Source organism: Veillonella sp. 3627, from assembly GCF_003992195.1.
Taxonomy (GTDB): domain Bacteria; phylum Bacillota; class Negativicutes; order Veillonellales; family Veillonellaceae; genus F0422.
Window position 1 is genome coordinate 1 of the sequence record NZ_RQVG01000006.1, and the last position, 57671, is coordinate 57671.

A 57671-nucleotide genomic window follows, 5' to 3' on the forward strand; every position below is an offset into this window, starting at 1 on the left:
AACACAGTAGTTAAGCTCGTAAACGCCGAAAGTACTTGGCTGGAAACGGCCTGGGAGGATAGGAAGTCGCTGATAAAGAAAATAAAGAAGACGCCGAAAGGCGTCTTTTTTATTTTCTTATTCAATATATTATTTTGGTCTGGCCGTTTCCAGCCAACATGACTCAAGTAATATCTATGGAAGAATACCATAGGCCTGGGATCCCCAGTGAACCACTTTCATAGGAGCATAGCGACGCATGAAAGTGTGTGAATCGGGGAGTTCCTGGCGTAAGATTTTGAAGCCCGAAGGGCGCACAAAATCCACAGTCAGGAACACATAGGAAGTTGCAAATGATGATGTACGAGGAGGGCCGTTTCCAGCCAGATTGATCAAGTAGCAACTATGGTATACCTAATAAGGCCTGGGATAAGCAGGGCTCATGATTTAAAGGAGCAAAGCGACGCATAAATCATAGAGCATCGCTTAGTTCCTGGCGTAAGATTTTGAAGCCCTAAAAGGGCGTATAAAATCCACAGTCAGGAACAAAAGGATAACGGATAAAAGCAGTGTCGTAAGGTTTTAAAGCCCGAAGGGCGCATAAAATCCACAGCTAGGAATAAATAGGAAGTTGCAACTGACAAAGTACAAAGAGAGCCATTTTCTTCAAACAATAATAATTTAGGGCAATATAAAAGACCATAATGAACTATATCAGTTCATTATGGTCTTTTTACATATCAATATTTAATTCGCAACCTTTACTTCTAAAGATTGACCACGAACTTTATTTTGATCCATTGCTTGCACCAATGTCTCAGGGGTTACTTCTAAATCTGTATCTTTTTGAACTGTTACTGTAAATAGTTGACCAGGTTCATAGTAAATATTTTCTCCACGCATAAAGAATCCCCCTACTAATGAAACTACTGCCGTTACAGCAACAGCACCAGTATCATCAGAACCATATCCATTTACATACCCGTTAAGTGGAATAGTTACATTATTAAGAGTTTTAATACTTGGGATATCTATAATTAAACGGCCTCCTCGACCAAACATACCATTCCCATGAGAATCAATCACTTTACCTCTAACTTCTTCACCTTTTGGAATAATGATTGTTCCATTAAGAATTAAATTATCAACAGTCCTTAGAACAAAGCTAGTATTTTTCTTACTTTTTTTAGAGCTAATAGGTTGTGTTAATTCTAGTGTAATAGGTGTATCTTTGGGAATATAAAGGTTTCCCTTAGGGATGGTTCCTATTGTCATAGACTTTGGGGATACGATATCTTTTATTCTGTTAGAAATACTATTTGGATTTTCTTGAGGCTGCTTTTCTAATGCAGGATTTATTGTAGTTTTAATAGCTACATTAATATCGTGTCCCTGCTTTGCATCTACTGTAGATGGTGATAGGCTAGCTGTTAATGCACTTACTAATAAAGCAATCATATAATACTTACGTTTCATAAAATATACCCCCTATATAATTTATAATATATAAATATGCTTACAGAATATCATAATTTAGATTATTTTTCCACTTTCTTGACTTCATATAACCATAGATGAAAAGAAAAATATAGAATTAAGAGACCATTTGTAAACCCAACAATATTCCCCAAGGTTGCCTATTGTCCTAAACCTTTCTACAAGGTATAATGAAGTAGATTATAATACGAAGTAACAATTGTACTTACGTAGAGAGGAAATTAGATAAAAAATGAAACAAGTTATGATCGCTACGGACCATATGAGTCATGTGTACCAAGACGAAATGGGCCGTGAGGTACACGCCTTACAGGATGTGAGCGTTCACATTCATGAAGGTGAGTTTGTCAGTATTATAGGGACCAATGGGAGTGGTAAAAGTACCCTTGCCAAACATTTTAATGTCCTATTGCAACCTACATCTGGTACCGTTACCGTTTTAGGAATGGATACAAAAGAAGAACAATTAATTTGGAATATTCGCCAAAATGTGGGCATGGTATTCCAAAATCCAGATAATCAAATCGTGGCAGCCATTGTAGAAGAAGATGTGGCTTTTGGTCCAGAAAACTTAGGGGTACCAGCTCCAGAAATTCGAGAACGTGTGGATGCTGCATTAGCAGCTGTGAATATGTCGGACTATGCTTTACATGGTCCGCACTTATTATCAGGAGGGCAAAAGCAACGTATCGCCATTGCTGGTGTTTTAGCGATGAAGCCGAAATGTATCATATTAGATGAGCCAACGGCTATGCTTGATCCCAAAGGACGCAAAGAAGTCATGGATACGGTGTACCGTCTCAATAAAGAAGAAGGTATCACTATCGTATATATTACGCACTTTATGGAAGAAGCAGCTTTAGCAGATCGTATCATTGTGATGAAACAAGGTAAGGTCATCGATGAAGGAGCTCCAAAAGATGTATTTATGAATGTAGATACGTTAAAAGGTCTTGGTCTAGATGTACCGGTGCCGTCAGAGATTGCGGTGCGCTTACAAGAAAAAGGGGTAACTATGCCAAAGGGCATTACTACTAATGAAGAACTAGGGGAGGCCATATGTCAATTCAATTAGAACATGTCACCTACACCTATGGACAGGGGACACCTTTTGAAAAAACGGCTCTTCACGATGTGAGCTTGACCATTCACGAAGGTGAGTTTGTAGGTATCATTGGCCATACAGGGTCTGGTAAATCCACCTTAGTTCAACATCTGAATGGTCTATTGCACCCTACCTCAGGTACCGTAACAGTCAATGGGGTGGACCTAGTAGGTAAAACAGAAACAGTAAAACAAACACGTCATAAAGTGGGTATGGTATTCCAATATCCAGAGCATCAACTCTTTGAGGAAACCATTGCTAAAGACATTGCCTTTGGACCTAAAAATTTAGGCTTTGATGAGGCAGAGGTGGACCGCCGTGTGCGAGAAGCCATGCAGTTTGTAGGTTTAGACTACGATACCTATGCAGAGCGGTCTCCCTTCCATTTATCGGGTGGACAAATGCGCCGTGTGGCTATCGCAGGGGTTATTGCCCTAGATCCAGACTATTTAATTCTCGATGAACCATCTGCTGGACTTGATCCATTTGGACGAGAAGAAATCTTTGGAGAAATTCTGAAACTACATAAGGAAAAAGGGATTACCGTTATCCTTGTATCCCATAATATGGAAGATATTTCTCGCATGGCGAATCGATTGATTGTTATGCACCAAGGGCAAGTCTTATTAGATGGCAACCCTATTGAGATTTTCCACAATGACCGTGAGAAATTACAATCTGCTGGCGTGGATGTACCACCATTGTCGCAAACATTACAATCCCTAGCAGAGCGAAACATTCCTGTCAATATTGACCGTGTCCATGTGCATGAGGCAGTAGCAGATATTTACGAGTATCTCAAGGAGGTGCACCATGCTAAGTAATATTACTATTGGCCAGTACTTTCCAGGAGATTCCTTGTTACACCGCATGGATCCACGGGCTAAGATAATAGCCACTATGATTTTCATTATCGCTATTTTCTTTGCAGACAGTTTAGTGACCTATAGCATTGTAGCAGCCTTTACTTTCGGATGTTTGGGGTTATCTCGTTTACCAGTGCGGCTGGTGTGGCTGTCTATTAAACCATTGTGGATCATCATTGTATTCACCTTGGCTATTCACGTATTCACTACACCGGGAGAATACCTATTTACCTATGGTTGGCTTCATATAAGTCGAGAAGGTCTTAATTTGGGTGGCCTTATGGCAGGACGATTGATTTTCTTAATCGTATTCTCATCCTTGTTGACCTATACAACATCGCCTATACGGTTGACGGATGGTATTGAAAGACTCCTAAATCCATGGAAACGTTTTGGTGTGCCAGCCCATGAACTAGCTATGATGATGACCATTGCCTTGCGATTCATTCCGACACTATTAGAGGAAACAGACCGTATTATGAAAGCACAAGAATCCCGTGGTGCTGATTTTACTACAGGATCCTTACTGAAACGGGCTAAAAATATGGTGCCTTTACTTGTGCCATTATTTATTAGTGCCTTCCGCCGTGCCGATGAATTGGCAGTAGCTATGGAATCTCGTTGTTACCGAGGTGGAGAAGGTCGTACACGGATGAAAGAATTACGCTATAGTCCATTAGATTTCTATGGTATTGGCGCTGTGGTGTTCGTAAGTATTCTCTTAGCTGTATTGCGGTGGGGACTTGGTATATGACAAGAACTATACAACTCATCGTCGCCTATGATGGCACAGAGCTCTGTGGATACCAACGACAACAGAATGGACCTACGGTGCAAGGCTATTTAGAGGAAGCTTTATCTAAGGTTTGCAATGAGTCTATCACGATTTACGGGTCTTCTCGGACGGATGCAGGTGTCCATGCTAGAGGACAAGTAGTGGCATTCACTACTACGGGTAAGATTCCCGTAGATAATCTAATGAGAGCCCTCATTGCCCATATGCCACCCTATATCGTGGTCCGTGAGGCACAGGAGTTGCCATCGGATTGGAATCCATGGAATTATGTGAAAGGGAAGGAATACATTTACACCATTCATAATGATGCCGTGGTGGACCCACTACAACTGCGTTATGCCTACCATGTGCGCAAACCATTGGATATATCGTCCATGAAGCAAGCCGCAAAGGCATTAGAAGGAACACATAATTTCAGTACTTTCAAAGGCCATAATACGACGATACAAGATCCAGTGAAAACCATGTACGCTGTAAAGGTATTCCAAGAGGGAACGACTGTCAGAATCCATGTATTAGGAGATGGATTCGTGTATCACATGGTGCGGAATATAGCAGGATTCTTGGTGGATGTAGGCTTAGGCCGCTTTCAACCAGAGGACGTGCTATGTATCATAGCTGGTGAGAATAGACAATTAATCGGGAAAACAGCGCCTGCCCATGGACTGTGTTTAGATACGGTGTTTACTAATGAGGCTAGCTTACAAGAGCGGGTACGGAGCATAGCGAACCTATAGGCAGACATGCAGGTATGTATAAGGAGTACAGGAAATGACTAGATGTACTTAGGGGTATGACCGATTTTGGTAGGTTACTATGAAAGTTGAAGAATAGGTACAAGTAGTTATGTAATTGCCATGAAATTGTTGTGAAACATAACATTTGTTAGTATATAAGCATAGCCCTAAGATAGGGCGTACAATGTAGGAGGTTATCATGAAAGAAGACGGAATCCACACACATATTGCGATCAAAATGCCAGAGTATATTATTGATGTAGATGAATTGGTGAATGATCCGGTGAATCGTCGTAAATTAGCTCGATTCATTATGAAACGCCATTTAGATATGGACAAAATTATTGAAGAATTTGTGAACAATCCAGAGAATGAAGCAGAATTAATGCGCTTTGCAGCATCTGTGGTATTCTCCAAAACAGGCCGCGACATGAATGAATATAGTGAAGATTTGTTGCCATTGTTCTTTGAAGAAGCAGTATACGAAGACGACTTGCTGTAGTACAAGAGTTGGGACTAGGTCCGATCCCTGTTGATTAGAGCCATATGAAATACATACGAAATACAATGAAAAGGTCCTGTGGGACCCTTTCATTGATGTATAGAGAGATATGGCCTATTGTCATGTAAAACAAGTTGGCGATTACTCTTATATGAGTAGTGTTAGCATGTATTATAGAATATAAAAAATAGAGGAAAGTTGATGCTTGGTTCAACTTTCCTCTATTTTATTTGGAGTTATTTTATATGTTATTCAGTATGTTATTCAAACCAAATGTATTTTGCCAATACAATCGCACCTAGTACATACATAAACCAGTGTACATCTTTATGACGGCCAGTGATAAACTTCATCAAAGGATATACAATAAGACCAGCGGCAACACCATTAGCAATACTGTATGTAAATGGCATTAATACAATAACTAAGTAGGCAGGGAAACCTTCTGTCCAATCGGAGAAGTCGATTTCACGGATAGCTTCCATCATTAGTGCTCCTACTAAAATAAGTACAGGAGCTGTAGCTGCATTCGGAACTAATGCGATTAATGGAGCAAAGAATAGACAAAGGATAAACATGATGCCGCAAGTAACAGCAGTCAATCCTGTACGACCGCCAGCACCTACGCCAGCAGCACTTTCAACGAATGCAGTAATTGTGCTAGAACCAAGCATAGCACCGAAGCTAACGCCAAGGGAGTCTACAATCATAGCTTTACCAAGACCTGGGAATTCACCCTTTTTAGGGTCTGCAATGCCTGCTTTAGAGGCAGTAGCAATCAGTGTGCCCATGGAGTCAAAGAGTTCAACGAAAGTAAATGAAAAGATAATAGTAATAAGTCCAACATGGAATGCTGATGAAATATCCAATTCCATAAAGGCAATTTTACTGAAATCAGGGACTGCTATAATGCTTAAAGATTCTGGTAAAGTAGCGATACCAGTTGCATAAGCAATGATAGATGTGATGATAACACCAATTAATAGAGATCCAGGGACACGACGAGCCATGAGAGCGGCAGAGAAGAACAAAGAGAAAAGAGATAAAAGCACTTCAGGGTTGCTTAAGTTTCCTAATGTTAATAAGGTTTCTGATGCAGCTGGTGCTCCATGACCTTTGGCAGTTACAATGTCGTTCAATGTGCCAGGTTGTAAGGATAAAGCGATAGTCATAAGTCCAGATAGTTTCAAACCAATGATACAAATGAACAAGCCAATACCTACGGTGATAGCAATCTTTAAAGAAGAAGGAATTGCTTCAATAATAAGTTGACGGATTTTCGTCAGAGTCAGTACAAGGAATACAAGACCAGAAATAAATACAGCACCTAATGCTGTTTGCCATGTTAACCCCATACCTAGAACCACGGTGAAGGAATAAAAAGCTAATAGGCCAACTCCTGGTGCCAAAGCAATAGGATAATTAACAAATACTCCCATGGCAATGGTGACTAAACCACCACCCAAGGCTGTAGCAATTAATACAGCATCTTTATCCATACCAGCTAGGCTTAGTAAGTTGGGAGCCAATAGCAAAATATATGCCATCGTAATAAAAGTCGTCAGTCCTGCTAGTATTTCTGTACGGACTGTAGTATTTCGCTCCTTTAAGGCGAATACGCGTTCTAACATGGTGAACCTCCTAGTAATAAATAAAATTACATCCTTATTGTAGCATAGACTAGAAGGTTAGGATAGGTTTTTTGAGTCAATTTATTTAAAAAAATTATAAAACTTATAAAATTATATAAATTATACTAATAAGTTTATAATGGAGTACATTAGTAGGCGACACTGGTTTTCAGTATGTGTAAATATACAAAATATATTGCTTATATGCGTATTGTGAGTGTTACTTATGCAATATAGGTACTAAATATGTACACAATCTATATAGACAAAATTCGTTGTTCTATATATAATATAGATTAGGTATAAATCCTACTTTTGAAGAGGTATTATTTATGAAAATTTCTACTAAAGGTCGATATGCATTACGCGTGCTAGTTGATTTGGCAGAGCACAGTGTAGATCGCAATGTATCTATTCGTGAAATGGCGGAGCGCCAAAATATTTCTGATAAATATTTAGAAGGAATTGTAGCACGATTGAGTGCAGCAGGATATGTAAAAAGTGTTCGTGGTAAGTATGGTGGTTACCAACTGACAAAAGAGCCAAAAGACTATACGGTCTATGATATTCTTGCTGCTACAGAAGATTCTATTGCAGTTGTAGCTTGCTTAGAGGAAGATGTGAACACATGTCCGATGAGCGAAGGATGCCGTACATTGCCATTATGGGAACATCTACAAAATCATTTGCGTGAATATATGCAAAGTTTAACGCTTCAAGATGTTATTGACCGACATTTTTCAGTGTAAGTTGTAAGAAAGAGGTAAGGGAATTTTAGGATGAAAAAAGAGAAATTAAAGGTAGAGCAAGAAATCGGCTTCCCTTTATATGCAGCAGCAAAAGAAGCTTTGCGAGCATGTCAACCAGAACTTTCTGAGTTGGGGATCACATATACACAATATCTTGCAATGTCTGTTATTTGGGAATATAAAGAAGCGAATCTAAAAATGATTGGAGAGAGAATCTATTTAGACTCGGGAACATTAACTCCATTGTTACGGAAGCTAGAGAAAAAAGGCTTAATTATACGTGAACGATTTAAACAAGATGAGCGTTCTATGATGATTACGTTAACAACAAAAGGAAAGTCTTTGGAGAAAAAAGTTCGACATATTCCAAAATTAATTGAAACGAAATTGGGATTATCTCAAGAGGAGCTTCAATTGTTACAGAATTTGTTATGGAAAGTCTTGCATAATGTCAAAGGCTAGATAGTGACAATCTACTTATAGTTACAATGAGTAGAGGATAGTATATCAACTTTCCTCTATTTTTATTTCCCTGTCTATGAAGGGAATTTATTGGGGCCTTACGGTAGATGTGTTACAATAAGGTTACAATTTGTGTATATCTAGAGGGAGTAAAGTATGAAAGGATTACAACAAACAGGAATGGTGGCAGTGTGGATTCTTACTATAGGGATGTCACTGCTTGCCATTTGTTATACAATGATCATTCCTTTCCTTCCCGTGTATCTTTTAGAGCTCGGTGTGGAACAGGAACAGTTAGCTATTTGGTCGGGCTTGTCATTTTCTATTTCATTTTTTATCGCTGCCATCATGGCTCCTGTATGGGGTCGATTGGCGGATCAGCATGGAAAGAAACTAATGGCAATCCGGGCAGGGATTTTGATTGGCCTATCGTATTTATGGAGCGCTTTTGTACAAGATGAATATCAATTTTTATTAGTTCGTGCGTTTCAAGGTTTTGCCAATGGGTTTATGCCAGCCGCTATGACTATGGTATCATTATCTGTGCCAAAAGAACGTGTAGGTACGGCGATGGGTATCTTTCAGATGGGTTTAGTCCTAGGGAATACTGTGGGTCCCTTAACAGGAGGGTTGACAGAACTAGCAGTAGGGATGCGGCCTGTATTTATGGTGGCAGGGATTACTTTATTTATCGTCACTGCAGCAATAGCTATCTTTGTGAAAGAACCACAAATGGAAAGTGAAACTCCTGTAAAAACAACTTCTTTTTCAGAAGATTTACAAGCAGCAAAACAAAATAAGGTACTACTCCATATTTTAGGGTTATATTTTTTAGTGCAAGCTGTTATGCTTATGCTACAACCTATCGTGGCCATTTATGTGGGAGAATTAAAAGGTTCCATGGAAGGGGCTGCCATGTTAGCAGGGTCCATTCTCAGCGGTGGTGGTGTGATGGGCATGATTATGACTAATGTGTGGGCTGCTTATGGACAGCGGCGAGGATACTTTAGGGTTATCTCGTATGGGTTGTTGGGTACGGGAACCGTATTATTATTGCAAAGTTTACCATTTGGATTATGGTGGTTTGGGGCCTTGCAATTACTTATTGGCGTATTTATTGTAGGTATATTCCCATCCCTTGGATCAGCTATGACCGTGAATACAGATCCATCAGTGCGTGGCCGAGTATTCGGACTTGCCACGACATCCCAACAATTAGGAAATATGATAGGACCACTATTTGCTAGCATAGTAGCCACCTATTGGGGTACATCCTATGTATTCTTGGTGGCAGGTATAGGAATGATGATCATTGGCTATTTGGTGTTGAAAATCCATGGAAATCGACCGAACATTCAATACATCTGATAGACTGTATATAGTGAGTGAAGTAAGAAAGAGGATATCCGACAATTTTGTCAGATATCCTCTTTTGTTATATTTCAGAATTATTATGAATTGGTAATTCAAAGCCAAATGTTGTTTTTACATCTGGTGTGCTTTCTACTTGCAGTGTACCTTCATGGAGTTGCACAACATTTTGTACAAAAAAGAGCCCAAGTCCGAGACCTTTATTTTCTTTTGAGGTACGTGAAGGGTCTACTTGGTACAATCGATCCCAAATTAAAGGGATGCTTTCCGGAGGGATACCAATGCCATCATCTTGAACGGAGATGTGAATGGTAGATCCTGAGGAGACTTCCAAGTGTACTCTCGTATGGGCAAATTTGAAAGCGTTGTCCAAAAGATTGGCCATTGCCTGTTGCAATAGGATTTGGTTGCCATAAACAATGATAGACTCATCAATATGGCTAGTAAAAGTAAGATGTTTCTCCTTACTTAATCGAGCATAGGTATGGGCTAATTGTTCAGCCACCTGGGATAGAGGGACAGGTTCTTTATCTATATTGGTTAGACTATCAAGGCGAGCAATTTCTAACAATTGTGAGACCATGTCTGCCATTCCCTTACTCTGAACAAAAATATTTTGAAAGCTTTCTTTTGCTTCTTCTAAGGAGGCTACATATTGACGAGCGTAATCACTTTCAGCTTGGATGACAGCAATAGGTGTACGTAATTCATGAGAAATGTCGGAATTAAAGCGCTTTTCACGATTAGAAGATTCTTCTAAACTGCTGAGCATATGGTTGAAAGTAGAAGCTAATTGATAGATAGTATCTCCAGATTCAGGGATATTTTCAATACGTTCTGATAAATCTCGCTTTAATGAAATTTGTGCAGCTAAATTGGTAACGGTACGTACTGGTTTTAAACCTCGTTGAATAATCCAATATCCCCCAATAGCAGCAACCGTAACGAAGAGAATACCACCGAATAATAAAGCGAAGAACATGCTATTTGACTTTCTATCAAGGAATGCCATAGGTACGACGCCACGAATATAGCCTTGTACACCAGGGCGATGCTGAATGGGAGCATCGTAGTATAGAAAAGAACGGTTCTGATGACTCACTTCAGTGATAGCATCAAAGGAAGGAGGAGCCTCTTTTGGAAATAAATCAGGTACATTACCTCGTAAGACGACTCCATCATGGGTATAGACTAAGAGAAAGATACCGTCATCAAAGGGCTTAAATTTTTTAGGGTCACTAGCGGATTCAATGACAGCCTCTTGTAGGTCTGTACGGATTTCATTTTGGTCCCAAATATGGGTGAATTGGATTACAAAGGTAGCTAGTAGCCCTATCATTAGCAGTAGAAAAATAGAGTACCAACTAGTAATTTTATATACCAAAGGAACTCGCAAGAGAAGAGTCTCTATGGAGTTCCAACAGCGTTTGATTACATCGTGCATGGATTATTCCTCGGTACGGAACACATAGCCTACGCCACGAACAGTTTGAATTAATTTTTTGGTTTCGTCGATGTCCACTTTTTTGCGCAGGTCTTTAATATATACGTCGATTAGATTGGAGTAACTTTCATAGTCGTATTCCCACACATGGTCAAGAATTTGTTGACGAGATAAAACGATATTTTGGTTGCTTGCTAAATAGAAGAGTAGGTCGAACTCTTTGGCAGTTAATGTTATAGGCTCTCCATTACGAAGAACGGAACGGCTCTTTTGATTGATGCGTAATGGCCCTGCAATAATATCTTCCGTAGCTTGATTGCGACCACGACGAGCTAACGCATAGATGCGAGCAATGAGTTCGTCAAATTCAAATGGTTTTACTAAATAGTCGTCAGCGCCTAAATTTAAACCAGATACTTTATCTTCTAATGTATCTTTGGCAGTTAAGAAAAGAACCGGGGTTTTGTTACCTTCTTCACGCATTTGTTGTACTACGGCATGACCATCCATTTTTGGCATCATTATGTCCATAACGATCACATCATAACTAGATGTGGAAATATAATCTAATCCATCTTCTCCGTTAAAGCATTGATCTACAATCATAGATTCTAGTTTTAAACGTTTGGCAATAATATTATTCAGCATTTGTTCATCTTCAACAATTAAGACTTTCATAGGTGCTCCTTTCATGTTAAGGTGTATATTTGTATTGTAACGTATTTTCAAAATAGATTAAAGAGATGTATATAAAAAGTATAGATGTTGTACATGAAAAGACCATGAATGATTGCTTTATACGGTGGGGTCACCTATAATAAACATAGAAATAGTATGAGTTATTCTTCCCTAGGAGGGGGTATTATGAATATTAGAACGATTACGGTCTATGCCTTATTGATTGCTCTTTGTGCTATAGGCGGACAGATTCATTTTGGTGTGTATTCCATTGGATTTGATTCGTCGCCAGCTTTTGTAGGAGCCTTACTGCTAGGACCTGTAGCAGGTGCTGTGCTTGGGGCCTTAGGGCATTTAGCAACGGCCGTATTCACCGGATTTCCTCTTAGTGTACCTATGCATGTGGTGGTAGCTTTGATCATGGCTTGTACTGGGGCTAGTATAGGATATTGTATACGTAAGAGGACTTCATCTTTCTCTTATGTAGTAAGTGGTATAGTAGGGTATATCATCAATGTAGGTTTAGGTCTAGTTGTGACATCATGGATGATGCACAGTGTAGAAGTTGTGGCGATTTTATTTGTGCCGTTGTCTTTAGCCTATCTAGTAAATTATGTGGGAGCGGCACTGGTGGTAAGTCAGCTGACTAAAGTTTTTGGTGGTAGATAATATGCGAGATATAACAAGAATTTCTTTGCAAAATGGTGTAGATTGGATTGTTGCTAGTGATATTAGTAGTGGTATCGGTTTGCAAGAACATGATGTATTAGAAGCGCCCTACTCTATGGTAGGTGCGTTTGCAACTCGTGTAGCGATGCTAGAAATTTTATGTGCGAAAGGTGTAGTAAAAGGAATTCAATATCTCATTGGTGGCGACTATGATACGGTAGTGATACCTGTTATAAGGGGAATTCAAGAGGAATTGGATACATTAGGTATCGATGTACCAATTAATGGCAGCCATGAAAGCAATATGAAAGTAAGCACTACCTCTGTAGGGATTACTGCCTTAGGAATCGGGAAGCCAGAAATGCTTGGTACAGGGGAACCTTATGCTGTGTACGTACTAGGAAAACCCTTAGTAGGTAATGAAGTGCTAGAACAGCCAGAATGGATTGTTACCTATGATGAGGTCCGACGAGCTTTGGCACATCCTAGTACATCTCGTGTGGTGCCTATTGGTTCCAGAGGCATCCGCCAAGAGTTGATAGTGTTAAGTTATTTAGAAGGGGCATCTATGGAGTCCATAGAACTGATTGATGAGGAATTAGATCATAGTGGTGGACCAGCTACGGCAGTGGTTGTATCTGTTCGTGCCAGTGGTGAAACAGCGTGGTTAGCAGAGTTCTCGAGGGCGCAGTATGTAGGTCGGCATAGGTAATAGAAAGGATATAGATATGAAACAATTACGATATTATATAGCATTGGCATTGGTAGCCGGTGGATTGACAGTGGCTCAAGCAGAGGCAAACCCATATGGTGTAGTGAGTCCTCCTGATTGGGAATATCAAGCGCTTATGACATTGGTGAAACATGGAGCGATTACGGATACTAAGGGGGTAGATTTAGGATCACGAGCATTCACTAGAAAAGAATTGATCCCTATGATGGCAGATGTGGTGGCACGCCGTGAAACTATGAATGAAAGTGATCGCATGTTGGTATTGCGATTGTACAATGAAAACCGTCGTTCTATTATGAATTATGAAATTGAACAAGAAGAAGCAAAATCAGGTAAAGCTCAAATAGATAGTGCTGATGAGGGAACACCAATAGCAGTGGAACCAGCTTTGACGAAAGAAGAAATCCAAAAGAAAATGGAATCCTTCCAAATTGATGCATCTGCTTTGCCAAATCATGGGTTAGTACAAGTGCGCACTTTTCAACAAGGAACATCTCAGCGAAGCCATTTAGAATTAGTAGTGCCTTCGGTGAAGGCAGAAGGAAACGTAGCCTTACAGCCTATTGATGGAGAAGTGCAAGAGGCTATGGCTGGGGGTCAATGGGATGCGTCTAAAAAGGAACAACGACCACTTATGAAAGTGGCAAAACAAGAGTGGGCTTTATTGCAAAAAGCAGAACGCAAACAGGAACGGTTAGACACACAAGCCCAACGCCAGTTAGCGAAAGCTCAACGAAAACAAGAGGCATTGGCAAAGAAAGAGCAGCAACATTTGGCAAGGGCGGAACGAGCTAAGTTACAAGCAGAACAAAAATTGGCGAAACAGCAGGCAAAAGAACAAGCTCGATTAGCAAAACAACAGGCTAACAAGGAAGCTCAGCTAGCAAAACAGCAAGCTAAGGAGCAAGAAAGATTGGCAAAACAAGAGCAAAAAGAACGAGAGAGACTAGCGAAGAAAGCTAAGAAATAAGGGAAAGATATTTGCTATTATCGAAAAAATTCGGTATACTAAAGAATAGCAATCCATTTGGTGTACTTTCATCATGAACCGGAGGAACTATGATTATACGAGAAGAGAAAAAGCGTGAATTTTATACGGTCACAGCTCTCGTGCGAGAAGCCTATATCAGTGCAGATCGCAGTACAGGACGAGAATATAAACTAGTGGAAGCCTTGCGTGAGTCTGATGCGTATATTCCTAAGTTATCTTTGGTGTCGATCATCGACAATGCCATTGCAGGGTATGGTATGTTCCTGCGTGGTAAAGTAGGCGATCAAGATGTGCTCATTTTGGGTTTACTGGCGGTGGCGCAGTCTATGCGTGGACACGGCGTAGGGGGAGCTCTTGTCTTAGAGGGCCAACGATTGGCTCGTAAGATGGGATATTCCTACTTGTTCGTGTACGGTAGTAATGTGTACTATCCACGGTTGGGCTATGATTTTGCACATAACTTTGGTGTAGAACCACCAGAAGGGTTGGACCGGGAGCATATGATGTGTATCAAGCTTGATGCCCAAGCAGCACCTTTAGAAGCCGGCACATTGGAATACCCGGAGCTTTTCAAAACCCTAGAAATGTTCTAGGTAGCTACGAGTTATGTCGTAGTAGGTATTAGATAGACAGTTCGAGATCCTCCTGTCTGTAAACAAAACTAAGGAGTTATAATGAAACAATTTAACAACACACAACGATTGACGATTTCTGCCATTTCCATCGCTATGTATTTGGCGCTTATGATCGGTACGCAAGGCTTTGCCTTTGGTCAGTATCAAGTGCGTATTGCTACAGCGCTCTATGGATTGTCAGCTATCTTTCCATTCACCATTCCAGCCTTTAGTATTGCCAACTTTGTAAGTAATACAGTGATGGGTGGTTTTGGTTTAGTGGATTCTATCGGTGGAGCTATCGTAGGTTTATTGACAACAGGTCTAATCGTCCTTGCGAAGCGTCAAGGGTTAGGTAATTGGGTGTTGATTCCTATCATTACCTTTGTACCAGGATTGATTGTACCAATTTGGTTGACCTATTTCTTGCCAGTTCCATACTGGGTATTAGTAAGCTCCCTCGTAGTAGGTCAGTTCGTGTGTGGTGTGGTGAGCTACTTCTTGATCAATGCGTTGGAGAAAGTAGTCTATAAAAATAAGGAGGTTTTAGTTCGTGAGTAGTGGTCGTAATGCAGCAGAATTACAAGGTGTTCATGCTTTAGGTAGCCATACGGACTATCCTACAGATTATGCACCACAGGTGCTAGAAGCATTTCCGAATAAACATCCAGGGAATGACTATTTTGTGAAATTTAATTGTCCAGAGTTTACGAGTCTTTGTCCAATGACGGGGCAACCGGACTTTGCAACGATTTATATTTCCTATGTGCCAGATGAAAAGCTGGTGGAAAGTAAATCTTTAAAATTATATTTATTTAGTTTCCGCAACCATGGAGACTTTCACGAAGATTGTATCAACATCATCATGAAAGACTTAGTGGCATTGATGGAGCCTAAATATATTGAAGTGTGGGGCGAATTTACACCTCGTGGGGGCTTGTCCATTGATCCGTACGCCAATTATGGCAAACCGGGCACCGATTGGGAAGCCACAGCGAAGGAGCGCTTGCACTTTCACGATATGCAACCAAAACGAGTAGCGTACCGTTAATTATATATATACTATTGCCAGGTCAATCGGTTGAGGGACCTGGCAATTTTACTAAGTGCCCTAGACATGATAGGATAGAGATAGATACAACGTGTTGAAAGGAAAAGGAGTTGGACATGCAACCACAGTTATATATTGGCGGAGCTGGTACGGGAAAGACTACGGCTTGTTTCGCAGAGATAGAACGAATTTTACAAGACCATCCAGACCACCAGATTATCGTCCTTGTGCCAGATCCTGCGACGTATATGATGGAACGCAAACTAGCAGAGTTTCGTCAGGAAAAAGGGTTCACCACGGTGCGTGTGGTGGGCATGACACGGCTAGCCTATCAAGTGTATCAATCCTTAGGGAAAGTGAAAGAAGGAGGCCTGTCGGAAATTGGCAAAAAACTAGTCCTTCGGGTATTGTTAAAGCAATCAGCCGGAGAGTTGGACTTGTTTAAACAGGCAGCGAAACAACCTCATTTTGGAGATGTTATACAAGGTCTTTTGACGGAGTGTAAAGCCTTTGGTGTAACGCCAGAGGACTTGTCGGGGGCTGTGAAACATGTAGATTCCATGGTGTTGGGCCGTAAATTACAAGAATTATCCTTGTTGTTAGAACGCTACGATACAGCGCTGGAAGAGTTAGGCGTTCAAGATTCTATGGAAACATTGATCGACCTATTACCACAGTCGCCACTGATGCAAGGGTGTCATGTCTTTGTGGATGGATTTCATTGGTTTACGCCACTACAATATCGATTGATTCAACGGCTGTTTTCTCTTAGTGAATCCTGTCATATGACAATCAGTTTGCCATCCTTGGAGGAAGAGGTGCACAGTCGCAAGGGATCTATGTATTTCCGCGTTTGGGAGACGTACCGAGATATGATGACTTGGTATCCAGAGGCAGTAGTGCATGATATGAACACCGTCTATCGAGGGACACCTGTACTGCAACAATTGAACACACAATTTTTTAAAACACCTATGAAACCGAATACCACTGAAGATTCGTTGACCATGGTGAGTGCCTACAATCGAGAGCGGGAGACCGATGCAGTATGTCGTAAGATATTGGCATATCGTCAAGAAGAGGGGCATCGCTGGAAAGACTGTACCATTATATTGAGGGACATGGAGTCTTATGGTGATGTACTGGAAAAAGCTTGCATGAATTATGGCATTCCTTTCTTCTCAGATCAACGGAAGATGATGACTAGCCATCCTTTGGCGGAGTTCTTGCAAGGTATCTTCCATGTGCATCGTACCTTCTTTGACCATGATGCGGTGTTCCGCTTACTGAAAACAGACTTTGCTCCTTTCACACGGGAAGAAGTAGACCGATTAGAAAACTATTGTTTAGAATACGGCATTCAAGGGGCGGCGTGGTTACGAGAGGCCTGGACCTATGGTGGCGAGGACGATGAAGAGCGACGAGCTGTGATGCAGGCTTTACATATGCGCGTCCTGGAATATTTGCTTCCAATCTATGATTTCTGTAAACTGTCACATACGGGACAGGAATGGAGTGAGTTCCTATTCCAAATCATGCAAGATTGGCGCATTCCAGAGCAATTGAAACATTGGTATGACGAAGCAGAAGACCGTGGGGATGTACAAGAAAGTGCCAGCCATGTACAGATCTATAAACATGCTATTCAATTGCTAGAGGAATGTGCATCCGTTACAGGATCAGAAATGTTAAATGCTGAAGAGATGGGACTTATCATCGAGGAAGGACTCAGTGAAGTGACGTACTCCTTGGTACCGCCATCTTTGGATCATGTGACGATTACCACCATCGATCGCAGCTATATGACAGATGCGAAGGAAGTCTATGTGCTAGGCCTTAATGAGGGCGTATTTCCTCGTAAAATGGGGGATGAAGGCATTCTGCGTGACCAAGAGCGGACGGCGTTGGCTAAGGCAGGTGTGCAACTAGCGGCGGGCGCCTTAGGGCAAATGTTCAATGAAAATTTCTTGTTCTATTTAGCCTGCACTCGTGCTAGCCAAGGACTGCATCTGTCCTATATCACATCCGATGAAGAAGGGTCTAAAATGGAACCATCTTTGGTAGTGCGCCGTTTACAGCAATATGGGTATGTGAAAACTATCGAAGAAGCACCACTATCTATGTCAGAGGGACGAGAACAGGACTATCTGTGGCGACCATCCCAGAGTTTAGGCCTCTTTTCTAGTCGCATGAGTGCCCTTATGAAAGGAGATCCTATCTCCTCTACTTGGTGGAGTCTTTATAACTGGGGCATAGAAATGGGCTACAGAGGTGAGGTGTTCTTCGCCACACGAGGTATGTTTGATTCCAATACGGTGCCACGCATTGAGCAGTCCATTGTACGAGGGTTATTGTTACGCAGTGATGCCTTAACGGGGTCCGTCACACGATTAGAACGATACCATCGTTGTCCATACAGTTTCTATGCTCAATATGCGTTACGCTTAGCACCACGGAAGGTGAAATCCTTTGGAGCTCCTGAAATCGGGACCTTCCTTCACGATACGTTGCGCTATTTAGGGGAATATCTATTAGAACAGGGTCGACAATGGCGTGATTTAACAGAGGAAGAACAAGAATCTTTATGCCGTGAAGCGGCCGATGCGGTGATGGGTACAGAAGAGCGAGATGCGTACGAAGCGCAACTGTATACTCGATTAACATCTACCTTATCAGCTACGGTAGCACGTCTCGTAGATTGGTCTAAGAAAAGCGAGTTTTCCACTACAGAAATAGAGCAAAGTTTTGGCATGGGCACATCTAACTGGCGTCCAGTGCGCATTCCATTGGGCAAAAACTATGGCGAAAGTATCGTACTGCGCGGTCAAATAGACCGTGTCGATGAATATCGAGGACCTCTTGGTCATTATGCGGCGGTCATTGACTATAAATCAGGGGGCACTACGGTGCGAGCTGATGAAATTTACTATGGCTTGAAATTACAATTAATGACCTATCTATTGGCATTGGAAAAGAATACACAAGATAGAATTGGCACGGCGGCTGCCCTCTATACCTATGTACGGAATCCGCAAGTGAAATTGTCTGAAGTAGTGAATCACAGACGGGCAGAGGAAGAAAAAGCTACTATCCAAGAGTTGAAAAATAGTGGATACTTTGTAGACGGGGATGTGTTACAATCCTTAGATGTAACGAGGGCTTATCAAAGCAATTCTCCATATGTACCGATTGTTCTGAAAAAGGACGGCACTCCAGATAGTCGCACATCCAAAAGTTTGAAGACGATGGAACAATTTGGCCTTATGAAGGAATACACAAAACAAATTATTTCCAACAGTGGTACACAGATGATGGATGGAGAGTTTCCTATTAGTCCGTACCAAAAGGATAAGCGACGGCCATGTGAATATTGTGAGTTCCAAGCCTTATGTCGCTTTGATGGAACGCGCAATAGATATCGCTATATTAAGACCATGACCGAAGAGGAAGCATTGGAGAAGATGGAAGCATTACAAACAGGAGGGGCTACCTATGAAATGGACTGATGCGCAACAGAGCGCTATTGATGCACCTAGACCAGGGCAGTTACCATCCCAAACTATTTTGGTGTCCGCTGCGGCGGGATCTGGTAAAACGGCAGTCCTCGTAGAGCGTATGATACAACGCCTGAAACGGCGAGAGCTAAGTATTCAAGAACTGATGGTGGTGACTTTCACAAAGGCGGCAGCAGCGGAGATGAAAGCTCGTATCGGGGTGAAACTAGCGGAAGAGTTTCAAGCTACAGGGGATGCTTATTTAGAAGAACAATTGAATATGTTGCCGTCCGCCCATATTTCTACTTTGCACTCCTTTTGCCAATGGGTAATCCGCAGTTATTTTTATAAACTGGATATAGACCCGTCTTTTACTATCGGCAATGAAGGGGAATTGGCGCTTATGCGCTACGATGTGCTAGATACCATTTTGCTGCAGGCCTACGAACAGGGACTATATAACATTTACGATGTGAGCGATATGTTTAGCACGGAACGATCAGACCAGATCCTGCGGGAGACGGTCTTTCAAATATACAACTTTGCCTTGGCTCAAAGTCAGCCTATGCGATGGTTAGATCAGGTGTGTCATACCTATGAAAGTGCTTTACACCAAACCTTGTTAGAAACTACTTGGGGCACATTATTTTGGAAAGAACAACAACGACAAATTGAGTATCTGTTAGAGCGCTATGAAGAGGCACAGCGCTTGGCGACCTTAGGTAATGGGTTCGATAAATGGATGGAGAAGGTCAGCGACTTGCAAACGCTATTACAAGCTATGCAAAAAGCAGACACCTGGGATACTATGCATGTGGGTGTAGTGGGCATTGGGGGATTTAGTTTCCCTGTACTCCGTGCCACTAAGGCTATGAATGAAAGCGATCCAGCTATCCTGAGTGAAATCAAAGCCATCTTGTCAGAAGGAAAAGAGATATTGCAAGCCATGCCGAAAGGTGTCTTTGCTATTACGGAAGTAGATTGGCGAGAGCAAATGGAATACTTAGTACCGTTGGTACGAGGTATCATCCAGCTGGTGAAACGATTCCATGAGGACTTTCAACGGGCAAAACAAGAAGCGGGTATGATCGATTTCTCCGATTTGGAACATTTATGCTTAGCCTTATTAGTAGACCCAGAATCTACAGAGGAACTTAAGCCATCTGAGGTGGCGTTGGAGTTACAGGGCACATTCAAAGAAGTGATGGTCGATGAATACCAAGACACGAATGGCGTCCAAGAGGCTATCGTGAATTTAGTATCTCGTGGGGACAATCGTTTTTATGTGGGCGATATGAAACAGTCGATTTATGGATTCCGTATGGCAGATCCGCAGCTATTTATGGAAAAGTACCATCGGTTTGATCACGATGTGAACAGTGTGGAACGGCGTATCGATTTGTCCCAAAATTTCCGTTCCCATGAAGCGATTCTAAATGTAACGAACTTTATATTTTCGCAAATTATGACCGATGAAGGGGCAGGGCTTACCTATGGTGAGGCAGAAGCTCTCCACACAGGTCGCATCGTAGAAGAGGCGCCACCAGAATGGGTAGGTGGTGATGTAGAAGTGCACGTTCTTTGCTGTGATGAAGACAAGGCACAGACAGACCCTGAAGACGGAGAAGACCTAGAGAACGATGAAAAAGAAATGCTCTTTGTGATCCGTAAAATCCAAGAGTTAAAGAACAATGGCGCCATGGTACAAGATAAAGACGGCACCTTCCGGCTCATGGAATGGCGAGACATTGTACTCTTGAAGCGATCTATCTCTGGGTCAGCGAGCCGAATGATCGACCTACTACGGCGAGAGGGCATCCCTGCCTATGCAGAGGAGAAATCCGGCTATTTCAGTGCCATGGAAGTGCAGTTTGTGCTGTCCTTGTTGAAAATCATCGATAATCCAGAGCAGGACTTGCCTATGGCCATCGTTTTGCAATCGCCTCTTATTGGGATGGATGCCAACGATTTAGGGCGTCTTCGTCTGTCTGTAGGGGAGAACAGCTTGTGGAGCGGATTGCGCCCATTTGTAGAAGCATCTCAGAATGCAGGGTGGATTCGTCTTGTGGACTCCATGGATACATGGCGGACCATGTCTCGCCGTCAAGGCATTACGGACTTAATTTGGCACATCTACGACACCTTGCATGTGGTAGAATACGTGAGCGCCATGCCAAATGGCTTGGTGCGCCGTGGCAATGTGCTGGCCTTGTATGAGCGAGCGAAACAATATGAAAGTGGCAATTACCGTGGCTTATTCCGATTCTTACGCTTTATTGAAAGCTTACAGGCATCCGGAGAAGATTTGAGCGTTGCCAAAACAGTGAGCGAAGCGGACAACGTGGTGCGCATTATGACCATCCACAAAAGTAAGGGCTTAGAGTTTCCTGTAGTATTTCTCATGGGCACTCAAAAGGGCTTTAATAAAATGGATTTGAACCGCTCCTTGCTATTGCACAAGGAATATGGAGTGGGTTTGAAAGGGTATTTCCCAGACTTGCGTGTGATGTATAATTCCTTACCTTGGATTTTTGTACGCCAAGCTTTGGAAGAAAATTTGAAAGCTGAAGAGGAGCGTATTCTTTATGTAGCATTAACTCGGCCTAAAGATAAGCTGTATATCACAGGCTATATGAAGGGATCTATCAATGGCTCCACGGATCGACCAGCGACGAAGAAAATGGGTGAATGGGTGGTGCCTGTCTTACAGTGGGGTGAAAGTGCTTTCACGAAAGAGCAGATTCTAGGATGTAATTCCTATTTAGATTGGATATTGCGAAGTTTAGCTCGCCACGTAGCAGGTGGCATGCAGTTGCGCCAATTTGCGGAGGTAGAAAGCCCGCAATTCCCAGATATACCGTACAAAGATTGTCCTGTGTCCTTTCACATTCATGATGGAAATGATTACAGTGTTTCACAGGAAACACCGTCCGTAGAAGTAGATATTCTAGAACAAGTACGTGCCCAATTACCGGTGGAAGCGCCACCATTGGACCCTGTCGTGATAGATCGGTTGACCTCTGTGTATGCTTATGAAAGCTCTACAGAACGGGCGGGAAAAATTTCTGTATCTGAAATCAAACGGCGCTTTGTGGAGCTAGAAGAATTGGCAAAACAGATGATTGAGCCGGACTATAAGCGTGATACAAGTAGTCATGATGATGAGGAAACGACAGAATCTATCATGCCTAATGCGATGGAACATAGAACAACTGGAAGTACTAATGATACAGAAGATTCCTTACTAGGTACATCAGCTGTGGGTGGGGAGAATCTTCAGGTAGAGGATACCTCAGTAGATCTAGGTCCTTTTGATGTAACTTTAGCCTCTATAAGAGAGTCCACACCGATTCGCAGTGGTGCTCGTTGGGGTACCCTCATGCATGAAGTGATGCAGTGGTTGCCGTTGCAACAGTATACACGACCATCTTTGCGACAAGCCTTGGATTCGCTAGCATTACAAGGATATTTGACTGATGAGGAACGGAAGGCGATTAGTGAAAAACGGATTTATGATTTCTTTCAGTCTGATCTAGGACAACGATTGCTAACAGCACAGCGAGTAGAACGAGAGTTGCCATTTAGTATGCTATTTCCGGCGAACCGTGTATACCCAGAGATGCTAGACGGGGAAGATCTGTTCCTACAAGGTATCATCGATACAGCATTCCTAGAAGAGGGATCTTGGGTGCTAGTGGATTATAAAACAGACCGTCTTGATGAAGAGGCTCTAGTAGAGTGCTATCGCATTCAGCTCATGCTCTATAAAGAAGCCTTGGAACGATTGACCCCATACCCTGTAAAAGAGGTATACATCTATTCCTTCCGACTAGAAAGAGCGATTCCAGTATAGTAGATAATTTAAAAAGATAATAACTCAATATATACAACAGAGGAAGGTTGATACCATGGTATCAACCTTCCTCTATTTTTTATATTCAATATAATGCGTTGTAGCGGGAGCCTTTTCTGTCCCTTTCAAGAAATATTACAGAATCATATAATATATCGTCGAAACAGAAAAAGGGCCCCGAAGGACCCTTTTCGTAGGAGTTTATTCGTTTTCATGACCTTTGTGCCACCAAGTAATACCTTTTTGAGTTGGTAAAATAGCGCGGTCGAAGATTGGATCTTCAATACCTTTAGATTTTTGATTCATGTAATCTTTGAGTGCAATGGTTACTAATTTGCCTAAACGCAAGATAGAGGTAATATTGCAAAGCACTAAGAATGCCATAAACAAGTCAGCTAAGTTCCAAACAAGATTTAATTCAGCAATACAACCAACATAGACCATGATGATAACAAGAGCACGGAATAGGTTAATAGCGAATTTGTTATTTTTTGTCATGTGCGCAATATTCACTTCGCCGTAGAAATAGTTGCCGATAATGGAACTGTAGGCAAACATGAATACAAATAATGCGATGACTGCAGGAGCCCAAGAGCCTAATTGGTGTCCAATACTGTGTTGAACAAGGGCAATACCTGTTAGATCTGTGTGCACATATTCGCCAGATACAAGAACGATGAATGCAGAGGCAGTACATACAAACATGGTATCTACGAATACCCCAAGGGACATGATTAAACCTTGTTTTACAGGGTGGTTTACATCAGCAGAAGCAGATGCATTTGGTACAGAACCTTCGCCGGCCTCGTTGGAGAACAAGCCGCGTTTGATACCTTGCATCACAGCAGCACCGATGAAGCCGCCTGTCGCAGAATCAATAGTAAAAGCCTGTGTAAAGATAGCGGAAATCACATCTGGTAATACAGAAATATTAGAGATGACGATGTATAAGGCGATTAAGAAATATAAACCAGCCATAAAAGGCACTAAAAATTCAGCTGTTTGAGCGATACGTTTTGCACCACCGAAAATAACAAGAGCAGATAAAGCTGCTACGATAAGACCTGTTGTAGAGGCGTCGATATTCCATGGTTGCACAGCGATAGCAATGGTATTTGCTTGTACAGAGTTGTAGATTAAGCCGTATGTAACGCTGATTAAGATGGCAAATAAAATAGATAAGAACGGACTGTTCAAACCATGACGAATGTAATAGGATGGACCGCCACGGAAGGAGCCATCAGGTAAGCGCTCTTTGTAGATTTGTCCCAATGTGTTTTCGATGAAACTAGTAGCAGCGCCAAGTAGCGCGATAAACCACATCCAGAATACAGCCCCTGGACCACCTAAGGCAATAGCGATAGCGATACCAGCGATGTTACCAACACCCACGTGAGAGGCCACGCTAATACAGAATGCTTGGAATGGAGAAATGTGATGGTCACCTTTACTTTTTTCTCCTGCACCAGATTTTAAAATACGGAACATTTCTGGTAGTTGTCGTAATTGCACGAATCGTGTGGTTGCTGTAAACCAAACACCGGCAATGATGAGGAGAGCGATGATGATGTTATTCCAGAGGAATCCGTTTACATCGCCCAAGAGTTGAATGATTTGTTCTTGCATAAGGACATCCTTTCTTTTATATGGACATAGCATATTTTCTATAGTATATCATAGGAAGATAGGGAAATGATAGAAAGTTATAGGAATAGGAGAAAAATTGTAAAAAAATATCTATTCATACGGAGGAAAAGGTGTTACAATGAATCGATAAAAGAATGAAGTCGCTTAACTACATCCGAACCCATTCCGTACGGACTAGTTAGGCTAGCGGTTTTGATGACACGGATACTTGAAATGAACTCAAGTGATGTTTGGAAAGGGGATTGATACATGAAAACCACCGCTAAAAAAATGTCTGTATTCCAACTGACATCCATTGTGGCAGCCAATATGTTGGGTGCTGGAATTATTATGCTACCGTCTCAATTAGCACAGGTAGGCACCATTTCTATCCTATCTTGGATAATCACTGTACTAGGCTCCTTAACCTTAGCCTATATTTTTGCCCAATGTGGCTTATTTACGAAAAAGTCTGGTGGTCTAGGAGGCTATGTAGAATATGCCTTTGGTAGGACAGGACATTTTATGGCCAATTATTCTTATGCAGTATCTCTGGTCATTGCCAATGTAGCCATAGCTATATCTATCGTAGGGTATGGAGCTGTATTGTTTGATGTGCCGCTTTCACCATTAGAAGTAAGTTTAGCAACAATAGGATTGCTCATGGTGGCAGCTCTAGTCAATGTGCGTGGTAACAAGAGCACAGGACGGATTAGCAATATTACGATTTGGGGCACCATGTTGCCGGTCTTATTTATTGGCGTGTTTGGTTGGTTTTGGTTCGATCCAGAGATGTTTGTGTCTGTTTGGAATCCGCAAGAACTACCCGTATTTGATGCGGTCAGTCAGTCTATTTCCCTTACATTGTGGGGGTTTTTAGGTTTTGAATCGGCAGCAGCAAACGCAGATGCTGTGGAAAATCCTAAGAAAAATGTACCGATTGCGACATTTTTTGGCACTTTAGCCGTAGCTGTGGTGTATATTGTATCGACAAATATTATGGCAGGGATCATTCCTAATATTGAGTTAGTGAACTCCACTGCTCCATTTGGCCTTGTTTTTGCCTATATGTTTGATGGTACAGCAGGTAAAATCGTGATGGCGCTTATGGCAGTATCCTGCTTTGGGGCCATTATGGGGTGGCAATTTACTTTGAGCCGTGTGTTTAAAAGCTGTGCAGAAGCAGGTTTCTTTCCTAAAGTGTTTGCCCGGGTTAATCGCGTAGATTCTCCTGTACGGGGTATTTTTATTTTGTTGGCATTACAAGCTATTTTGGCTTTGATGACCACTGATGAAAGTTTAAATGAACAATTTGCACAACTTGTTAACCTAGCAGTTGTGACAAATGTATTTCCATATATTCTTTGTTGCGTGGCGGTGAACAAGATGCTATCTGTTGAAGGGGCTAGCGTCGGATTACGTCGTCTAATCTATGTGATGAGCGCCGTAGCTATTGCCTATGATAGTTATGCTATTTATGCATGTGGAGCAATTCCTGTACAAGGTGGGGCTTCCGTCATTTTATTTGGCTATGTAGCATACCAGGCAGCATTCCATTGGCGGCCTCGTCTAGTGAAAGCTATTGGTAAAAGCTCTGCTTATTAATAGCAACATACATAGTTTAAAAATGAAGATTTCATGAACTTTGATTTTCTTCATTTTTTCTTCATGAAGATTATTTACAATTGCACATATGATTAATTGTTACAGTATTAAATCTAAAACATTTAATACTGTAATTTTTAATTTAGGAATTATAAACAATTTTATTGATTATTTTATCGTGAAAAAGTAAAGGAAAAGAACATGTTAAAAACAACAGAAAAACAACAAACATTAAAAGCGGCAGTGTTGAGCGCTGTTATGGTTATGAGTGCTATTGGAATGAATGTAGCTGATGCTGCAGTGAATACGCCAGGTACAGGTGATGATAAAGGCATTGCGTATGGTGTTGGTGCCAATGCAAAAGGAATTCAGGCAATTGCTCTTGGTGTAAATGCCCAAAGTACAACTAATAATACAATTGCTATCGGTGAAAATGCCTATGCAGGGGACAAAGAGGGAGATGGTTCTGGTCAATCTGCCATCGCTATTGGTCGTGAAGCAAAAGCGTTAAAAAACCGAGGCGTAGCTATTGGTGATAGCTCTTCTGCAGACTGGTATGGTACAGCATTAGGTTCTCGCTCTGTAGCTGCGGCGAATAGCGTAGCTATCGGCGGTGGTAGCAATGGTTCTCACGCAGAAGCAAGTTTGAAAAACTCTGTAGCTTTAGGTACTTTTGCTAAAACAAAAGAAGGTGTTAACACAACGGAAGCTTCTGTTGAATCCAATGGAACAACATTAAAATTAACTGATTTTGCAGGTACTGTTACTAATGATGCTGGCAATAAAGTAAGTTATGTAGTTTCTGTTGGTGATGAAGGTAAAGAACGTCAAATTCAAAACGTAGCAGCAGGTCAAGTGACAGCTACATCTACAGATGCTGTTAATGGTAGCCAATTACATTCTGTAGCAGCAGCAGTGGCAAATATGGCTGGTTCTGTAAAAGACATCATTGGTGGTGATGCAACAGTAGATGAAACTGGTAAAATTACTGCTACTGATATTGGTGGAACAGGAAAAGCTACTCTTCATGAAGCTATTGAATCTGTAAAAAATACAGCCGATTCCTTGAAAACAGTATTAGGTGGCGAAACTGAAGTAGATAAAGATGGAGCTGTTACTGTTAAAGATCTTGGTGGTACAGGTAAAACAAATATTAATGATGCTTTAAAAGCTGTGAAAACAGAGGTAGGAAACATTGAATCTACTATTAATAAAAATTTAGAAGATATCAATACTAGCATTACAAATGTCAATAACAAAGTAGATAACATTAACCAAAACATGGGTTCCATGGAAAATCGTTTGAATTCTCGTATGGATAAAGCAGTAGCTGGTTCTGCAGCGTTAGCGGCATTACATCCATTAGAGTTTGATGGTAATGATACATGGAGTATCGCAGCTGGTTATGGTAACTACCATAGCGGTAATGCATTAGCTTTAGGTGCATTCTATCGTCCAAATGAAGATACTATGGTTAGCCTTGGCGGTACTGTAGGAAATGGTGAAAAATTATTTAATGTAGGGGTAAGCTTAAAAGTTGGTCAACGTGGACATATTCCTATGACTAAAGTAGCAATGGCAAAAGAAATTGATACATTAAAAGCTCAATTAGAAGCTCAAGATCAAAAAATTGCTATGCTTATGAATGCTATGGCTGCAAAATAATTAAATACATTTAAATAGTAAAAAAGAAAGTTGATATAAATTTATCGACTTTCTTTTTTTGTGAAAATTAATGTTGTATTTTGTTTTCTGATGAATCATAGAAAACCCTATATTCAAGGCTTTTGTGCCTTTGCGAAATGAATATTTTAAAACTTGATTTTAAATATCTAGTTATGCTATATTTGAAAAGCAATATACATAATAAAAGTATATGCTAGGTTTGTTGTGATCATGCATTATGCATTTCACATAATACTAATTATAGGTAAAGGACTGACACTTGTGTCAGTCCTTTCCTATTAGCATTATGTAACTCTAAAATTCAAAAATCTAAAAGCTAGTATGTATTGAATTTAACATTCTTTGATAGTTAATTCAGCTGTACAATGTGGACAGCGTGTTGCATCGTCAGCAATAGCTTCACGGCAATAGTCACATTTACGGATTTCCACCGGTGCTTCTGCAGGTGTAAATCGTTTAATTTGGCTGATGATAGCGAAAATACAAAAAGCAATGATAAGGAATTCAAAGACTGTATTTAAGAACATACCATAAGCCAAGACAGGGATACCAGCCGCTTTAGCTTCTGCTAAAGTCGCTGGAGCAGTACCAGTAGTTAAAGGGATGAATAGATTAGAAAAGTCCACTCCGCCTAATAATAATCCGATAGGAGGCATAACCACATCGTTTACTAAAGAAGTAACAATTTTACCGAAAGCGGCGCCAATGATAACGCCGACTGCTAAGTCTACTACATTGCCGCGCATGGCAAAGTCTTTAAAATCTTTCAAAAAGCTCATACTAATCTCCATTTCAAAATTCATACAATAAAAAGTATACCATACATTATAATAGAAATATATCGAAAAAGCTAGATGTAATCATGTACATGAAATAGTTGGATACACGACCTTGTATAGATTGTAAAAAAGCTGTCATACCGTTAGACGTTTAGGTCTAGGGATGACAGCTTTTGTATTAACGATGATGATCAACTTCTTGAATGTTTGCATAGTTCCGATATAATTCATTGGGTAATTTAGTAGTAATAATAGACGCCTTATCAATGGTGGCAAAAGTAACAGATGAAATGCGATCAAATTTAGATGGATCTGCTAAGACAAAGGCATTGTGACATTTATGTAATGCTTTTTCTTTCACAGCAGCATCGAGAGGATCTTCTGTGGTAAAGCCAGATTTATAACTTATACCATGAGCACCAAAGAAGCCTTGTGTAAAGTTATAGGAATCTAATTGATTAAGAGCTACACTACCGACAATAGATGATGAAATAGGATTTACAGTGCCACCTAATAAGATGACTTTCATATGCCGCGATGCTAAATGGGTAGCATGATGAATGCCATTAGTCACAAAGGTAGCATTGGTGTGCGGTACATAATGTAACACCATTTCAGTGGTACTACCAGCATCAATGAAGATAAAACCAGAGGAACTGATTAATTCAGAGGCAGCTAAGGCAATAGATTCTTTTGCATCGCGATACATAACGGATTTCGGGATTATATCTATATCCGTTGTGGTATGGTCAATGGTGAGGCTGGCAGCGCCACCGTGGACCTTTTGCAATAAACCTTTACTGTGGAGATAGGCTAAATCTCTGCGTATTGTAGGCGCTGAAGAAGATAAGGCTGTCACCAATTCGTGTACAGTGACCACCCGGTTTTGTTTCAAGCGTCGTAGAATCGCAGAATAACGTTCTTCAGGAAGCATAGTAAAATCACCTCCAATTTATGATTAACCTAATACTGCTTAGGAAAACGTACCTATTATTTTTCCTATATTCATGGTAATATAAATGGCAAATAAATTATAGTAGCCAATGATGGATTTCATCAAAATGTATAAAAGCAAAGGCTATATTTTGCGATAAATTAATAATCCGCTCTGTGCGGACAGGAATTGTATAATACAGATGAGGAGATATATATATGAAAATAACAAAAATGCACGGTTTAGGAAATGATTTTATCGTTTTTTTTGATGATGGTAACGTACCATTTGATGTGACGGACATGGCACAACGTCTATGTAATCGTCATACGGGTATCGGAGCAGATGGGCTTGTTATTGTAATACCTTCTAAGGTGGCAGATGTGCGTATGCGCATTATCAATTCTGATGGCAGTGAAGCTGAAATGTGTGGCAATGGCATTCGCTGTTTTGCGAAGTATGCCTACGACCGCAAGATCATTGATACAGAAGTGTTTACTGTAGAAACGTTGGCTGGTATTATGACGCCAACGATTATTGCTGAAAACGGTGTGGCTAAATTGGTGAAAGTCAACATGGGTAAACCTACATTTTCTGCGAAGGGCATTCCTATGGACATTGAATCAGACAAAGTTATAGACTATACTATTGATGTAGACGGCACATCCTATGTGGTGAGTTCTGTACTGTTAGGGGTGCCACATACAGAAGTATTTGTAGAGGATGTAACAGCAGTTCCATTGACAGTATTAGGACCAAAGATAGAAAAACATCCACTCTTCCCAAAAGGAACAAATGTGAACTTTGTACAAGTGGTGGACGAGAAAACTGTAAAAGTCCGTACTTGGGAGCGCGGTGCAGGGGCTACATTGGCTTGCGGTACAGGTTCTTGCTCTAGTGCTGTTATGGCTCATGAAAAAGGGTTAACTGGTCGATCTGTAGATGTGGAGTTATACCTAGGTGTTTTACATGTAGATTATGACGAAGATGGCACAGTATATATGACAGGACCTGCTACAGAAGTGTTTAGCTTGGAATTGGAGGATGTCACTTGCTAGATGGGGACTAGCAATACAATGTACTTCCAACACAAAAGAGGAAAGTTGATCAAGTGGAGTCAACTTTCCTCTTTTTGTATGAGTTATTATGAATTAGTTTTTAGCTGAACTTTCTTGCCAAACTTTTTCACAAATGCTGTCTGTGTCGTAGTATCTAATTTATCTACGGTTAGAATTAAGCCGTCTACATTCGGTGTTGGTGTGACAGCTAGGATGGTACCATGGGGCTCCAATTGACGATACAAGTAAGCGGCATCGGTTTGTAAATTATCAAAGTCACCTAAGCTATAAGTACCAGTAGTAATGATGTGATTATCTAAGAAGTGTTTGTCTTTAATATAGGCGGTTTCTGCAGTGATAGCTTTCACATCGCTAGAAGATGTAAAGGAAATGACTAATTTACCATCACGCCAGAACATAGCGCCACGATGGTGGAAGTCGTAATTCTCGCCAAATGTTTTCTTGATCAGAGCGCGTGCTGTTTCTTCCATTTGTTGTTGCTGAATTGTGTGCTGAATGGCAGTAGCTTCTTTAGAGAAAAGTAAACGATACGTAATTTCTGCAGCTTCACCACGAGTGATATATTTTTCTGGATTGAATAAGCCTTTTGTGCTGTAATTGATGAATCCCAATAAAGCTAGTTCACGTACTGATGATTGAGCCCAAGGAGCGATAAATTTCTGATCACTAAAGTGAATGGTATCGAGAGCTGTTGGGTCTTCAGTACGATATCCTTGGTAGTGTAAAAACTTATCAGCAACCACGGCAAACTCTTGGCGAGACATATATTGTTCTGGACGATACGTATTGTCACCATAACCGCTGATAATATTAGCTCTTGCTACACTTTCAATAGCTAGAGAAGACCAACGGTCGGAAGTGATGTCTGAAAATGAACTAGCTAACATAATAGATGGAGTATCTCCAATCATATTGCTAAATAAAGAGGCAGCTTCCTCACGAGATAGAGGGTCATTGGGTTTGAATGTGCCATTGCGATATCCACTCATTATACCTTCTTTTGTCATTTTAGTAATTGATTCATAAGCCCAAAAGTTACTAGGTACATCAGTAAATCGATATTTTTGTACTCGATCAAAGGTAGAAATCGTATTTGGTTGAGAATATGTAAATGTGTTAGGTGTGGTTACCATAGTGCTTGTAGATAGTGAGTTGCTAGTTTGTGCTTGTAATAATACTACAGGCAATGCAGTTAGCAATAGTGCAGAATAAATGCGTTTCATGGTGTGCCTCCGAATTAGGAAACTAAAAATGTTTTACTATATGTATCATACCATATTTGAAAGATTCACTCCATGCGAAAAGAGTGATATTTATCAATGAATTTACTATAGAAAAAATTGAATTATAGAGCGATGGTTATCTCTTTCATGAGTTTTGGTTATAGCACTAATTTTAAGTAGGAATTAGAGACTGAAAAGACATGTGTGTTTTAATAGAAGATTTGATATGTATTAAAATACATAAAAATTATACAATCCTTGATGCTATAAGGCTTGATGAGACTAGGGAAAACGTGTGATTTTTGCTACAAATGAGTTGGTTGATAATGACTAGCAAAATGGTATAAAAATGGCTTCTTGCTAATATTGCAAGTCTTTTGTAATTACAGAAAATTTACTATATAATAAAATTATCGGAAAACTATTTAGAATCTACCGTTCTAATAGTACATAGATGGAAAACGATTGTTGCATTTCGCCAATCAAGTGATAGTAGTTTACTTTAAAGTTGAGGATGTGAAAAAATGAAAATTCATTTATTTCAACAATGTTTGATTGATATGTTCTACCCTCATGTAGGCATGGCAGGTGTAAAGGTTCTTGAAAACCTTGGCTGCGAATTAACAGTTCCTAAAAAGCAAGTTTGCTGTGGTCAGATGTTTGTTAATTCTGGTTACAACGAAGCTGCAAAAGGAGCTATCAAAAATACAATTGAACAATTTGAGAATGCTGACTATGTAGTGAGCATGTCTGGCTCTTGTGCGTTCGCAATTCGCGATGAATATCATCATATTCTAAAAGATGAACCAGAATGGTTAGCACGAGCTGAAAGATTGAGCTCAAAAATTTATGAGTTCACACAATTTATCGTTGACGTGTTGGGAGTAACTGATGTGGGTGCTCGCTTTAATGATAAAGTGACATACCATAAATCTTGCCACGTAACACGTTTGATGGGAATCAAAGAACAACCTATGAAACTGTTAGCAGGCATTCAAGGTTTAGAATACTTACCATTGCATCGTGCAGAACGTTGCTGTGGATTTGGTGGTACTTTCACAGTAAAAAATCCTGAAATTTCCGCTGTTATGACACGAGAAAAAGCATTAAATATTGCTGATTCTGGTGCTAACATTGTAGCAGGTTCCGACATGGCTTGCTTGATGAATATTGAAGGTATGTTAGATCGACTTTACAAAGAAGGCGAAATTGATCGCCATATCCGCGTAATGCATATTGCGGAATTATTGAATAGTCGATAGGAGGAGTCACCATGAGTAATATTATGTACGATAAACGCCCGTTTAAGACACGCGTTAATGATGTGCTTGCTAATGACTTCAAAGTAAAAGCCATTCAAACAGCACAGGATGTGTTCTATGAAAAACGTAAAGCTGTAGTAGATCAAGTAGCTGAATGGGAAGAGTTCCGTAATGAATCTGCTGATTTGCGTGACCATGTATTGGCTAATTTGGATTACTATTTAAACCAATTTGCGGAAAATGCTGAAAAAGCTGGTGCTCATGTGCACTTTGCAGCTGATGATAAAGAAGCAACAGCAATTTGTATGGAAGTACTTCGTGCAAAAGAAGCAAAAATGGTTGTTAAATCTAAAACTATGGTTTCTGAAGAAATCGGATTAAACCATGAATTAATTGAAGCAGGCATCGAAGTAAACGAAACTGACTTGGCAGAATTTATTTTGCAAACAGCAGACTTCGATCCTCCATCTCATATCGTAGTACCTGCATTGCACTTTGAACGTAACCGTATTCGTGATACATTTGCGAAAAAATTAGGTTATGAAGGTACTGAAAATCCAGAAGAAATGACTCGTTTCGTACGTCGCTATATTCGCGATCGTTTCTTGCGTGCAGACGTAGGTTTCACTGGTTGTAACTTCGGTGTAGCTGAAACTGGTACTATTACTATCGTATCTAACGAAGGTAATGGTCGTATGGCAAGCTCCATGCCTAAAACGCAAATTGCATTGATGGGTATGGAACGTTTGGTGCCTGACTTCGCATCTTTGGATGTGATGATGGAAATGTTGATTCGTTCCTCTGTAGGCGCTAAAATTTCCAACTACTTCTCCATGATCACAGGTCCTGCTCGTGAAGGGGAAGCAGACGGTCCAGAAGAATTACACATCATCATCATTGATAACCGTCGTTCTGGTATTTTAGGCGGCGATTTTGAAGAAATGTTACGTTGTATCCGTTGTGGTGCATGTATGAACATTTGCCCTGTATATCGTCATATTACAGGTCATGGTTATGGCTCTATCTATCCAGGTCCAATGGGTGCTGTATTAACTCCACTATTGGTTGGTTATGAAGAAGCTGGCGATCTTCCTTACGCGTCCACATTGTGCGGCGAATGTTGGGAGCATTGCCCAGTTAAGATTCCATTGCATGAATTGTTATTGAAACATCGTCAAGTGATTGCTGATAAATTACAAATGCGTCCAGCTATTGAACGCAGCATCTTCCATACAGTGGCAGGTGTATTTGCGAACTCTTTCTTGTTCGATATGGGTACCAAAATGGGTGCTATCGGCATGAAATTAATGAGTAACAATGGCCATATGGCAGATTGGACAAAAGTATTACCAGTAGTTGGTGGCTGGGTGAAAGCAAAAGATATGGGCTTGCTCAAAATGAGTAAATTCCGTGATGAATATGCAAAACACGTAGCACAAAAGGGAAAGGAGAAATAAAATGGATCAAGCAAAAAAACAAGCCTTTTTAGGTCGCCTATCTCGTGCGTTAGGCCGTGACTCAATTCCTACGTCTGTAACTCCTTTTGATTTTTCAAAAGGACCTCAAGAGACGATGTATTCTGACCTTAGCCATGAGCAAGTAGTACAGATGTTTAAAACAGAAGCAGAACGCTTAGGTACTAAACTTATCGAAGTGGATGCTTCTCAAGTAGGTCAGGCATTAGTGGACGAAATTGTGGCTCGTGGTGGCGGTAGTGTTGTGTACCCTAAATCTGCAGAAGTAGAAACATATGGTTTAGAAGCTGCATTCCAACAATTAGGGGAAGACCAAGCTACATTCTATCAATGGGATGCTACGAAAGGTCGTGAAGCGAACATCAATGTGGCGAAGGATTCTAATATTGGTATTACATTCCCAATCTTGGGGATTGCAGAAACAGCAACAGTAATCCAACCAAGTACAGAAGAATCTGGTCGTTCCTTGGGCTTATTGCCTTTAACGCATATTTCTGTATTGCGTGAAGATACAATTCATCCACGTATGACACAAACGATGGCAGAATTAGCGAAAATCTATCGTAATGATCCAGCTAAGTTCCCTACAAATGTGGTTCATATTTCTGGTCCATCCAATACTGCAGATATCGAGTTAGTTCGTGTCGTTGGTGTACATGGTCCAATCAATGTAACATTCATCTTAGTTAAATAAGAGATATAGTTCATAAACAATTAGGATATAGGGTAGTTGATAGGTATATCAACTACCCTATATTTTTTGGCTCTAGAAGTTTTTTGTTACCTGTTGGTGACAGCAAGTGTTTCTATACTAAATATGGAGTTATCCGTGTCATAACAGATATCATATTTGACAAAAGACCTTTTTTTCGTATACTTAAAGATAATATATTTACAAGTTTAGTTTTATAGCTATCATAGAATGTAATTGTATGTGGGTTATCTATTATATACTGTGCGTTAGTTATTGCAACATAGTTATAGGAAAGGAATAATGTATGTTATTAGCAGAAGAAAAAGTTGCCACAGCCACAGCGGTAGGCACTGAAAAGGTAGCAGAGCATGTAGAGGAAAGTATTTCCTTTGTTAATCATGTGCAATCCTTATTACTGGAATATTTACCTAGTATTATTTTAGCCATCATCGTGTTGATTATAGGCCGCTATTTAGCTTTATTTGTAAGACGGTTGTCAGTACAATTGATGAGTCGCACTGGTTATGATCAAACCGTGCGCAGCTTTGCGTCTCAAATTATTTACTACACTATTTTGTCCGTAGTCGTGCTGTCAGCTTTGTCCTTAGTGGGATTTCCGACGAATAACTTCTTGGCAGCTTTTGGTGCCTTCGGTATCGCCATTGGTTTAGCGTTGCAAAATAACATGTCCAACTTAGCTTCGGGATTAATTATTTTGGCGTTCAAACCCTTTAAAGCAGGGGATTGGATTTCTGTGAATGGTGTGGAAGGCTCTGTGAAATCTATCCATTTAATTAACACCGCCATTGCGACGAAAGAAAATCGAATTGTCTTCATCCCGAACTCGGCTATTACATCCAATAACTTGATGAACAGCAACTATGAACCAACACGCTATATTACGTTTGTCTTTGGTATTAACTATAATGCGGATCATCATCGGGCCATTGAGATTATCAAAGAAATTCTTGCGAGCACAGGCAAGGTTCATAATATGGATACCTTAGAAATCGGTATCAAAGAATTTGGCGATAGTTCTGTGAACATTGTTGCCTATCCTTTAATTAACGCCAGTGATTTTAGAGAAGTCTATTATGGTGTTATGTCCGATGTGAAAGATCGTTTTGATGCAGAAGGCATCGATATTCCGTATCCTCAACGTGTGGTACACATGGCTAACTAATAGCCTAAGAGAATCCTATTCCGTACCCGCAAGATATAGGTGGGTACGGAATATCCAAGGGCAATGCTATTCCATGCCTATCATGTATAGTGCATATGGTAAATAATACACTAAGACGATGGCATACTTGTTTACGTCGATTCGTACTCAATGAAGAGGAGGCAATCCTATGAATGAAAATATATATGAGTCTATGAAAGCTGCTGTAGCAGAATTGGCTACGACAGCAAAACTGCAAGAAGGTAAACTACTTGTAGTAGGATGTTCCACTAGCGAAGTGAGAGGGGGACATATTGGCAAGGACTCCTCTCTCGATGTGGCGAAAGACTTGTGTAGAGCTCTGCTCGAAATACAACGTGAATATAGCTTTGATGTGGCTATTCAATGTTGTGAACATCTTAATCGGGCCTTGGTAATGGAACGTCACGCCGCAGAGGTTAGAGGCTATGAAGAAGTGAATGCTGTGCCTGTACAACATGCAGGTGGTTCTATGGCAACTACAGCCTATGCAATATGGTCGGATCCTGTGTTAGTGGAGCATGTAAAGGCTGATGCAGGTATCGACATTGGAGATACTTTTATTGGTATGCATCTAAAATATGTGGCAGTGCCTGTGCGACTAAGTATAAAAGAAATTGGAGCAGCTCATGTAACAGCAGCTCGTGTACGTCCTAAATTTGTAGGGGGAGATCGAGCGCAGTATAATGAAGCGTTAAAGTAAGAACTGTGAGGTAATTATGGAATTTTATACCTATGCTTATGTGGTGCAACGAGGAGAGTTTACATCTCTGTTGCAATACATTATGACATCTATTTTATTAGTAGCATTGCTAGTAGTAGGTGTAAAAGTTATGTATAATCGTTTTGATACTAAGTTCCGTGACTTGGGCATTATCATTGTATTGGGGCTTGTATTTTTATTAGGATTGCAAGTTAATGATTACACTCGTGATATTAATAGTGCAGAAGAATCGAGCTATATGGTGCAATTCTTAAATAATTTAAGTGAACGTGCAGATGTACCTAAGGATAAGATTCGCGTTAATACATTGCGCGTGCAAGATCGTATGATCGTCAATATTGAGGAAGCCTATTTTGAGGTGACTTTCACTATGAATAAGGATGGTTATTCTTTGCGACCTGTGGAGATGATTAATAGCAATCCTAAGGTGGTAGATGTGAAGAAGGATGGGCGATAATATGTTAACAGGATATACATTAGTATTTATTAAGCTAGCCCTTGGTATTTTAGCTCTCATTTTGCAAATGAACTTGATGGGTAAGGGAAATTTAGCGCCGAACTCGGCCTTAGATCAGGTACAAAACTATGTACTAGGTGGTATTATTGGTGCTGTTATCTACAGTGAAAGTATTGGTATCTTGCAATTCTTCCTAGTGTTGATTGCTTGGACCATCGTGGTCATGGGCTTGCGTTTTCTTAGCGCTCATGTGCGATGGATTAAAACGCTGATCGATGGACGTCCTAGCATTGTCATTGATCGCGGTAAGATTCGCGTTGGAGAGTGTTTGAAACGGGGCCTTCGTGGTAGTGATTTGCAGTTGAAACTTCGGAGCGCAGGGGTTACCCTTGTGAGTGATGTACGCCGTGCTGTGCTAGAACAAAATGGTCAATTAACGCTGGTCATGAATGGTGATGATATCATTCGCTACCCTGTTATTGTAGATGGCGTAGTAGATCCAGATATTCTAGACCTAGCCGATAAAGACATGGCTTGGTTGGAAGAAGAAGTGCGAGATCAAGGATATTCCATTAGGGATATCTATGTAGGAGAATACTTCAAAGGAGATTTAATCCTGCACCCCTATGAAGGGCATCGAGTATAGTCCCATTGTATGTTAGAATAGAATGGTGTATACTTGGAGCAGAAAGATATAAGAAGTTAGAGCATTCTTTCATAAACTCAAAAAAGGACGGTGGCAGCCGTCCTTTTTTCTTTCTATTTTCTACTCTTGTAATACTTCAGAATTGCATATGTCAAAAAATAACAATCAATCCTTGTAGAATAGGGACAAGAAAACTAGTACATATAAAGGGATACTTAAGAGATAATTATCAAATTAACTCTGTTATAATAATAGCATCTAATGTGTAGCACAATTTATGATGGATTAGGTATATACCCTTGAATAGGGATAGAAAAACATGTATAATGATAGGGTAATAGCATTGGAATATGACAGTTCTATGGGGCTTGTGCAAGGAGAGCCTGTGAACCATGTCAGGCCTTGATTGGAGCAGCATTAAGCGGTCACTCTCTTGTGCCACGAGGAAACCTATAGGGCTGTCAGATTCGAGTGCTATGGTAAAGCAGCTAGCTTAGCTGCTTTTTTTCATATCTTAAGGGAAAGGAGGGGCTATGAGTTATTTAGCGTTATATAGACGATGGAGACCGAAACAGTTTACAGATGTTGTGGGTCAACATCATGTGTCGGATACATTACAACGAGCTATTCGTGAAGATAAAGTGGCCCATGCCTATTTATTTGCTGGTCCTAGAGGTACGGGCAAAACGAGTATGGCAAAAATATTTGCGCGCGCTATTAACTGTGAACAGGGACCTACAGATACACCTTGTGGTCAGTGTGAATCGTGCCAGCAAATGTTACAAGGACAAGCCTTGGATGTGATCGAAATTGATGCGGCTTCCAATCGAGGTATTGATGAAGTGCGTGCCTTGCGGGAACAGGTGAACTTTTTGCCTGTAGTAGGTCATAAAAAAGTATTTATCATTGATGAAGCACACATGCTCACCAATGAAGCATGGAATGCCTTGTTGAAAACTATCGAGGAACCGCCAAGTCATGTGATGTTCATTTTTGCCACAACAGAATCGGAGAAATTACCGGTTACTATTTTATCTCGTTGTCAGCGTTATACATTCCGCCGTATCACAGCAAAAGATATTACAGCCCATTTATTGCATGTGGCGAAGGAAAGTAATATCTCTCTTGATCCTGCGGCAGCACAAGTGATTGCAGTCCATGCAGATGGTGGTTTACGTGATGCCTTGAGTATTTTGGATCAATGTTCTGGTATGACCTCGGAAATGATTACAGCTCCTCTAGTAGAGACTATGATTGGCTTAGTGAGCAAATCTTGGGTCCTCGATATGGTAGATATATTGAAATCCGGTAATGGAGCAGCTTTACTGCAAGCTGTAGATGAAGCGCTACAAATGGGGCGTGATGCTCGCCAAATTGTAACGGCCTTAGTAGAACATCTGCGAGCTATGATTGTGGCGAAAGTATTACCTGAGGCAGAAGAGTTATTGGCTTATGATACGCATAGAGAACGCTTATTAGGACAGACGAATGAGTTATCTATGGAGGAAATCGGACGCTATATCAATGTATTACAAACGGTGCAAAATAACGCAAAGCAAGTAGATAACCCTAGGGTCATTGTAGAAATGGGATTGCTTTCACTATTACAATTAGGTGGAGGTACCTACCAAACCTTGGAAGGTCGCATGACGACGATGGAACAATTTGTGAATCGTCAAGAAGATGCATTGCTCCAAAAACTAAATGAGTGGGCGGAACAACGACCTGTAGTTGCCAGCTCTGTAGTAGAACCTGCACCACCTGTGGCGGATACGGATGTATATGATGGTGTCTTGGAGGATATTCCTCATCCAGTAGAGGATGAGGTGTTGTTGCCACCTGTCTCACCAGTGAGAGCTAGAACTGTAAAAGCAACATCCCCGTTACCACCGCCTCGTGTAGCTAAAGTGGCCGATTCTGTTGGTAAAAGCTCCTTGCCACCACCATTACCGAAGAAAGCATCTCCATCGGTAAAGCCTAAAACGGCGATATTTGACACGGCGCAAGAGCTAACTGTAGGACAGGGGATGGTCAGTCCTCATGAATATAGCACGATTTTAGCAAACGTGATAAAATGGTTGAGAGGCAAGAACTATGGATTGCTAAATACGATCTATCAGCAAGGAACCTTGGTGTACTTAGATCAAGAGCAAGCTATCTTGGTGTTTCCTACACCAATTGCAGGGCCTATTCTGGTGCAACCGCAACATGTAGAATGTGGGAAGAAAGCGTTTCAACAAGTGATAGGACGGCCGATTGTGGTGAAAGCCATCGATAAGAAGGACCCTAAACTGCAGGTATACTTAGAGGCAGCAAAATCCTTTGGAGGGGCTTCACAACAAAGCGGACAGTCGCAGGTACAACCAAGGGTAACGACTCCTGTGGTGAAAGGTACTAAAGAAGCTGAAGGGATAGGACGACCAATTGTTGCGGCGCAAGAAACGACCCCGGTGACAGCTGATGAGGAGATGCCAACTGTATCTGTAGAAACGTCGAGGCCTGATAGCGGAAAACCTACTTATGTAGGGACAAACACCACTTCAAAGGTAGGCGCCGGTAGCGACCCTACCAATGTAGATGGCATTATTGATGATTTTCTCACAGTCTATGAGAATCCAGAGGAAGTATTAAACCCCTACTATCAAGAAATGGGGAAAGGCATGCTTTCAGAAGAAGACATAGACGAGATACGAACATTGCCGAAATGGTCTTCAGCCGAGGCCAGTGATGAAGAAAAACAAGAAACTCTACTCTATGATGCTTTACAACACATGGAGGCTAGCGGGTATGATATTTATGTGAAAGAAGTAGACGATTTGTCTAAGTAATGAAGGAGGTTCACTATGTTTGGTGGCGGTAATATGCAAGGTATGTTGAAAAAAGTTCAAAAAATGCAAAAGGATATGGAAAAAGCACAAGAAGAAATTAAAAACACCGTGGTAGAAGCATCTATCGGTGGTGGTGCCGTATCTGTAACAATGAATGGAGAACAAGAAGTATTGTCCATTAAAATTGCTCCTGCTGCAGTAGATCCAGAAGATGTGGAAGCATTAGAAGATTTAATCTTAGCAGCTGTGAATGAAGCGAACCGTAAAGCAAAAGAAGTGGCAGAGAAAAAATTAGGGGCTGTCACAGGAAACTTGAAACTTCCTGGAATGCCAGGTATGTTCTAATATGACAAATCCTTTAGAACGATTAGTAGAAGAGTTGCGTCGCCTACCAGGGGTGGGGGCTAAATCGGCTAGACGATTAGCATACCATCTCATTGAGGCAGATGCAGAAGATGTACAACGCTTGGTAGAAACCATCCTTGCAGCGAAAGAAGCCACACATAGATGTTCCCAATGCTTTAATTTATCTGCTCAAGATCCTTGTGAATTTTGTGCGAGCTCTAAAAGGGACAGATCGATGATTTGTGTGGTGGAAACATCCCGTGATGTCATCGCCATCGAACGTAGTGGTGACTATAAAGGGTTATACCATGTGTTGGAAGGGGCTTTGTCCCCTATTGATGGGGTAGGCGTAGAAGACATCCGCTTGAAAGAGCTCATGTTGCGCCTTCAAGATAATACAGTGCAAGAGGTTATCATCGCCACAGATCCTGATGTAGAAGGGGAAGCAACGGCTCTATACATTGCTCGATTATTGCAACCTACGGGGATTAAGGTCACTCGTATTGCCCGTGGTATTCCTGTAGGCGGGGATATTGAATACGCTGATGAGGTGACCTTGAGCGGTGCTGTATTACATCGTCAAGAAATGAGGTAATGATGGATTACATATTACAAGCTGTAGTAGCTGTTGTTGTAGCTTGGATGATTATTAAGGTAGCATGGTTTACTATCAAACGGGTAGCAACCAATGTCTTTTTAGGTATGATTACCTATGCAGTGATTACAGAAGTATTCCATATTCCCTTGGATATGAATATTATGTTGTGGGCACTAACAGCCGTGTTAGGGCCTATACCAGTGCTAGGATTAGCGTACTTTCATTGGTAAAATAAGGAGCAACTATGCAATCAAATACTGTGGTACTTAATGACATTCAACAACAAGTTGTACAGGAATTAGATAGAAATATTGTATTGCTAGCTTCTGCAGGAACGGGAAAAACAAATACATTGTCCTATCGGGTGGCACATATCTTGGAAACGGGACGTGCCACTGGGGATCAAATTTTGTGTTTAACATTTACGAATAAAGCGTGTCGTGAAATGAAAGAACGCATGATTGCGATTGTAGGACAAGAGGCACAAGCTGTGAAAGTATCTACATTTCACAGCTTTTGTTATACCATTTTGCAAGAAGAAGCAAAATTACAAGAAGATTTGTTTAAAGAATTTCTCATCTTTGACGAAGAAGATGTAGAGGAATTGTTGAGTGAATGTTTGCCGAATCTTGTGAAAGCCTATAGTGAAGAGCAAGGTCTTATGGCACTCAAAATACATGCCAAAACGATTCGTGAGGTTATCAGCGAAGTGAAAGAGCATCGATCGAAGTATCAATATTATTCTGCTAATATACAAGAGGATTACGCACGGACAATCAAGCGTATGCAACGGGAACAGTCCGTTTGGTATAGCATCATGTCAGAAGATACTGCCAAATTTTTAGAAGAAAAAGGGCTACAAGTATTGATGGAATACGAATGGCGATTACGTTCATTGAATGGACTAGATTTTGCAGATTTAATTACGAGGGTACACCAAATCTTTCAGCGCCCTGAGGTAGCTAATCGTTGGCGTCAGCGCTATTCCTATATTGCAGTAGATGAAATGCAAGACACTAGCGAGTTAGAATATGAAGTGATGAACACCATGTGGAAGGGTAACCATATCTTGCTCTGTGGGGATTACTTTCAAACTATTTATGAATGGCGTGGTTCTAATCCGATTACATTAATCGATCGGTATCGCAGAGAGTATAACCCCATAGAATTAGTGTTTGATACAAACTATCGGTCTAATCAGATGCTGTTTAAGGGAGCTTTTTCCATGTTGAAAGATATGTTCCCTCAGCGGGTGCGAGAGTTGTATCAAAAAGAACCGAAAGCGATAGCCACACAGCAAGGTGAGCCTATTTCGATATATGCTGCTGCAGATGCTCAGGATGAGGCTAGGTATATATTTCAATCTATTCAACAGCTGAGAACTGGCGAAGAGATGCCCCCTGTAGGAATTTTGGTGCGCACCAATAAACAAGCCGTACGATTAAGTGAACAATTTAAACGATGTAATCGACAATTGCCAGAAAAGATGCAACTAAAATTTATTTTGGCAGATGAATTAAAATTTTTCCGACGGTTAGAAATTAAGGATGTATTGGCATTTTTTAAATGCTTAGTGAACCCTTGGGATTTGATGAGTACAAAACGGATCATTCGAACTTTTGTCAAAGGAGTTGGTGATAAGCGCATAGAGGAATTAGAAAGCACAGCAGTGAGAAAAACTGGGTTGCGGATCACCGATTTTATGAGCACAAATATCTTTACACGAGAGCCTTATGAGCAATTAGAAAAAGGGCTAGTGACTAAAGATATCATTGTATTTGATGTGGAAACGACAGGTGTAAATATACTGGAAGATCGCATTGTGCAGATGGCAGCTATCCGCATCGATGAAGAAGGCAATACCATTGATACCTTCGAACGATTTATCAATCCCGGCGTGCCTGTAGGGGATTCAGAATTAGTCCATGGCTTTAGTGATGCGCACTTACAAAAGGTTGGTGGTGATGCACGAACTGTACTGGAAGCATTCAGACAGTTTGCTGATGGGTCCATGATTGTCGGTCATAATGTGCAGTACGATATGAGCATATTAGAGCAAGAGTGTAGCCGACATGGTGTAGCTATGCCAAGGGTACAAGCCATCTATGATACCTTAGATATATACCGTCGGTTCTATCCAAATTTGCCGAACCATAAACTAGAATTTTTAAGTGGATACTTTCCCATTGATCATCAGTCTACTCATAATGCCATGGACGATATTATAGCGACGGGTAAATTATTGGTGTATGCAATGAAAGAAAATATCCTTCCTACGAAAGCACAGCGTATGGCATTTATAAATAAATATAGAGATACATTTGCCAATATTGCTGCCTCTATGGATACTTTACGAAGTAAGTGGACTACGAGTAAACCTACAGAAATTCTTGTCTATATTATGAATGATATGGGCCTAGTGGAACACTATCAGAAGAAAGTAAAAGAAGATCCCACTGGGGAACGTAGATTAACTAGTATTCGCGAACTATACCGCATCATGAAAGAGTTAGAAGCGGAACATCCACACTATGTAGGCCGTGATGGTGTGAAAGAGATATTAGAAATGTCTGCTCTTCACTCGGGAGAGGGCATGTTCCGACGAAAAGGAGACAGTCGTATCCCCATCATTACGGTCCATCAAGCCAAAGGCAGTGAATTTGAAAATGTCTTTATTGCTAGTGCACATGATGGGGGACTTCCGTTCTACTTTGCCGTTAAAGATGGTAAATTAGAAGAAGAAAAACGTATTTTCTATGTGGCGTTAACCCGTGCTAAGAAACACTTGACCATTACCTATGCAAAGGTTAATGCAAATGGGTATTGGCAACAACCAAGTCGATTCTTATCGTCCATTCCAGAAGAATTTATAAAGCGGTTGGGCTCATCATAAAGATATGGGAATTTGTAGGGAATAACTACCCCAATGTTTTCAATCTATGCTATAATAAAGTGTAAATAGTGTACGTTAGGCGCCTATTTACGAAGGTAATACTAATAATGGAAGAACTTTCAGAGCGATGACTTAATGTAGTCATTACGATAGAAAGTTCTATGATGTAATGGAGGCAATTCATATGGGAACCAATGTAGCAACAAGTATGGTAATTGGCACACAATGGGGCGATGAAGGTAAAGGTAAAATCGTTGATTATTTATCTGAACGCGCTGATGTGGTAGTACGTAGCCAAGGTGGTAATAATGCAGGTCATACAGTAGTCGTAGATGGTAAATCTTTCGCATTGCGTTTATTGCCTAGCGGTATTCTTTACGATGATAAAATGAATATCATTGGTACTGGTGTCGTTGTGGACCCTAAGGTATTGTTGGAAGAAATTGCAAACCTTGAAAAAGAAGGTAAAAGTGCAAAATCTTTATATATTTCTGACCGTGCTCACGTGATTTTACCGTATCATAATCGTTTAGATGAAGCGGAAGAATCTGTGAAAGGCGATGCTAAAATCGGTACTACAAAAAATGGTATTGGTCCATGCTATGCAGATAAAGTAAATCGTATTGGCATTCGCATTTGCGATTTAATGGATCCAGTTGTATTTGAGAAGAAACTTAAATTCAACGTAGAATTGAAAAATAAAATGTTAACAGCCGTATATGGTTTTGAGCCAGTTAACTTTGAAGAAATTTTAAAAGATTATTTAGGCTATGCAGAACAATTACGTCCATTTGTAAAAGATACAAACTTTGCCGTGATTGATGCTATCAAATCTGGTAAAAAAGTATTGTTTGAAGGGGCCCAAGCAACGATGCTTGACCTTGATCATGGTACATATCCATTCGTAACTAGCTCTCATCCAGTAGCAGGCGGTGCGTCTGTGGGCGCTGGTGTAGGTCCTAACTACTTAAAAAATATCTTTGGCGTAGTAAAAGCATACTCTACTCGTGTTGGTGAAGGGCCATTCCCTTCTGAACTATTAGATGAAACTGGTGAATACCTTCGTAAAACAGGCCATGAGTTCGGTACTGTTACAGGTCGTTCTCGTCGTTGTGGTTGGTTAGATTTATCCGTTGTGACTTATGGTGCAGCATTGAATAGCTTGGATTATTTGGCAATCACTCGCCTTGATATCTTAGATGGTTTGGATGAAGTGAAAATTTGTGTAGGTTATACTCGCAATGGTGAGCCTGTACAAGGATTCCCTGCTAGCTTAGATGTATTAGCAGAATGTGAACCAGTATACGAAACATTCCCAGGTTGGAAAACAGATATTTCCGGTATCCGCAAGTATGAAGAATTACCAGAAGCAGCACGTCGTTATGTCGAACGCATTGCAGAAGTAACTGGCGTACAAGTAGGTATCGTTTCTGTAGGTCCTGGTCGTGATCAAACGATTGACTTAGTGAATGTATTTGCTTAATCGCAATGTACCATGTAGAGACCCATTTTGGGTCTCTATTTTATTTATGGCAGATTGATGTGTATTTGAAAGTAAGGAGATCGCACTATGAAACGATTGTCCGTAGCACTCTCTCAGGATGTGACAGAACTGTTGAAAGAGTACATAACATATCCTACGGTGGATGTGGAGACGGCAGACTTTACGGAGGTGTCTGCCATCGTGGTCAGTGATACGTATGTTAAAGATGTGGTTCACCATCCACAGGTGCAAGCCTTTTCCATTCCTCTCTTTGTAATCACAAAAGATGGAGATGCTCTTATTAAAGCTGGTGATTATTTGCCGAACATGAGGATATATACGGCACATACATTAGATGAACTTAGAATGACAGAGGATGTTGAGACCGCAGCCATACGCTATGAATATGGGGTGTTGCCACCATTTTTTAGGGCCTTATCTAAGTATTCTACCAATGGCAATCTTCAATTTGATTGTCCCGGACATCAAGGGGGTGACTTCTTTAAAAGACATCCCGCAGGGCATGCTTTTTATGATTTCTATGGCCCTAATATATTTACCAGTGATTTATGCAATGCAGATGTGAAATTAGGAGACTTACTCATTCATGAAGGACCTGCTTGTGATGCACAACAGCATGCAGCGGATGTATTCAATGCGGATAAAACCTATTTTGTATTGAATGGTACCTCTTCCGCCAATAAAATGGTTCTCAATGCCTTGTTAGCACCAGAAGATGTGGTGCTCTATGATAGGAATAACCATAAGTCTATTTCTCATGGTGCTTTAGTGCAAGCGGGGGCGACACCAGTGTACTTGGAAACGGCACGAAATCCATTTGGGTCCATCGGCGGGATTCTAGACCATTGCTTTGAAGAAAGCTATATCCGTCAGTTAGTGGCGCAAAGAGACCCAGAGAAAGCAAAGGAAGAACGGCCTATTCGGTTGGCAGTGATTCAGCTAGGTACCTATGATGGTACTATTTATAATGCACGACAAGTGGTAGATCGGATTGGACATCTTTGTGATTATATTTTGTTTGATTCTGCTTGGGTAGGATACGAACAATTTATTACCATGATGAAAGATTGCAGTCCTTTATTATTAGAATTAGGCCCCAATGATCCGGGTATTCTCGTGACGCAATCAGTACATAAGCAACAAGCGGGATTTTCTCAGGCCTCTCAGGTGCATAAAAAAGATAGACACATCAAAGGACAAGCGCGGTATGTAAACCATAAACGGATGAACAATGCCTTTATGATGCATGCCTCTACATCTCCCTTTTATCCCTTATTTGCATCCTTAGATGTGAATGCGAAAATGCATGAAGGATTAGGTGGTCAATATCTGTGGAAAGAGTGTGTAAAAGTGGCTATCGAAGCTCGTAAATCAGTGCTAACCCGGTGTCAGTATATACGACCACTAGTGCCACCTATGGTGCATGGTCAATGTTGGGAAGATGGTGATACGGAACGCATGGCAGAGGACCTATCCTACTTTCGGTTTGAACCGAATGGAAAATGGCACTCCTTCCAAGGCTATGGAGAGAACCAATACTTCATTGACCCTTGTAAGTTTCAATTGATTACACCTGGTATTGATGTAGAAACAGGGGACTATGAATCTTTTGGTATACCGGCTACGATTTTGGCGCATTACTTGCGCGATCGCCATATCATCCCAGAGAAATGCGATTTAAATACTATATTATTCTTAATGACGCCAGCGGAAACGAAGAAAAAGATGGATCAATTAGTATCTCATTTAGTGGAGTTTGAAAGGCTCATCGATAGAGATGCTCCGTTGGAAGAAGTATTGCCCTATGTGTATCATCAACACTGGAAGGCCTATGATGGATATACAATTCGTCAACTTTGCCAAGAAATGCATGATTTTTATAAAGATCGTAATGTGAGTGATTTACAACGGAAATTATTTTTACAAGAGTATTTTCCTGATTATGTAAAATCACCACAAGAAGCAAACTTTGATTTTGTTCGAGGCTATGGCGAGTTAGTGCCTGTGTCTGAGGCAGTGGGGCGTATGGCGTTAGAAGGAGCCTTGCCATATCCACCAGGAGTGCTCTGTGTACAGCCAGGTGAGCGCTGGTCAGAGACGGCACGAGATTATTTCTTAGCCTTAGAAGAAGGGATTAATCGATTGCCTGGCTTTGCCCCAGAAATTCAAGGGGTGTACTTGCAAGAGCAAGAGGATGGCACTAAAAAAGCCTTTGCCTATGTTTTACAAAAGTCCTATGAATCGCGATAGTATAGAGGATTCTATATATAAATTTGTACTCACAATGAATAGAAATGGTGTATCGTACTTGTATGATACATCGTTTTTATATATACTTGTATATGAATGCATAAAACTATTTCATAGCGTGTAGACCGTACAGAATGCCTATAGGCTATAAAGTAGTTATAGATACAAATATTCTTACATAGGTATAGGAAACTTGAGCGAAAAGCTCACTAGATTAAATAGGAGTGTATATGTTAATACAAGATAAACATGCAGTGGAGCAACGATTGTTAATTCAATCGGCCATACTCATGTCATTTGTGGCCATTGGTGGCACTATGATGGGGGTCTTTAGCGGATCCAGTGCCATCTTATTAGATGGGGTCGTGTCTTTTATTGCCGTGATTATTAAGGTGATGATGATCATTACATCCAGATTAGTATCAAATGAAACAAGCAAACGCTTTCAGTTTGGCTATTGGCAGTTTGAACCCTTAGTGTTGATTGCAGAAGGTAGTTTTACCTTGCTGATTGTAAGTTATGCCTTTTTATCGGGACTGACGGATTTATTGGGTGGCGGTCGTGCTGTTCATGTGGGACCTGCTATCATCTATGCTACAATTTTTACCATTGCTGATACGTGCTATTATTTCTATGTGCACCAAATCAATAAAAAATTGCAATCTAATTTGGTAAAATTCGATAATATTAGCTGGTCCATCGATGCTATGTTAGAAGCTGGGATTTTAGTTAGCTTTTTAGTGGCTTTTGGGCTAGAACATTTTGGCTATGCAGAATGGGCGGTCTACGTGGATCCTATTGTGCTCATTATTTTATCGTTACAAATGATGCCGTCTGCTTTAAAAATTATCATTCCATCGGTGAAACAAATTATGGGTGTAGCGCCTTTGAAATTACATAATCGAATCCAATTTATTATGGATTCTTTCATGGAAAAGTATAAATTTAAAGATTATGTCACTAGTGTACAAGCCTATGGGAATGTAAAAATGATTGAAATTGATATTTTAATTCCTAAGAATTTCCCAAAACAAACCATTGTAGAATTAGATGAAATTCGCAATGAAATTGACCTTGCCATTGGTGGTGACCCTGCAGAGAAATGGGTGACGATCACATTTACAGCTACGAAAAAGTGGATGGCAAAAGATTATTTATTAGATGAAGAAGATGAAGATTGAGATTAATAACTATCTTCCGATGAGGAGACAACAGTGGATTATGTATTGACCATCATGGAGACATATGGGTATGCAGCCATGTTTATTTGCATGGTGCTAGAAAATGCGAACATTCCGATTCCTAGTGAAATTATTTTAGGGTTCGCAGGGTATTTAGTATTTCAAGGCGTATTTGATTTGAATACGGCTATTATTGTAGGTGTTGTAGCGGGTATTGTGGGTTCTGTATTATCCTATTGGCTAGGGGAATATGGTGGCAGACCTGTATTGATGAAATATGGGAAATATATCTTATTTAGTGAAGATAAATTTGGTGCTGCAGAAAAATTGTTCAATCGCTATGGTGGTGCCGCTGTGTTTATTGGCCGTTTATTACCAGGGGTGCGTACATTTATTTCCTTCCCTGCAGGAGTGGCTAAATATCCGATGACCCCCTTTGTGATTTGGACTACTGTTGGTACCATTCCTTGGACAATCTTATTAGTTTGGCTAGGCATGAAGCTAGGGGAACATTGGAAAGACTTGATTGAGTATAATCATGAACTATTAATTGCTATGATTGTAGTGTTTATAGTGGTAGCTGTAGTATATGGTTTGAAATATTGGAAACGTCGTAAACAATAGGGAGATGCTTATGAAATTACATCGTGTAACCTATGTAGTATTTCTCTTTTTCTTAGGAGTTTATGTACTAGGGAACCATCTATTACCAGTGTCGGATCCAGTAGAGTCGAATTACGCTTTAACCGCAAAAGAGATGGTCCTTTCCGGAGATTGGTTGTCTCCACAAATTTATGGGCACTATTGGTTTGATAAACCAATTATGATTTATTGGCTATTAAGTTTGTCCTATTCTGTATTCGGTATGACAGACTTTGCAGCACGTTTTCCGTCAGGTCTTTTTGGGGCTTTATCAGTGGCTATGGTTTACCAAGGGGTGCGCACCCTAACAGGGCAACGATTAGGCGCTTTGTTATCAGCATTCATATTAGGCACATCTCTCATCGTATGGACCATTGCCCATGGTATCATCACAGATATGGTGTTGTTATTTGCCACGGTAGGTACCTTTTATTACGCCTATCGTGGACTACTAGTTAAGAATCCATGGTATATGGCAGTAGCCTATGGCTTTGCGGGGATTGCAGTATTGACGAAAGGTCCTGTAGGGCTGGTATTACCGGGATTGTTGTTCCTGATTTATGCAGGGGTTAAACGATCTTGGTCTATGGTGAAAGCTTTATTTCCATGGCAAGGTATCCTCGTGTTTTTAGCAGTTGTCTTGCCTTGGTATGGATATATGTACCATACTCACGGTATGGAATTTATCAATGGGTTTTTAGGACTTCATAATGTAACGAGAGCGACCCAATCTGAACATCCTGAGGTAAACCATTGGTGGTATTATCTACCTATTTTCCTAGGAGGCTCTCTCCCTTGGACGGGAGCCATTCTATATGGTATGTATCGGGGTTGGAAAACAAGAACTGATGCCTATCTATATACCATGATTATGGGATGGGGAACAATTTTGTTCTATACAATGATGGCCACGAAATATCCAACCTATGCTTTTATTTCGGTTATTCCTTTCAGCTTGTTAGGAGCTTTTGGGATTATTTCTTTGAAAGATGCCAGTCACCGTGCTTGGTGGTGGGTATTGGGACCGACTTTAGTATTATGGTGGGCTCTTGGGATTGGAACATTCTTTGCACCTTGGGGCTTTTGGTGGATTCTTCGAGCTGTTGTCGTAGGTCTTACCTTATTCCTAGGTGGGTGTTATTGGTATCGGAAACGATTGATGATGCCTTTCACAGTGGGGATGGGTACCTTGGTAGTACTAGGTATTGTGCTTATGGAAGGGTTGGTACCATTCTTGGGCTTGCGTTCTTCTGTGACCTATCATGAACAGATACGCAGCTTTCATGGACCTGTGTATTATTATGGGGAATATGCGGCGTCAGTGCCGTATTATTTAGATGTGACACCCGTGCGAGTAGAGCCTAGTCCAGAACGATTGGCGAAGTATAATGTACAGCGCAGTGCGAAGTGGAACGGTAAGAATGTGATGCCTCAAATTGAGGAACAAGAGTTATTTAAACGCTTGCAATCTGGGGAACGGATGCTCATAATTACCAATAAAAATTATGGTAAAGAATTAGAGGAATCTTCAGTAGGTCAATATTTAGAACGTGATGAAAGTAGTTCTAAGGTAGTACTATTGCATTCCAAATAGTGAGGTATCTATGTCAGTAGAACGATTGATGCGACAATTAAAAGGATTTTCTAGTCCCTATGTGTATAATCCTTGGAATGATTTTGATGAACGCTATGATACTAATCAGAGAGCGAGCTCCATTCGGAGAAAACAGTTACAAGCCTATTTGGAGCAGCGATTAGAGCGTGCTAAAATTCTCATCATAGCAGAAGCGGTGGGCTATCAAGGAGGGCGATTTACAGGGATTGCCATGACCTGTGAAAGAATGCTCTTAGGGCATCACCCTACGGTAACCCCATCTATGGTGTTTACTGGATTGGAGCCGAAACGAACTAGTAATCCAAAGAGCGAGTATATTATAAAACCGACACAAAAAGAAAAGGGCTTTAATGAGCCTACTGATTCTGTGGTGTGGAATGCCATGTTAGAAGCTAATATAGACCCTTATGAAGTGGTGTTGTGGAACATTTTTCCATTTCATCCCTTTAAAGGAATAGATGGCTTGACGAACCGGACTCCTACAAAGCAAGAATTAGACTTAGGGTGGACCTATACGAAACAGCTCTTAGATTTGTTCCCTAGGGCACAGATCCTTGGAGTGGGTCAAAAAGCGAGTCTTACCTTGGCGGAGTATGGGGTAGAAGTACAAGCTACCTTGCGCCATCCAGCCAATGGAGGAGCGGGGCTGTATAAGCAGCAGTTTCGGGAATTTCTTGAGGAAAAGCTGAAAGCTTAATAGGTAATACAAAAAGATGAAAAGCCGCAGCGCTTCTGAAAACTGCCCTACGCGAAAGTTTTCAGTAAGCACTACGGCTTTTCTTGCGGTGGATTAAAAAATAGAGGAAGGTTGATATTGCTCAACTTTCCTCTATTTTATTTGGAACTTATTTTTTTGTAGCTCCCTTTATGGAAATTCAGGAGGAGCTTTGTTATAAGGTCTTTTGTATTGGTAGTCTTTGTAATACTTGGATGACCTTGTCTAATTCTTCTTCTGTGTGTGCAGCGGTGACGGTTAAGCGCAATCGTCCAGTGTTGACAGGGACTGTGGGAGGGCGAATGCCACTGAGGATGATGCCTTCTCGTTCACATAGGCGACTGGCTTCTAATGTATCTTCGTTAGAGCCGATGATGATAGGAAATATCGGTGTATCATCGCTGCTAGGGATTCCTAGTGATTGCAAGGCGTTGTGCATATATTCTGTATTGCTTCGCAGTTTTTGATATACACTAGGTTCCTCTGCTAATACTTCTAGGGCGCCGATGCTAGCCCCAATGTCAGCAGGGGACAAAGCGGTGGCAAAGATGAAGGGACGACTGTGGTTAATGATATAGTCGATGATGGTTTGGCTACCGCAGACGTATCCTCCGATGGACCCTAAGGCTTTACTCATAGTGCCAGTGGTGATGATACGTGGGTTTTCACAGTGAAAGTGATGTGCTGTACCACGGCCTTCACCAATGACGCCAGTAGCATGAGCATCGTCTACAATAAGTAGGGCATTGTAGCGTTCTGCAAGTTCAAATAGTTCAGGTAAGGGAGCTATATCCCCATCCATGCTGAACACTCCATCAGTAATGATAAAACGCATACCATAGTGCTTAGATTGGCTTAATAAGGATTCTAGGACTGCCACATCCTTGTGAGGGTAAACTTGTACTTTAGCGCCGCTGAGACGACATCCGTCGATGAGGCTAGCGTGATTCAATTCATCACTAAAAATAATATCTCCTTTATGAACTAGGGCAGAGATTGTTCCTAGATTTGCCATAAACCCAGCTGTGAAAGTGAGTGCCTTTTCACAGTCTTTCCACTGTGCGAGACGGTGCTCTAGTTCTTGAAATAAAGGGAAAGAACCAGAGGTAAGGCGAGCGCCACCAGAACCAGTGCCATATTGTTGGATGGCCTGTAAGGCTCGATCTTTCACGTGGGGATGATGGGTTAAGCCTAGGTAATTATTTGATGCCATCATTAGATAGGTGGAACCTTCATACATAACATGAGTAGCATCGATAGGAGTATAGGTGCGAGGAGAACGAAATTGTGATTCCTCTTGGCGCTTGACTAAGGCTTCGGAGTATCGATTAAACATGGTGAATCCCTTTCGTTGTGACCCACGTAGGAGTGGATGTAAAATACTGTATTACTTCTTCTATCGGTGCATCGTCAGTGATAAAGAAGGCGCGACCACCAATAGGACTACCATAGACTTTCATAGGGCTTAACCGATGGTAGGTAGTGCCATAGGACACATAGCCCGTCGTATACTCTGGATCATCGGACCAACATAGTTCACCTAGTACGTAAGGCGATGCGAGGACCTTGCTTGCTAGGATGAGAGCCTCCCTAGAATGGATGGAAGAACAGCCATAATATTGCAAATGGTGGTGTATGTCTGCATCTGATTCGGCATCCATACGGGACACGCGTACTGTTTGGGGGTATACCTCACCAGTAGTAGCATTGACGAGCCAAGCACCACTTATAGTTTCTGTGTTTTGGCTGAGTTTGATAAAAGCCTTTTGAATCGCCTGTTCATGGATCTGTGCTTGTTGTAATAGTTGGGTAGCTACCCGATGAGAGTCCTCGATTGTTTCTGATTCTGTAGTAGCCACCATGAGAGCAGGGACTTTCACGATGGAGTCATCAGGAATCTCATCAATTTGTAAATTGATAAAATCTGGACGACCTTTGCTGTGTTGTAATGCTCGTTGTAAAAATTCTTCTGAAATGCGTGATAAGGATTCTAAAGAGACGAGACGTTCCGCTCCAGAAATATGAGAACCTCCTTGTTCATGAGGGCCTCCCTTAGCAGCGCGCATACGAATGCTGTAAACCATAAGTGACTAACCTTGATGCGCTTTCAATGTAGTAGCCAAGCGTGGTAGACGTCGCAAGATACTATAGAAGATAGGGCTTACAATGACTGTGAAAATCATGCCAGGTACTGCCATCATAAGCATAGGAATGACCATTTTGCCAAAGGATAAACCAATGGTGATACGGGCAATAGCAGACGCAATAGGACCAGAGATAAGAATAGACCACATGCGATTTTTACCAATCCATAAGATGAGTCCTACGATGAGGCGGAATTGCATGGCAATGGCAACATTTAGCAAGTTTTGTGTGCCCAATACAAGACCAATCAAACTAGAAAGACAGCCGCAGATGATGTACTTGCGGAATCCGAAGGCAGCGCAAATTGCTACCGCTAAAGGAGCAGATAGTTGGAACTCTACACCGGAAATTAAGTTGGGAATTTTGATGCCTCCTAGAATTGTCATCATCGCCGTTAAGATAGCGATCTCTGCAATTGTGTGAATACTTACATTTTTCATTTTGTGACCTCCTATTGTAAACTTTCAAAAACCTTACTTCGTTTACATTATAAAACGCAATTGCATATAGTGCAATATTCAATTGCAAATTTTATGGATTAGGGAGAGGCGCCTTAGTTGCTTAGGGTGGATTTTCTATAGTATAATAAAGGTAATTATTTTGATCGGCTTATGAACCTTATGGGTTCCCAAATGTTTCACAGTAGAAGTATGTATAGAGGGTATATGCTTTGCTGTGTAGAAGAATGTGACATAGATAGTGAGAAAGGTTTCTCACAGTGTTTTGCTGTATGAATACGAACAGAAATAGATACTTATTTGTGCTTACATGCCGATACATGCTTAACCATCTGAGGGTGGGATTATATAGTCTTGGACTATGGTAGTATGTATAGACAGTACGACTATAGTCCTGTAGGAGGAAATTTTGAATATACAAGAAGAAAGAACAAATATAGCTGCACCGGTAGGTGAAGCTACGCAACAACGACCACGTTCTACAACACGTACACGCCGCACGACGGGTCAAAATCGTCGTACCACTGTGAAAGCTGAGGGGGAACGTACCAGTCGTCCGCGTCCACAAGGCGATAATGGCGAGCGCCGTCAATCTAATCGTGGTCCGCGTAAACCACAACGTGCCAATACAACTGTGGAAAAACATGAACAAATAAATCGTTCCCATGTGCGAAAAGATAAATTGCAAATCATTCCATTAGGTGGTCTAGGTGAGATCGGTAAAAATATGACCATTTTCCAATATGGCGATGATATTGTCGTGTTAGATGCGGGTTTAGCATTCCCAGAAAATGACATGTTAGGGGTAGATATTGTAATCCCTGATATGAGTTATTTAATCGAGCATAAAGATAAAGTACGTGCCGTGGTGATTACTCATGGTCATGAAGACCACATTGGGTCCTTGGCGTATTTATTAAAAGAAGTGAACGTACCTGTGTATGCTACGAACTTAGTATGTGGCTTGATTGAAGGTAAGTTAAAAGAACATCATGTAAAAGCTAAAAAATTACAAGTTGTAAAAGCTGGTGATGAATTTAAAATTGGCTGCTTCAAAGTGGGCTTTATCCAAACAAATCACTCTATTCCAGATGCATGTGCCATCTTTTTAGAAACTCCAGTAGGTACTGTGGTACATACGGGGGACTTCAAAGTGGATCAAACTCCTGTAGATGGGAAATTGATGGACGTTCACAAATTTGCAGAACTTGGTAACAAAGGCGTATTGGCGCTTATGTCTGACTCCACTAATGTGGAAAAGCCAGGGTTCACTCCATCTGAAAGTTCTGTAGGACCAGCGATTATGCGTGCTGTCGCAGAAGCTACGGGTCGTGTTATTTTAGCTACTTTTGCATCTAATGTGTCCCGATTGCAACAAGCTATTGATGCAGCGGTAGCTACAAAACGTAAAGTAGTGGTATTAGGTCGTTCCATGGTAAATGTTACAGAAATCGCTCAAGAGCGTGGTTACTTAACAGTGCCAGAAGGAACTATCATCGGTGATGATGAAATGAATCGCTATCGTGCTGATGAAATTATGATCTTAACAACGGGGTCTCAAGGGGAACCAATGGCAGGTCTATCTCGTATGTCTACAAACAATCACCGTACCGTAGAGATTACGCCAAATGATACTGTTATCATCTCCGCTACACCAATTCCAGGTAACGAAGCGGCCGTAGGACGTACCATCGATAACTTATTGCGCCAAGGTGCTCATGTAGTATACGGCAAGGATCGTGGTATTCACGTATCTGGTCATGGTAGCCAAGAAGATTTAAAAACTATGTTGAATTTGGTGAGACCTAAATTCTTTATCCCAGTTCATGGTGAATACCGCATGTTGAAAAAACATGGTGAACTGGCTGTGTCCATGGGAATTGT

At 40.9% G+C, this 57671-nt stretch carries 49 protein-coding genes and 1 other RNA gene (1 of these 50 running past the window's edge); 39 read left to right on the forward strand and 11 right to left on the reverse strand.

The window, feature by feature from the left end; all coding sequences use genetic code 11:
* Positions 1-726: 726 nt before the first annotated feature.
* Complete coding sequence (locus tag EO114_RS04055; RefSeq protein ID WP_009353214.1) at positions 727-1455, reverse strand: hypothetical protein; 729 nt, start codon at positions 1453-1455, stop codon at positions 727-729.
* A gap of 253 nt (positions 1456-1708) precedes the next feature.
* Here EO114_RS04055 and EO114_RS04060 point away from each other — a divergent pair, with 253 nt between their 5' ends.
* The 5 genes from EO114_RS04060 (at position 1709) to EO114_RS04080 (ending at position 5482) form a co-directional block, all read left to right on the forward strand.
* Complete coding sequence (locus EO114_RS04060) at positions 1709-2551, forward strand: energy-coupling factor transporter ATPase (protein ID WP_009353204.1); 843 nt, start codon at positions 1709-1711, stop codon at positions 2549-2551.
* Positions 2536-3405 carry an energy-coupling factor transporter ATPase gene (locus EO114_RS04065; RefSeq protein ID WP_127061696.1) on the forward strand — a complete coding sequence of 290 codons (870 nt, stop codon included), beginning with the start codon at positions 2536-2538 and terminating at the stop codon, positions 3403-3405. Before EO114_RS04060 ends, EO114_RS04065 begins: the two co-directional genes overlap by 16 nt.
* The gene (locus EO114_RS04070; RefSeq protein ID WP_062401186.1) at positions 3395-4201 is read left to right on the forward strand and encodes an energy-coupling factor transporter transmembrane protein EcfT; all 807 of its coding nucleotides are present in this window, start codon (positions 3395-3397) and stop codon (positions 4199-4201) included. The genes EO114_RS04065 and EO114_RS04070 overlap by 11 nt, the downstream gene beginning before the upstream one ends.
* Complete coding sequence (truA, locus tag EO114_RS04075) at positions 4198-4980, forward strand: tRNA pseudouridine(38-40) synthase TruA (RefSeq protein ID WP_127061698.1); 783 nt, start codon at positions 4198-4200, stop codon at positions 4978-4980. Before EO114_RS04070 ends, truA begins: the two co-directional genes overlap by 4 nt.
* Positions 4981-5179: 199 nt before the next feature.
* Positions 5180-5482 carry a hypothetical protein gene (locus tag EO114_RS04080; protein ID WP_009353198.1) on the forward strand — a complete coding sequence of 101 codons (303 nt, stop codon included), beginning with the start codon at positions 5180-5182 and terminating at the stop codon, positions 5480-5482.
* Between the two features lie 260 nt (positions 5483-5742).
* Here EO114_RS04080 and EO114_RS04085 read toward each other — a convergent pair whose 3' ends face one another.
* The gene (locus EO114_RS04085) at positions 5743-7113 is read right to left on the reverse strand and encodes an NCS2 family permease (RefSeq protein ID WP_009353152.1); all 1371 of its coding nucleotides are present in this window, start codon (positions 7111-7113) and stop codon (positions 5743-5745) included.
* Positions 7114-7445: 332 nt separating this feature from the next.
* Here EO114_RS04085 and EO114_RS04090 point away from each other — a divergent pair, with 332 nt between their 5' ends.
* The 3 genes from EO114_RS04090 to EO114_RS04100 all read left to right on the forward strand — a co-directional run bounded on the left by EO114_RS04090 (position 7446) and on the right by EO114_RS04100 (position 9692).
* Positions 7446-7862, forward strand: a complete 417-nt coding sequence (locus EO114_RS04090; protein ID WP_009353240.1) for an Rrf2 family transcriptional regulator — start codon at positions 7446-7448, stop codon at positions 7860-7862.
* 30 nt (positions 7863-7892) lie between these two features.
* Positions 7893-8324: a MarR family winged helix-turn-helix transcriptional regulator gene (locus tag EO114_RS04095; RefSeq protein ID WP_062401192.1), complete on the forward strand. Its 432-nt coding sequence runs from the start codon at positions 7893-7895 to the stop codon at positions 8322-8324.
* A gap of 156 nt (positions 8325-8480) precedes the next feature.
* Positions 8481-9692 carry an MFS transporter gene (locus tag EO114_RS04100; RefSeq protein ID WP_127061700.1) on the forward strand — a complete coding sequence of 404 codons (1212 nt, stop codon included), beginning with the start codon at positions 8481-8483 and terminating at the stop codon, positions 9690-9692.
* 67 nt (positions 9693-9759) lie between these two features.
* Here EO114_RS04100 and EO114_RS04105 read toward each other — a convergent pair whose 3' ends face one another.
* Together EO114_RS04105 and EO114_RS04110 are read right to left on the reverse strand one after the other, a co-directional pair.
* Positions 9760-11139: a cell wall metabolism sensor histidine kinase WalK gene (locus EO114_RS04105; RefSeq protein ID WP_127061702.1), complete on the reverse strand. Its 1380-nt coding sequence runs from the start codon at positions 11137-11139 to the stop codon at positions 9760-9762.
* 3 nt (positions 11140-11142) lie between these two features.
* Positions 11143-11817, reverse strand: coding sequence for a response regulator transcription factor (locus EO114_RS04110; RefSeq protein ID WP_062401198.1), 675 nt, complete (start codon positions 11815-11817; stop codon positions 11143-11145).
* A 186-nt stretch (positions 11818-12003) separates the two neighbouring features.
* Between EO114_RS04110 and EO114_RS04115 the strand changes: the two genes are divergently transcribed.
* The 8 genes from EO114_RS04115 (at position 12004) to addA (ending at position 23222) form a co-directional block, all read left to right on the forward strand.
* Positions 12004-12486, forward strand: coding sequence for an ECF transporter S component (locus EO114_RS04115; protein WP_164723762.1), 483 nt, complete (start codon positions 12004-12006; stop codon positions 12484-12486).
* A 1-nt stretch (position 12487) separates the two neighbouring features.
* Complete coding sequence (locus EO114_RS04120; RefSeq protein ID WP_127061704.1) at positions 12488-13198, forward strand: hypothetical protein; 711 nt, start codon at positions 12488-12490, stop codon at positions 13196-13198.
* 16 nt (positions 13199-13214) lie between these two features.
* A complete protein-coding gene (locus EO114_RS04125) occupies positions 13215-14189 on the forward strand; it encodes a hypothetical protein (protein ID WP_127061706.1) in 975 nt (324 codons plus the stop codon).
* Between the two features lie 89 nt (positions 14190-14278).
* Complete coding sequence (locus tag EO114_RS04130; protein ID WP_062401206.1) at positions 14279-14803, forward strand: GNAT family N-acetyltransferase; 525 nt, start codon at positions 14279-14281, stop codon at positions 14801-14803.
* 81 nt (positions 14804-14884) lie between these two features.
* Complete coding sequence (locus EO114_RS04135; protein ID WP_062401208.1) at positions 14885-15385, forward strand: QueT transporter family protein; 501 nt, start codon at positions 14885-14887, stop codon at positions 15383-15385.
* Positions 15378-15875: a preQ(1) synthase gene (queF, locus tag EO114_RS04140; protein ID WP_009353151.1), complete on the forward strand. Its 498-nt coding sequence runs from the start codon at positions 15378-15380 to the stop codon at positions 15873-15875. The genes EO114_RS04135 and queF overlap by 8 nt, the downstream gene beginning before the upstream one ends.
* A 116-nt stretch (positions 15876-15991) precedes the next feature.
* Positions 15992-19381 carry a PD-(D/E)XK nuclease family protein gene (locus tag EO114_RS04145; protein ID WP_127061708.1) on the forward strand — a complete coding sequence of 1130 codons (3390 nt, stop codon included), beginning with the start codon at positions 15992-15994 and terminating at the stop codon, positions 19379-19381.
* Entirely contained in the window at positions 19368-23222 is a 3855-nt protein-coding gene (addA, locus tag EO114_RS04150) for a helicase-exonuclease AddAB subunit AddA (protein ID WP_127061710.1), read from the forward strand. The genes EO114_RS04145 and addA overlap by 14 nt, the downstream gene beginning before the upstream one ends.
* Before the next feature lie 201 nt (positions 23223-23423).
* On the opposite strand, the gene EO114_RS04155 is transcribed toward addA, so the two are convergent.
* A complete protein-coding gene (locus EO114_RS04155; protein WP_127061712.1) occupies positions 23424-24848 on the reverse strand; it encodes a sodium:alanine symporter family protein in 1425 nt (474 codons plus the stop codon).
* A 270-nt stretch (positions 24849-25118) separates the two neighbouring features.
* Here EO114_RS04155 and potE point away from each other — a divergent pair, with 270 nt between their 5' ends.
* Positions 25119-26453, forward strand: coding sequence for a putrescine-ornithine antiporter (gene potE, locus EO114_RS04160; protein WP_009353207.1), 1335 nt, complete (start codon positions 25119-25121; stop codon positions 26451-26453).
* A 201-nt stretch (positions 26454-26654) separates the two neighbouring features.
* Positions 26655-28118, forward strand: coding sequence for a YadA-like family protein (locus EO114_RS04165; RefSeq protein ID WP_127061714.1), 1464 nt, complete (start codon positions 26655-26657; stop codon positions 28116-28118).
* Between the two features lie 353 nt (positions 28119-28471).
* Here the strand turns inward: EO114_RS04165 and mscL are convergent, their stop codons facing one another.
* Positions 28472-28918 (reverse strand): large-conductance mechanosensitive channel protein MscL, encoded by a 447-nt coding sequence (gene mscL / locus EO114_RS04170; protein ID WP_009353215.1) that lies wholly within the window; start codon positions 28916-28918, stop codon positions 28472-28474.
* Between the two features lie 178 nt (positions 28919-29096).
* Positions 29097-29852: a DeoR/GlpR family DNA-binding transcription regulator gene (locus tag EO114_RS04175; protein ID WP_009353154.1), complete on the reverse strand. Its 756-nt coding sequence runs from the start codon at positions 29850-29852 to the stop codon at positions 29097-29099.
* A gap of 218 nt (positions 29853-30070) precedes the next feature.
* Between EO114_RS04175 and dapF the strand changes: the two genes are divergently transcribed.
* On the forward strand, positions 30071-30910 hold the full coding sequence (gene dapF / locus EO114_RS04180; RefSeq protein ID WP_127061716.1) for a diaminopimelate epimerase: 840 nt from the start codon (positions 30071-30073) through the stop codon (positions 30908-30910).
* Positions 30911-30996: 86 nt separating this feature from the next.
* Here dapF and EO114_RS04185 read toward each other — a convergent pair whose 3' ends face one another.
* Positions 30997-32154, reverse strand: a complete 1158-nt coding sequence (locus EO114_RS04185; protein WP_127061718.1) for an S-layer homology domain-containing protein — start codon at positions 32152-32154, stop codon at positions 30997-30999.
* Positions 32155-32678: 524 nt separating this feature from the next.
* On the opposite strand from EO114_RS04185, the gene EO114_RS04190 reads away from it, so the two are divergent.
* The 19 genes from EO114_RS04190 (at position 32679) to EO114_RS04280 (ending at position 53166) form a co-directional block, all read left to right on the forward strand.
* On the forward strand, positions 32679-33416 hold the full coding sequence (locus EO114_RS04190; protein WP_009353202.1) for a (Fe-S)-binding protein: 738 nt from the start codon (positions 32679-32681) through the stop codon (positions 33414-33416).
* Positions 33417-33427: 11 nt separating this feature from the next.
* Positions 33428-34873 carry a LutB/LldF family L-lactate oxidation iron-sulfur protein gene (locus EO114_RS04195; RefSeq protein ID WP_127061720.1) on the forward strand — a complete coding sequence of 482 codons (1446 nt, stop codon included), beginning with the start codon at positions 33428-33430 and terminating at the stop codon, positions 34871-34873.
* 1 nt (position 34874) lies between these two features.
* Positions 34875-35585, forward strand: coding sequence for a lactate utilization protein C (locus EO114_RS04200; protein WP_009353186.1), 711 nt, complete (start codon positions 34875-34877; stop codon positions 35583-35585).
* 304 nt (positions 35586-35889) lie between these two features.
* Positions 35890-36768 carry a mechanosensitive ion channel family protein gene (locus EO114_RS04205; protein ID WP_009353199.1) on the forward strand — a complete coding sequence of 293 codons (879 nt, stop codon included), beginning with the start codon at positions 35890-35892 and terminating at the stop codon, positions 36766-36768.
* Positions 36769-36937: 169 nt separating this feature from the next.
* Positions 36938-37489 carry a TIGR01440 family protein gene (locus EO114_RS04210; RefSeq protein ID WP_127061722.1) on the forward strand — a complete coding sequence of 184 codons (552 nt, stop codon included), beginning with the start codon at positions 36938-36940 and terminating at the stop codon, positions 37487-37489.
* Between the two features lie 16 nt (positions 37490-37505).
* A complete protein-coding gene (locus tag EO114_RS04215) occupies positions 37506-37967 on the forward strand; it encodes a DUF3290 family protein (protein WP_009353185.1) in 462 nt (153 codons plus the stop codon).
* A gap of 1 nt (position 37968) precedes the next feature.
* The gene (locus tag EO114_RS04220) at positions 37969-38613 is read left to right on the forward strand and encodes a DUF421 domain-containing protein (RefSeq protein ID WP_062403522.1); all 645 of its coding nucleotides are present in this window, start codon (positions 37969-37971) and stop codon (positions 38611-38613) included.
* Between the two features lie 337 nt (positions 38614-38950).
* An RNA gene (gene ffs, locus EO114_RS04225) (signal recognition particle sRNA large type) lies at positions 38951-39091 on the forward strand.
* Between the two features lie 55 nt (positions 39092-39146).
* Complete coding sequence (gene dnaX, locus EO114_RS04230) at positions 39147-41441, forward strand: DNA polymerase III subunit gamma/tau (RefSeq protein WP_127061724.1); 2295 nt, start codon at positions 39147-39149, stop codon at positions 41439-41441.
* Positions 41442-41456: 15 nt separating this feature from the next.
* Positions 41457-41786, forward strand: coding sequence for a YbaB/EbfC family nucleoid-associated protein (locus EO114_RS04235; protein WP_009353175.1), 330 nt, complete (start codon positions 41457-41459; stop codon positions 41784-41786).
* A gap of 1 nt (position 41787) precedes the next feature.
* Positions 41788-42381 carry a recombination mediator RecR gene (gene recR / locus EO114_RS04240; protein WP_009353178.1) on the forward strand — a complete coding sequence of 198 codons (594 nt, stop codon included), beginning with the start codon at positions 41788-41790 and terminating at the stop codon, positions 42379-42381.
* Entirely contained in the window at positions 42381-42614 is a 234-nt protein-coding gene (locus EO114_RS04245) for a hypothetical protein (RefSeq protein ID WP_370447305.1), read from the forward strand. Before recR ends, EO114_RS04245 begins: the two co-directional genes overlap by 1 nt.
* A 14-nt stretch (positions 42615-42628) precedes the next feature.
* Positions 42629-45277 carry a 3'-5' exonuclease gene (locus tag EO114_RS04250; protein ID WP_127061726.1) on the forward strand — a complete coding sequence of 883 codons (2649 nt, stop codon included), beginning with the start codon at positions 42629-42631 and terminating at the stop codon, positions 45275-45277.
* A 184-nt stretch (positions 45278-45461) separates the two neighbouring features.
* Positions 45462-46760 (forward strand): adenylosuccinate synthase, encoded by a 1299-nt coding sequence (locus tag EO114_RS04255; RefSeq protein WP_127061728.1) that lies wholly within the window; start codon positions 45462-45464, stop codon positions 46758-46760.
* A gap of 87 nt (positions 46761-46847) precedes the next feature.
* Positions 46848-49031 (forward strand): ornithine decarboxylase, encoded by a 2184-nt coding sequence (gene speC, locus EO114_RS04260; RefSeq protein ID WP_127061730.1) that lies wholly within the window; start codon positions 46848-46850, stop codon positions 49029-49031.
* A gap of 230 nt (positions 49032-49261) precedes the next feature.
* Positions 49262-50212 carry a cation diffusion facilitator family transporter gene (locus tag EO114_RS04265; RefSeq protein ID WP_009353188.1) on the forward strand — a complete coding sequence of 317 codons (951 nt, stop codon included), beginning with the start codon at positions 49262-49264 and terminating at the stop codon, positions 50210-50212.
* 54 nt (positions 50213-50266) lie between these two features.
* Positions 50267-50836, forward strand: coding sequence for a DedA family protein (locus tag EO114_RS04270; protein WP_370447306.1), 570 nt, complete (start codon positions 50267-50269; stop codon positions 50834-50836).
* Positions 50837-50846: 10 nt separating this feature from the next.
* Complete coding sequence (locus EO114_RS04275) at positions 50847-52448, forward strand: glycosyltransferase family 39 protein (RefSeq protein ID WP_127061734.1); 1602 nt, start codon at positions 50847-50849, stop codon at positions 52446-52448.
* A 10-nt stretch (positions 52449-52458) separates the two neighbouring features.
* The gene (locus EO114_RS04280) at positions 52459-53166 is read left to right on the forward strand and encodes a uracil-DNA glycosylase (RefSeq protein ID WP_127011040.1); all 708 of its coding nucleotides are present in this window, start codon (positions 52459-52461) and stop codon (positions 53164-53166) included.
* Between the two features lie 193 nt (positions 53167-53359).
* Here the strand turns inward: EO114_RS04280 and bioF are convergent, their stop codons facing one another.
* Genes bioF through EO114_RS04295 form a run of 3 tightly spaced genes read right to left on the reverse strand, consistent with a single transcriptional unit; the run spans position 53360 to position 55769 of the window.
* Positions 53360-54520: an 8-amino-7-oxononanoate synthase gene (gene bioF, locus EO114_RS04285; RefSeq protein ID WP_127011039.1), complete on the reverse strand. Its 1161-nt coding sequence runs from the start codon at positions 54518-54520 to the stop codon at positions 53360-53362.
* Positions 54513-55268, reverse strand: coding sequence for a 6-carboxyhexanoate--CoA ligase (locus EO114_RS04290; RefSeq protein WP_127011038.1), 756 nt, complete (start codon positions 55266-55268; stop codon positions 54513-54515). The genes bioF and EO114_RS04290 overlap by 8 nt, the downstream gene beginning before the upstream one ends.
* Positions 55269-55274: 6 nt before the next feature.
* The gene (locus EO114_RS04295) at positions 55275-55769 is read right to left on the reverse strand and encodes a hypothetical protein (protein ID WP_126940828.1); all 495 of its coding nucleotides are present in this window, start codon (positions 55767-55769) and stop codon (positions 55275-55277) included.
* A gap of 427 nt (positions 55770-56196) precedes the next feature.
* Between EO114_RS04295 and EO114_RS04300 the strand changes: the two genes are divergently transcribed.
* On the forward strand, positions 56197-57671 hold the 5' portion of the coding sequence (locus EO114_RS04300) for a ribonuclease J (RefSeq protein ID WP_126940827.1). It continues 445 nt past the right edge of the window; 1475 of the gene's 1920 nt are visible here — the first part of the coding sequence; the start codon lies at positions 56197-56199; the stop codon falls past the right edge of the window.

What these genes read in the sequence shown, in the direction of transcription:
- EO114_RS04055 (WP_009353214.1), bottom strand. Translation starts at nt 1,455, where the DNA reads ATGAAACGTAAGTATTATATGATTGCTTTATTAGTAAGTGCATTAACA.
- EO114_RS04060 (WP_009353204.1), top strand. Translation starts at nt 1,709, where the DNA reads ATGAAACAAGTTATGATCGCTACGGACCATATGAGTCATGTGTACCAA.
- EO114_RS04065 (WP_127061696.1), top strand. Translation starts at nt 2,536, where the DNA reads ATGTCAATTCAATTAGAACATGTCACCTACACCTATGGACAGGGGACA.
- EO114_RS04070 (WP_062401186.1), top strand. Translation starts at nt 3,395, where the DNA reads ATGCTAAGTAATATTACTATTGGCCAGTACTTTCCAGGAGATTCCTTG.
- truA (WP_127061698.1), top strand. Translation starts at nt 4,198, where the DNA reads ATGACAAGAACTATACAACTCATCGTCGCCTATGATGGCACAGAGCTC.
- EO114_RS04080 (WP_009353198.1), top strand. Translation starts at nt 5,180, where the DNA reads ATGAAAGAAGACGGAATCCACACACATATTGCGATCAAAATGCCAGAG.
- EO114_RS04085 (WP_009353152.1), bottom strand. Translation starts at nt 7,113, where the DNA reads ATGTTAGAACGCGTATTCGCCTTAAAGGAGCGAAATACTACAGTCCGT.
- EO114_RS04090 (WP_009353240.1), top strand. Translation starts at nt 7,446, where the DNA reads ATGAAAATTTCTACTAAAGGTCGATATGCATTACGCGTGCTAGTTGAT.
- EO114_RS04095 (WP_062401192.1), top strand. Translation starts at nt 7,893, where the DNA reads ATGAAAAAAGAGAAATTAAAGGTAGAGCAAGAAATCGGCTTCCCTTTA.
- EO114_RS04100 (WP_127061700.1), top strand. Translation starts at nt 8,481, where the DNA reads ATGAAAGGATTACAACAAACAGGAATGGTGGCAGTGTGGATTCTTACT.
- EO114_RS04105 (WP_127061702.1), bottom strand. Translation starts at nt 11,139, where the DNA reads ATGCACGATGTAATCAAACGCTGTTGGAACTCCATAGAGACTCTTCTC.
- EO114_RS04110 (WP_062401198.1), bottom strand. Translation starts at nt 11,817, where the DNA reads ATGAAAGTCTTAATTGTTGAAGATGAACAAATGCTGAATAATATTATT.
- EO114_RS04115 (WP_164723762.1), top strand. Translation starts at nt 12,004, where the DNA reads ATGAATATTAGAACGATTACGGTCTATGCCTTATTGATTGCTCTTTGT.
- EO114_RS04120 (WP_127061704.1), top strand. Translation starts at nt 12,488, where the DNA reads ATGCGAGATATAACAAGAATTTCTTTGCAAAATGGTGTAGATTGGATT.
- EO114_RS04125 (WP_127061706.1), top strand. Translation starts at nt 13,215, where the DNA reads ATGAAACAATTACGATATTATATAGCATTGGCATTGGTAGCCGGTGGA.
- EO114_RS04130 (WP_062401206.1), top strand. Translation starts at nt 14,279, where the DNA reads ATGATTATACGAGAAGAGAAAAAGCGTGAATTTTATACGGTCACAGCT.
- EO114_RS04135 (WP_062401208.1), top strand. Translation starts at nt 14,885, where the DNA reads ATGAAACAATTTAACAACACACAACGATTGACGATTTCTGCCATTTCC.
- EO114_RS04145 (WP_127061708.1), top strand. Translation starts at nt 15,992, where the DNA reads ATGCAACCACAGTTATATATTGGCGGAGCTGGTACGGGAAAGACTACG.
- addA (WP_127061710.1), top strand. Translation starts at nt 19,368, where the DNA reads ATGAAATGGACTGATGCGCAACAGAGCGCTATTGATGCACCTAGACCA.
- EO114_RS04155 (WP_127061712.1), bottom strand. Translation starts at nt 24,848, where the DNA reads ATGCAAGAACAAATCATTCAACTCTTGGGCGATGTAAACGGATTCCTC.
- potE (WP_009353207.1), top strand. Translation starts at nt 25,119, where the DNA reads ATGAAAACCACCGCTAAAAAAATGTCTGTATTCCAACTGACATCCATT.
- EO114_RS04165 (WP_127061714.1), top strand. Translation starts at nt 26,655, where the DNA reads ATGTTAAAAACAACAGAAAAACAACAAACATTAAAAGCGGCAGTGTTG.
- mscL (WP_009353215.1), bottom strand. Translation starts at nt 28,918, where the DNA reads ATGAGCTTTTTGAAAGATTTTAAAGACTTTGCCATGCGCGGCAATGTA.
- EO114_RS04175 (WP_009353154.1), bottom strand. Translation starts at nt 29,852, where the DNA reads ATGCTTCCTGAAGAACGTTATTCTGCGATTCTACGACGCTTGAAACAA.
- dapF (WP_127061716.1), top strand. Translation starts at nt 30,071, where the DNA reads ATGAAAATAACAAAAATGCACGGTTTAGGAAATGATTTTATCGTTTTT.
- EO114_RS04185 (WP_127061718.1), bottom strand. Translation starts at nt 32,154, where the DNA reads ATGAAACGCATTTATTCTGCACTATTGCTAACTGCATTGCCTGTAGTA.
- EO114_RS04190 (WP_009353202.1), top strand. Translation starts at nt 32,679, where the DNA reads ATGAAAATTCATTTATTTCAACAATGTTTGATTGATATGTTCTACCCT.
- EO114_RS04195 (WP_127061720.1), top strand. Translation starts at nt 33,428, where the DNA reads ATGAGTAATATTATGTACGATAAACGCCCGTTTAAGACACGCGTTAAT.
- EO114_RS04200 (WP_009353186.1), top strand. Translation starts at nt 34,875, where the DNA reads ATGGATCAAGCAAAAAAACAAGCCTTTTTAGGTCGCCTATCTCGTGCG.
- EO114_RS04205 (WP_009353199.1), top strand. Translation starts at nt 35,890, where the DNA reads ATGTTATTAGCAGAAGAAAAAGTTGCCACAGCCACAGCGGTAGGCACT.
- EO114_RS04210 (WP_127061722.1), top strand. Translation starts at nt 36,938, where the DNA reads ATGAATGAAAATATATATGAGTCTATGAAAGCTGCTGTAGCAGAATTG.
- EO114_RS04215 (WP_009353185.1), top strand. Translation starts at nt 37,506, where the DNA reads ATGGAATTTTATACCTATGCTTATGTGGTGCAACGAGGAGAGTTTACA.
- EO114_RS04220 (WP_062403522.1), top strand. Translation starts at nt 37,969, where the DNA reads ATGTTAACAGGATATACATTAGTATTTATTAAGCTAGCCCTTGGTATT.
- dnaX (WP_127061724.1), top strand. Translation starts at nt 39,147, where the DNA reads ATGAGTTATTTAGCGTTATATAGACGATGGAGACCGAAACAGTTTACA.
- EO114_RS04235 (WP_009353175.1), top strand. Translation starts at nt 41,457, where the DNA reads ATGTTTGGTGGCGGTAATATGCAAGGTATGTTGAAAAAAGTTCAAAAA.
- recR (WP_009353178.1), top strand. Translation starts at nt 41,788, where the DNA reads ATGACAAATCCTTTAGAACGATTAGTAGAAGAGTTGCGTCGCCTACCA.
- EO114_RS04245 (WP_370447305.1), top strand. Translation starts at nt 42,381, where the DNA reads ATGATGGATTACATATTACAAGCTGTAGTAGCTGTTGTTGTAGCTTGG.
- EO114_RS04250 (WP_127061726.1), top strand. Translation starts at nt 42,629, where the DNA reads ATGCAATCAAATACTGTGGTACTTAATGACATTCAACAACAAGTTGTA.
- EO114_RS04255 (WP_127061728.1), top strand. Translation starts at nt 45,462, where the DNA reads ATGGGAACCAATGTAGCAACAAGTATGGTAATTGGCACACAATGGGGC.
- speC (WP_127061730.1), top strand. Translation starts at nt 46,848, where the DNA reads ATGAAACGATTGTCCGTAGCACTCTCTCAGGATGTGACAGAACTGTTG.
- EO114_RS04265 (WP_009353188.1), top strand. Translation starts at nt 49,262, where the DNA reads ATGTTAATACAAGATAAACATGCAGTGGAGCAACGATTGTTAATTCAA.
- EO114_RS04270 (WP_370447306.1), top strand. Translation starts at nt 50,267, where the DNA reads ATGGAGACATATGGGTATGCAGCCATGTTTATTTGCATGGTGCTAGAA.
- EO114_RS04275 (WP_127061734.1), top strand. Translation starts at nt 50,847, where the DNA reads ATGAAATTACATCGTGTAACCTATGTAGTATTTCTCTTTTTCTTAGGA.
- EO114_RS04280 (WP_127011040.1), top strand. Translation starts at nt 52,459, where the DNA reads ATGTCAGTAGAACGATTGATGCGACAATTAAAAGGATTTTCTAGTCCC.
- bioF (WP_127011039.1), bottom strand. Translation starts at nt 54,520, where the DNA reads ATGTTTAATCGATACTCCGAAGCCTTAGTCAAGCGCCAAGAGGAATCA.
- EO114_RS04290 (WP_127011038.1), bottom strand. Translation starts at nt 55,268, where the DNA reads ATGGTTTACAGCATTCGTATGCGCGCTGCTAAGGGAGGCCCTCATGAA.
- EO114_RS04295 (WP_126940828.1), bottom strand. Translation starts at nt 55,769, where the DNA reads ATGAAAAATGTAAGTATTCACACAATTGCAGAGATCGCTATCTTAACG.